Consider the following 55,150-nt stretch of genomic DNA (forward strand, 5'->3'; position numbering starts at 1 on the left):
CGGGTGGCGGCGTTGTAGCCGGCGTCGATGGACTCCTCGACGTCGGTGAAGACGTAGTTGGCGGTCCAGTGGAACCCGTCTGCATAACGGCCCTCGGCGGTCAGCTCGACGCCCCGCAGCTCCGATTCCCCGATGTTGACGAAGGTGTAGACGGGCAGGCTGACCGGAGTGGCCGGCAGGTCGGCCTGGACGGCATTGGGTTGGCCTTTGATGTCCTCGCTCTTCTGGGCGAAGAGGCGGACCCCGACCTTGCCGCCGAACTGCGGCATGTCCCGGTCATAGGCCAGGCCGATATTGGTCACGACGGTGGGCTCGAGGGTCGGGTTGCCGCCAAAGGCGCCGCGGAAGGTCGGCGTCACCGCCACCAGCTGCAGGCCGCCCAGGTCCACCAGGGTCGGTAGCTGGACGCCACGGGCGTAGGTGGCCCGGAAGGTGTCAGCCGGCGTGGCGCTCCACACCGCACCAAGGTTGTAGGTGGTCTCTTCCAGGCTGCGATCCCAGAGCGCATTGCCCAGGGGCGGCAGCCCGGCGGGGAAGACGCCTTCGCGCTTCAGCTCAAGGGAGTCGTAGCGAGCGGCTGCGGTCAGGGCGAGCGCGTCGCTGACCTGCCAGTTCCACATGCCCGAGACCGAGGCGACGTCATAGCTGATGACGGCGCCGCGCACCGGCGCGGTGGGCATCTCGTTGTTCCGCTGCTCAACGCCCACCCGGAAGGTGTGCTGGGCGCCGACCTTGAAGAGGTTCTGCAGGCTGAACACGCGGATGGTGTTCTCATACAGGGTCGGGACCGCGGCGATCTCCGTCTTGACCGACAGGTCGTTCTGGTAGGCCGAGGCCTGGATTTGCCCAAGACGGGTGTCCCAGGACAGGGTCCCCTTGATGGAGTGAGCGAGATACTTGGCCGGGACATAGGCGTAGGTGGAGATGATGTCGGTCTGCTGGGTGTTGGCGTAGCCGCCCTCAACCCGCAGTTCGAGCTTGTCGGTCAGCTGGGCCACCGTATCGAGGTTGGCGGTCAGGCGCTGAGCGTCACGGAACAGGCGGTCCGCCGAACCAGTATTGTTGTCCCACTCATCCTGTTGCGAGGCGCCGGCCGTCAGACGCGCCGAGAGGCGGTCCCCCAGCTGGACCGTGTGACCAAGCGAGAGCTCCCCATAGCCGCCAGTTCCGGCCCGGGCGGTGGCGAAGCCCTCGTCGTCGAACTTCGGGTTGTAGGTGATGATGTTCACCACGCCGGCCACGGCGTTGAAGCCGAACAGGGCCGAGTTCGGGCCCTTCACCACCTCAATCTGGCGGATCTCCTCCAGACGCACGGGCAGGGTCGACCAGGCGGTGTAGCCATAGTGGTCAAGATAGGCCTGACGGCCATTGACCAGCACCAGCAGGCGCGCCGAGCGGGCCTGATTGTAGCCGCGCACGCCCACATCGGCATGGCCGGCGCTCCAGGCCTGGATGTCGACACCGGCCACTCGAGACAGGATCGTCGGCAGGTCGGTGGCGCCCGAGCGACGGATCGCCTCAGCCGAGATGATGTCCATATCGACCGGCGCCTGGCTGGCGCGCTGCGGCGACCCCGTGGCGCTGGTGGTCACGCAAGGCGGCGGCAAGCGCGAGGCCGGCGGCGGCGCCGGCGAACAGGAAGGACTTAGACATGGGTAATGGCTCCTGGCGTCGCGCCGGCTCAGACTTCTTTGATCATCATGCGGAAGGCGGCCTTGAAGGCGGCGCCCACGGCCGAGGCCGTCGCACGATTGACGATGATTTCGACCTTGGGCTCGGTCGCCACGGCCATGACGCAGGCGCCAGACGTGGCGCAGGCGGCGTCGGAGGAAATGGTGATGATCTTCTTGCCCTTGGCGGCGGCGCCTACCGCGGCGTAGTTGACGCCCTTGGTGACGAACAGCACCTGGGCGTTGGAGCCGGCGACAGCGCCGGCCTCGACCGCTGTACCCACCAACTTGACTGCGCCGGCGTCATAGCCCGCGCCGATCGCGGCCATGACGGCGTTCTTCTCCGCCACCGAGGCCGGCTTTGATGGATCAAAGACGACGCCCATGCGGGTCGTGCCCGTCGGACCGCCTTCGAGGAAGGTCAGGGCACGCCCTGCGACCTGAAGGTTCTTGGTGGCGTCAGCGTGGGCCACGGCCGGCAGGGCCAGCGCGGCGGCGCACAAAACAGCAAACGCTGGCTTGGCGTAGTGTGTGAACATGAATGATCCCCTCACCCGCTTTTTGCGGGCCTGATTGACCGGATAACTGCGTCCGAGAGGCAAACAGAACCTTAACGGCTACCGGCATTCGAGGCGCAAAGGGGGCCTTGGACCTTGTATATCTCCTCATCCTAGGGCGCTCTGAAGACATCTTTACGCAAACGGCCGTCCCTATCGAAGCATTTGCTGCATGCTCCAGCACACCTTCTGATGGTCAAGGTCAGCATATCCCGCTCACGGATATCGCTCTTGATCTGAAATATGACCGCACATAGCTTCCAGGTACTATTGTCAAAGATCACATCTGGGGGATCACCCCTCATTCAGATCGCATGACTTGCTCTGGAGTAGGGCGGAATGTCGCAGTCCGCGGCGTGATTGTCGCACCCGCGAAACCGCCCCTCTCAGATTGTGTTCTGATGAAGAACACACGCCCTGATTGGTTCTCACGAGACTCTCGCGGCCGATCGCGCCGGCCAGGTGGCCCCATCCGAGGTGAGGGCTTGGTGGCGGCGGCGATTGTGCCCTATGACCGTCGCGACCAGCGGAGCCAACGACCATGACCACCGACACGCCCCCCGACCGCCTCGCCACCAATCCCGACAGCCCCCACTACGACGAGGCCGTCCTGGCGCGCGGCGTGGGCGTCCGGTTCAAGGGCGTCGATAAGAACAATGTGGATGAGTACTGCGTCAGCGAGGGCTGGGTTCGACTAGCTGTGGGCAAGACCTTGGATCGCAAGGGCAACCCCGTTACGGTCAAGCTTCAGGGCGAGGTTGAGCCCTACTACCGGGATGCGATCGAGTGAAGATACTCCACTCCTAGACGCAAGTTAGCCTGAACAATCAGGCTGAGGGAGACCATCCCGCTAAAGGGCGCGTTTCGTAAAAATCTATCAGGGGCGGAGAAATATACTCAAAAGGTGTAATTTCTGCGGACGAAGACCTAACCACTAAACACCTCATTCACCCCAACCTGACACACGCAGGGCGAAGTATTTTTCGCCTTATGGTTGGAGTACGCATTCGTGCATCGGTTCAAGATTTCGACGCGCATTGTTACCGCATTTCTATTCCTACTAGTGCTCATGACCGCTCTCACGGTCGTTTCGATCGCCCAGGTCAACGAGGTCAAAGGCAACCTGGCGGAGATCAACCAGGTCAATAGCGTCAAGCAGCGCTACGCGATCAACTTCCGGGGCAGCGTGCACGACCGGGCCATCGCCGTCCGTGACGTGGTGATCCTGCAGGATCCCACCCAGGTCCAGGCCCAACTCGACCTCATTGACAAGCTAGCCGCTGACTACGCGCAGAACGAGGCGTTGATGGCCGACATGATGACCTCGGCCTCGGCGGACGAGCGTCAGATCATCACGGACATCGCCGCTATCCAGGCCCGCACCAATCCTCTGGTCGCCCAGGTGATCGACCTGCAGGCCCAAGGGCAGACTGACCTGGCCCGCACGCTGCTGAACGGTGAGGTAGGCCCGCTGTTTGGCGCATGGTTGAAGACGATCAACATCTTCATCGACCTGCAGGAGTCCCGAAACCAGGCCGTTGGCGGCAAGGTTGAGAATGCCGCGAGCGGCTTCCAGACCCTCGCCCTGACCTCTCTACTCGCCGCCGCCCTGCTGGCGGTCCTCGCCTCCTGGCTGACCACTCGCTCCATCACCCGACCCGTTGACCGCCTGTCGCGGGTCATGGGCGCCTTGGCTGGGGGCGACTACCGTATGCCGGTTTCGGAAACCGAGCGCGGGGACGAGATCGGCGCCATGGCGCGGACAGTAGAGGTCTTCCGCCAGAACGGCCTGAGGGTGGCGGAACTAACCGCGGCTGAGACCGCCCGGGACGCCGCCGCCGCCGTCGAACGTCAGACCCATGAAGCGGAGCGCGCAGAGGCCGCCCAGGCCCAGGCCCTGGTCGTCCAAACCCTGGCCGATGGCCTCGAGAGCCTGTCGACGGGCAAGCTGGACTTCACCCTCGATGCCCCCTTCCCCGAGGCCTACGAGGGTCTGCGCGCCAATTTCAATACGGCCATTGCGCGCCTCCATGAAACCATCGCCACCCTGGACGCCTCCACCAGCAGCCTGCGCAGCAGCGCCCAGGAGGTCAGCTCCGGCGCCGACGAACTGTCGCGCCGCACCGAGCAGCAAGCCGCCAGCCTGGAAGAAACTGCTGCGGCCCTGGAACAGATCACGGTCACGGTCAGCAAGACCGCCGACGGCGCGCGCCAGGCCCACGGCGTCGTCAATGCCGCACGGGCTGACGCTCAGACATCCGGTGAGATCGTCGCCGACGCGGTGGCCGCCATGAGTCAGATCGAGAGCTCGGCCAATCAGATCAGCCAGATTATTGGCGTGATCGATGAAATCGCCTTCCAGACCAACCTGCTGGCCCTCAACGCCGGGGTCGAGGCTGCTCGGGCCGGCGAAGCCGGTCGCGGCTTCGCCGTCGTCGCCTCCGAGGTTCGGGCGCTCGCCCAGCGGTCGGCCGAGGCCGCCAAGGAAATCAAGTCGCTGATATCCAACTCGGCCCAGCAGGTTGGCGCCGGGGTGGAACTTGTGGGCAGAACTGGCGAGGCGCTGCGCCGCATCGCAGGCCAGGTCAGCCAGATCACGGACCTGGTCACCGAGATCGCCGCCAGCGCTCAAGAGCAGGCCTCGGGCCTGGCCCAGGTCAATACGGCGGTCAGCCATATGGATCAGATGACGCAGCAGAACGCCGCCATGGTTGAGGAATCCACCGCCGCCAGCCGCACCCTGTCCGATCAGTCGGCTGAACTCGCCCAACTGGTCACAGGCTTCCAGATCAATCGCGCTCGAACCCAGACGTCCCAGGCCAAGCCCCCCGCCCGGCTGTCGGTAGTCCGAGAGGGCGCGACCCTGCGCAAGGTGCTGACGCGACCGGCCGTCGCAGGATGGAAGGACTTCTAATAGGCTTGGCCCCGCCGCCACCAGACGCCGTCTTGGGGCGGCGGGGCCAATGGTGCTATCCTTTCTGGGCCGACGGGTAAGAGGTCTGGAACTGGTGTCACTCGCCTTTGCTTTTGCGCTCGCGCTCCTGGCCCAGGAGGGGCAGGCCACCCTTCAGTCCTGCGTCTTCGAGGCTGACGGCTGGGTCTGTCGATACCGGGTGCCCGAGGCCATCTATCGCCCGCAGACGCCGCTTCCGGCGCCGGGACCGCCTTTGACCCCCGCGCCGGAGACGACCCAGGAACCTTCGGGGCCCGCCCCTGACGCCGAAGCCGCCCGCAGGGCCCGGCTGATCAGTCGCTGCGCCGAGGCCAACTGGTTGTCCCTCTGCACGCCCGATGATCGCCGCGAGGCCAAGGCGCTGAAAGCCCAGGCCGAGACGAAGGCGGCCCTGCGACTTGAAGTCACCACCCTGGCCGCCAAGGACCAGTGCCCAGACGCTGTTCGTGTCGCGCTGGAGGGCGGCGACCTCGACCTCGCGCGGGAGATCCGCGCCTTCTGCACCCCGGCCAACTGAGGATCCGCCCTGCCTCCGTCGTCGTCCGCGTCGGCTGATGGCCGCAAGGCCTCGTTCCCGCCCATGGTCGATGATCGGACCCGGTTGCTGATCCTGGGCAGCCTGCCCGGCGAGATGTCCCTGGCCCGGGCCGAGTACTACGCCAACCCCCGCAACCAGTTCTGGCGCCTGATCGCCGCGGCCGCCGGACAGGCCCTGCCCGAAGCCTATGAAGCCAGGCTGGCTCGACTGCGCGACTTCGGCGTCGGGCTTTGGGACGTCGTCGGGTCGGCTGAGCGGGTTGGCAGCCTGGACGGGGCGATCCGCCATGCGACCCCCAATCGTCTGGCGGACCTGGTCGCGACCCTGCCGGACCTGCGGGCCGTGGCCTTCAACGGCGGACGGGCGCACGCCCTGGGCGCTCCAGTCCTGGCGGGCCGCGAGGGGATTGTTCTCCTGCCCCTGCCCTCAAGCAGCCCGGCCTACACCCTGGCCTTTGACCTGAAACTGGCCCGCTGGCGGTCTATCGCCCCCTATGTCGTCGCGCCGGGCGACGGGGCCTGATCAGCTCTCGCTGAAATGCAAACGCCGCCGCCCCGGAAGGGCGACGGCGCTCGCAAGGCTGGCCCTGGCGAACCTCTCAGGGACGGGCGACCGGCCCGCAGACCCGACCATCCGGACAAGGCGCGATGTGCACCTGCGGCGGCTCGACAGTCACCTGCGAAGGCTTCACCCGCACGTCGGGGGCATGAAGATAAATCTGGGCGGGCGCGACGCGGATCGGCGGCGCCTCTACGTAGATCGGCGGGCCCTGGATATCGATGCGGCCCGAGGGGACGTAGACCGGCTGGGAATAGATCCGCACCGCCGGACCGCCGGTGTGGCGGACGTTCCATGGTGTGCCGGGGTGGTAGAAGACGTGCTCCTGCGGGCAGTAGCAGTCGGCGTGCCCCGGGTGACCCGGATGGGTCGGCGGGCAGTTCTGATAGCTGGGCTGAGCCGAAGTCGGGTGATACTGCGCGTTGGCCGCGCCGGCCGAGGCCAGGATCGCGATCACCGCCAATGACGCTGTCTTGAGCATTATAACCATCCCCAGTTGAGACTATTCAAGGGCTGGCGAACGGCCATCAGCCCCTTACGCTGACGGTTCCCTGTTAGGGCGGATCGAATGGCCTGACAAGGTTCTGTTAACCATAGTTCCAGGCAAGGTTAACCACTCTGGCCACCTGACGCAGACAGGTTCGCCTCTGAGGCGAGCGGCCCCGCGGCCGCCTTCAACTCTGGCGCGTCATCCGCGGGCTTGTGTCCCCCGGTCAAGGGCCTGAAGAATGTGCTCAATGAGCTGTTCGGCTGCGGCCGGAATTGCGCCGCGTGGGCGCATCAGAGCGATTTCGGCGTCGGCCAGAGGCGGAAGCCCGCTCTCTTCACCTAGGATCACCATGTCAGGAGGCGCCATGTCCCGTGGCAGAACCGTGGCTCCCAGTCCCGCCCGCAGCGCGGCCTGCTGACCGGCGAGGGAGGGGCTTGTATAGGCCGCGCGCCAGCTGCGCCCCCTCGCCTCCAGGGCGGCGATGGCGCGTTTGCGATAGACGCAGGGAGAGGGGGCGAGGACCAGGGGGATGGGTCCGTCACCCGCCATGGCGCCTGCATCGGCGGCGACCCAGACCAGAGGCTCGCGCCAGACCCGTACGCCCATGTCCGGCCCCAGGGGCTCTCGCTTGACCAGGACAAGGTCAAAGGCCCCGTCTCGCAGCCCCTCCAGCAGGCGGAGCGTCAGATCGCAGGTCACGGTCATGGCCACCTGCGGGTGGGCCCTGGCGAAGGCGCCAAGCACCTCCGGCAGGTACAGGGTGGCGAAGTCCTCCGGGGCGCCCAGCCTGACCTCGCCCGCCAGATCGTCACCGCGCAGACCCGAGACAATCTCGTCATTGAGCCGCAGCAGCCGCCTGGCCTGGGGCAGGAGACCCTCGCCGTCAGCAGTCAGCACCACCCTCCGAGGATCGCGGATGAACAGGCTGGTTCCCAGCGTGGTCTCCAGGCGCCGCAACTGCAGACTCACCGCCGACTGGGTGAGCCCCAGACGTTCGCCGGCGCGGGTGAAGTTCTGGGCCTCAGCTATGGCCACAAAGGTGCGCACGAGCCCCAGGTCCAGGGCCTCGAACCGACGGCGTCCTGACATGATCAACCTACCTCGTCCTGGGCCGTGGGCGGACCCGGGCGATGGAATGGCCGGGGCGTGGAGCCCCGGCCACGACCCTAAAATCGTACAGGGGCCTAAAAACGTACAGGCGAAAGACCCGCTTCTGCGAGGAACATCTGGCCCTTCAGGGCCAGCCTGCGACGCTTGAGGTCCTGAAGCCGACGGACGTCCGGCGCCTCGAGGCATTCCTCCCGGCGGATGGCGTTGTCGAGGCGGCGGTGTTCATTGCGCAGACGGTAAAGACGTATCCGATCCATGTTGGGGCTCCTCGGTAGAAGAGGGCGCGCCCGGCCATGGAGACCGACCTGTCGATTGGGGGGAGAGAGACCTTCAGACCCTGCTCGCAGCCGGACGCGCCCGCTGCGGTCCGACATCGCGACCCCAATGGTCGCCAGAGGGGCCCGGCCCGCATCGACAATCTGGCTGCGGGGCGGGTTCGTGCGCAAGCTAAACCGTCATTCAAAACCGCAATGATCGTGATGAGATCCGAATGCCGTTGGGCGTCGCCTTCCCCGAAACTCTGCACCGCCGCGGCTTACCGCGCGCGACTGTTTTCAGGGCCAACCTATCGCCCTGCGACGCGAACCTCGCTAGAACGCCGCCATGACCGCTGCGCCTGCGAAATCTCTGGCCGATACGGCCGCCGAGTTCGGCCTCAAGGCCGAGGAATATGACCTGATCCTCAAGCGCCTGAACCGCGAGCCCAACCTCGTGGAACTCGGCGTCTTTTCGGTCATGTGGAGCGAGCACTGCTCCTACAAGTCGAGCCGAAAACACCTCGGCAAGTTCCCGACCACTGGACCGCGGGTGATCCAGGGGCCAGGGGAAAATGCCGGCGTGGTGGACATCGGCGATGGCCAGGCCTGCGTCTTCAAGATGGAGAGCCACAACCACCCCTCCTATATCGAGCCCTATCAGGGGGCTGCGACCGGCGTCGGCGGCATCATGCGCGACGTCTTCACGATGGGGGCGCGCCCCATCGCCCTGCTGAACGCCCTGCGATTCGGCGACCCGAGCCACCCCAAGACCAAGCGCCTTGTGTCGGGCGTGGTCGCCGGCATCGGCGGCTATGGCAATTGCGTCGGCGTGCCGACCGTGGCCGGCGAGACCAATTTCCACCGGGGCTATGACGGCAATATCCTGGTCAACGCCATGTGCGTGGGCCTGGCCGACGCCGACAAGATCTTCTATTCCGCCGCCCCTGGCCCCGGCCTGCCGGTCGTCTATTTCGGCTCCAAGACCGGACGCGACGGCATCCATGGCGCGACCATGGCCTCGGCCGAGTTCGACGACGCCTCGGACGAAAAGCGCCCCACCGTCCAGGTCGGCGACCCCTTCGCCGAGAAGCTGCTGATCGAGGCGACCCTGGAGCTGATGGCCTCGGGCGCGGTCGCCGCGATCCAGGACATGGGCGCGGCCGGCCTCACCTCGTCTTCGGTCGAGATGGCGGGCAAGGGCGGCGTCGGAATCGAACTGAACCTGGATGCCGTGCCCCAGCGCGAAGAGGGCATGAGCGCCTATGAGATGATGCTGTCGGAGAGCCAGGAGCGCATGCTGGCCATCCTCAAGCCCGGCCGCGAAGCCGACGGCCAGCGCATATTCGAGAAGTGGGGCCTGGACGCCGCCACCATTGGCCAGACCACCGATACTGGCCGTATCGTGCTGACGCATCAGGGCCAGGTGGTCTGCGACCTGCCGCTGGGGCCGCTATCGGACGACGCCCCGCTCTATGATCGGCCCTGGGTCGCGCCGACCGCGCAGCCCTCCCTGGACCCGGCCGATGTGCCTGCGCCTGCGGACTACGCCGCGGCTGTACGCCAGTTGATGGGCAGCCCTGACATGGCGTCCAAGCGCTGGATCTGGGAGCAATACGACCGTCACGTCATGGCCGACACCATGGAAGACTCCGCCACCGGCGCGGACGCCGGCACTGTGCGGGTCCATGGGACCAAGAAGGCCCTGGCCGTCACCTCCGACTGCACCCCGCGCTACGTGCTCAATGATCCGTTCGAGGGTGGCAAGCAGGCCGTGGCCGAAGCGTGGCGCAACCTGACCGCCGTGGGCGCGACCCCCATCGCCATCACCGACAACCTCAACTTCGGCAATCCCGAGCGCCCTGAGATCATGGGCCAGATCGTCCGGGCCATCGAGGGCATGGCGCTGGCCTGCCGCGAGCTCGACTTCCCGGTCGTGAGCGGCAATGTCTCGCTCTACAACGAGACCAACGGTCAGGCCATCCCGCCGACGCCCACCGTTGGCGCCGTCGGCCTGATCGCCGACTATGATCGCCACGCTGACTTTTCCAGCCTGAAGCCAGGCGACGCCCTCATCCTGCTGGGCGAGACCCATGGCGCCCTGGGCGCCAGCATGTATCTGCGCGAGATCCTTGGCCGTGAGGACGGCGCGCCGCCGTCGGTCGACCTGGCCCAGGAACGCAAAATCGGCGACTTCGTCCGCGACCTCATCAAGGGCGAACAGATTTCCGTCGTCCACGACCTGTCAGACGGGGGCCTCATCGCCGCCGCCGCCGAGATGGCCTTGGCGTCCGGGGTGGGGATCACCCTGACACTGTCGGGCGCCCTGCCCCCGCACGCTGAGTTGTTCGGCGAGGACCAGGCTCGCTATCTCGTGGCCGTGGCCGACGCCGACCCGATCCTGGCCGCCGCCCGGGCGGCCGGCGTCCCGGCCCGGGCCGTCGGTGAAGCCGGCGGGGAGGATCTGACGGCGAGCGATCTCTTCTATCTGCCGCTTTCGCAACTTCGCGATGCATACGAAGGGTGGATGCCGGCGTACATGGGCTAGGCGGAGCCACTGGTCGGCCTCCGCGTTGAAGGTCACCATGTCACAGAGTCTCCCCCGCCTCGCCGCCCCCGCCCTCCTGCTCGTCCTGGCCGCCTGCGCCGGCACGCCACAGCAGGGTCAGTTCCTGTCCTCCTACGAGGGACTCACCCCCCGCACCGACATGGTGCGAGCCGGCGCCCTTGACCGGTCCGACGCCGCCGGCCTGGCCGGGGTCACGGCCGTGCGTATTGAGCCGGCCGTCTTCGCGCCGCGCGCCGAGGCCGTCGCCTGGATGACGCCCGCCGAGCAGACGGCCATTCTGCGCGAAGTGGACGCTCAGCTCTGCTTTGAGCTCTCCGAGCGTTTTGAGATCGCCGGCGCAAACGCTTCCCCGGAGCTTCCCCGCGTCCGGGCGGCTGTCACTGAAATCATTCCCACCGGCCGCGCCGGGTCGGCGGCGTCAGCCGCCGCCGGCTTCTTCATCCCCGGCCCTATCGGGGTCCGGGTGCCCGGAACCCTCGGGGGCCTGGGGGCGGAGGCCGAGTTGCTTGACCCTGCCGGTCAGCAGATTTCCGCCATCGTCTGGCGCCGGACGGCGACGGCGATTGGCACCGACAATCCGTCCTTGAGCCGGATCGGCGACGCCCTGCAGTTCGTCGAGCCCTTTGCCGACGCCGCCGCCGCCGCCATGACGCCCGAGGACCACACCTCGCGCACCATCAGCGCCGAGACCGATCCCTGCCGGGAGTTCGGCTCCCGCTTCCGGGTCGAGGGCTTCGGCGCCCGGTTCGTCACCGGCCTCTATGTTCCGGAAATGAGCGCCGCCCGCCCCGCAGAGGCCCTGCCGTCGACGGAGGCGGCGCCACAGCCGTGACGGCGACATCAAAGCCCACATCGCCCCCGGAGGAGTCAGGCCTGACCGTCTGGTACGACGGCGCCTGCCCCCTCTGCGCCCAAGAGATCGCGCTGATGCGACGCCTCGATCAGGCGGGACAGGTGCGCTTTGTTGATCTGGAGACCGCGCCGGAAACGCCCCTGCCGCGGCGGCAGATGCTGGAGCGCTTCCACACCAGCACCGCCGACGGCGCCACCCAGTCGGGCGCAGCCGCCTTCGTCCAGCTCTGGGGACGACTGCCAGCCCTGCGCGTCCTTGGTCGGATTGGCGCCTGGCCGCCCGTGCTGGCGGTTCTGGAACGGGGCTACCGCCTGTTCCTGCGCCTGCGGCCAAGGCTCCAACGGCTTGCGCGCCGTTGGGAAACGCCGCGGGAGCCGGCGCCATGACGGCCGAACAGAAAATTCCCGCCCCGGCCCTGCTGCTCGGTGCGGCGGGCGTTATCCCCTTCCTCGCCCTGGCCCTGCTGATCGCCCTCGGCGGCGCGGGCGTGCTGGCGCCGGAACAGGCCGAGCGCGTTCTGAGGCTCTACGCCGCCTTGATCCTGTCCTTCATGGGCGGCGCCCAATGGGGCTTGGCGACTGCGCGGGCAAGCGGACCGTCGGCCCGGGCCCTGGCGGTCAGCGTGCTGCCAGCCCTGTTCGCCTGGGCGGCCTTCCTGATCCCCAGCGGCCCCGGCCTGCTCGCCCTTTCCGCCGCCTTCCTCGCCCTGATGCTCTATGACCTGTGGACCGTCCGGCGGGGCGAGGCGCCGGTCTGGTATGGTCGCCTGCGGATCGGCCTGACCCTGGCCGTGGTCGCCTCCCTGCAGGTGGCCCTGGCGACCCGCGGCGGTCTGGCCTGAGGCGCCCACCCCCATGGCCTGCGCCGCGCGCTCGGGATAAACAGCCCAGGCGTCACCCCAAAAGGAGCTCACAGACATGGCCGGCCTCAAGGACAAGCGCGGCTTCATCGACAAGGACCGCCTCGACCTGTCGGAGCGCAAGGCCGTGGAATACTGGATGAAGCGCTGGGGCGTGACCCGCGACCAGATTACCGCGGCCCACCGAAAGGTCGGCCGGATGACCAAGGATATCGCGGCAGAACTCGGCAAACGCCGCTGAGGTAATTTCGACCGTCCGAGGTGGTCGGCCCGCGGCTAGGCCACGCCCTTAAGCCAGAGCTTAAGGCGCTCATATAGCTCAGCTTAATTCATGACATCGGCATGACAGGGGTTTGCCATCCTGTGGCTTTTTCGCCTCAGTGCGGCCAGAATAGCGTGAATTCTTGCCCAAATTTGGCGGCTTTCGGCCGGTTTCGGGCGCCCAGGGGGGTGCGGCCAAAAACCTTCCGTGATCGAAAATGTGCAACTCCACCCTTCTAGGGACGCACAGATGCCGACCAAGCTTCGCCTCCTCACCACATCCCTTCTGCCCAGCGCCGCGGCCCTCGCCGTCATGGCCGCCCCCCAGCCCGCCGCCGCTCAGGATGAGGCAGTGGCCGTTGAAGAACTGATCGTCACTGGCTCGCGGATCCGGCTGCAGGACTTTGTCGCCCCCAATCCGGTGAGCACCCTGACCGGCGAGGCCATCGAGCGCTCGGGCGTGACCAATGTCACGGATCTGATGGAGAACTATCCGGCCCTGGTCGGCTCCACCGACACCCAGGCGCTCTCCAACGCCGCTGACCGCGGCAGCGTCGGCCTGAATCTGCTGAACCTGCGCAACCTCGGGACCAAGCGCACCCTCGTGCTGGTCGACGGCCGCCGCCACGTGGCCGGCCAGCCCGGCTCTTCGGCGGTGGACACCAACACCATCCCTGTCGCCCTGATCGAGCGGGTGGAGGTTCTGACCGGCGGGGCCTCGGCCATCTATGGCGCCGACGGCGTCTCCGGCGTGGTCAACTTCATCACCAAGCGCAACTTCGACGGCTTCGACGCCCGCGCCCAGTATGGCTGGTCCGACCTGGGCGGCGGCGAGCAGAGCTTCATCAGCGCGCTAGCGGGCCGCAACTTCATGGACGGCCGGGCCAACCTGACCGTCGGCCTGGAATACTCCAACACCGACGCCCTTGATCCCCGCGACCGGGACTTCTCCCGCGCCGGGTCCCGCGAGACCCTGGTCAACAATCCGGCCGACTACAACGACATCGACCGGACGCCCTGGGGCGACACCGATCTGGTCTTCGCCCGGGACGGCCGCTACATCGACACCGCCCTGGGCGGCGGGGTCTATACCCGCGCCGGCTTCGATCCCAACACCCTCTCAGGCGTCAGCTTCGTAGGCGACGGCACGCCCTGGCAGGACGGCCTCTATACCGGCGGCTTTTCGATGCTCGGCGGTTCGGGCACGCCCCTCGACCTCTTCCAGACCGAGTTGATCCCGGGCCTTGAGCGCTGGACCGGATATGTGGGCGGCATGTTCGAGATTGCGCCGAACCACCGGATGTTCGCCGACTTCAAGTACAACAAGGCCAAGACCGACTTCCGTTCGCAGCCGACCTTCGACTACGGGATCTTCGTCCCGATCGACAATCCCTACATGCCCGACACCATCCGCGCCGACGCCCTGGCGCCGGGCGGCACGGCGGCCCCCGACACCTGGCTGCCCGCCCCCGGCGTGCTGGTGGCCCGGGACAATTTCGACCTCGGCGAGGTTCGCCGGGAGATCGAGCGCGAGACCTTCCGCGGCGTGATCGGCTTTGAAGGCGATCTGTCCTCGGCGGTGGCCTACAACGTCTCCTACACCTACGGCCAGACCAAGGAATCCAACAGCGAGCTGAACAACCGCAACAATCTGCGCTGGTTCGCCGCCATCGACTCCGTGCGCGATCCGAGCTCTGGGCAGATCGTCTGCCGCTCGACCCTCGATCCGTCGGCCGTGCCGGCCGGCGACCTGTTTGGGACCACGGTCGACGCTGAGGTCTGGAACAACCTCTATGTGGGCGGCGGTCAGGCCGCCGGCTGCGTGCCGATCAACATCTTCGGCGAAGGCGGCGTCTCGCCTGAGGCACAGGCCTGGATCAACGACGTCGCCACCTCCGAGGCCAAGATCGAGCAGGAGGTGTTCAGCGCCTACATCACCGGCGACTCCTCCCTCGCCTTCAGCCTGCCGGCCGGCCCGGTGGGCTTCGTGCTCGGGACCGAATACCGCAAGGAAAAGAGCCGCGAGACCCCGGCCAGTGACGTCCTGCTGGGCGCTGAGCTCGGCTACAATGTGACCTGGCTCGGCCAGGGCGTCGCCGAGAATGGCCAGTTCGAGGTCCACGAGCTGTTCGGCGAACTGGCCATCCCCATCGTGCGTGACCTGCCCTTCGCGGACTCGATTGACGTCAACCTCGCCTACCGGTTCTCCGACTATTCCACCATCGGGACCACCGACACCTGGAACATCGGGGCCCAGTGGCGTCCGGTTGAAGACCTGATGATCCGCGGCAGCCGGGCGCGCGCCGTCCGGGCGCCGAATATCAGCGAACTGTTCCTGCCCCAGACCCAGACCTTCCGGACCATCACAGATCCCTGTGACACGCGAAACGTTCAGGCCGGCTCGGAATTCCGCGTCGCCAACTGCACCGCCGACCTCGGCTTCAACCCGGCCGAAGTTGACTTCTTCAATACGACATCGTCCTCCGTGGAAGGCGTCGTCGGGGGCAACCGCGACCTGAACGCCGAGACCGGCGACACCCAGACGCTGGGCCTTGTCTACACCCCGCGCTTTGCGCCGGGCCTGTCCATGTCGCTGGACTACTACCGGATCACCCTGACCGACGCGGTGAACCTGTTCACGGCCAACACCATCATCGAGAGCTGCTACGACCTGGAACAGCCCAACGAGTTCTGCGGCCTGTTCACCCGCGCGCCGGGCAGCCAGTTCGTCGATTCCTTCCAGGAGTATTCGGTGAACGTCTCCTCCTACGAGACGGCCGGCTTCGACTTCTCGATGCAGTACCTGCTGAACCCCGCCGATTTTGGGGTCATGCGCGACGTCGGCACCTTCCAGTTCAATCTGGTGGCCAACCGGCTGACCAAGCTGGAGTTCGTCGAGATCGAAGGGGCGGACGCCTCCAGCGAGCTGGGCTTCGCCGGCGCGCCCAAGTGGCAGGCCAATCTGGACGTCACCTGGGCCTGGAACAACCTGCTGGTAAACTACGGTTTCAACTGGTTCGACGAGACCAAGCGCTTCACCGACGAGCGGCGCGCGGCCAACCCGAACTATGTGCCGGACGGCTACTGGACCTGGTCCCCGCGGGAGACCCACGACATCCAGGTGCAATACACCTTCCAGGACCGCTACCAGGCCTATGGCGGAGTGAACAACTTCACCAACCAGCTGCCTGACCGAGGCTCCACCGGGACGGCCAGCACGGGGGCTGCGGCCTTCACCGAGGGCGCTTCGCCGGTGGGGCCGATGGGCCGCTACTTCTATGTGGGCATGAAGAGCAGCTTCTAGGCTCAGCTATCAAACCAAGAAGGGCGGTCGTATCGGCCGCCCTTCTTTCGTTCCACCCAACGAGCATCGCCAGCCTGATCCCGGTCGAACGCCCAAAGCCCGACGTCCGGCGTTTTCTACAGCCAAGCTCGAACGCCAGGTCGATCAGAGAGCTTATGTTGGTGGATTGTTTGGGAGGTTGGCATGTTTCGAGCGCAGGCGGTCGGCTGGAGCATTCTGTTGGGCTTCGCCCTAGGCGGCTTCTTCGACGGAATACTGCTCCATCAGATTCTGCAGTGGCATCATCTGCTGAGCCTCGTTTCTGGCGTGGATCTTCAAGGGCAGATTCTGTGGGATGGCTACTTCCATGCCTTGATGTACGTCCTGGCCGCCCTGGCCCTCTGGGGGCTTTGGCGAGCGCATCGCAGGGGTGCGGAACTGCCCGGGCGCGCCGTGGCCGGGGCCCTACTCGCGGGTTTCGGCGGCTGGCACATCGTCGATAGCGTTCTGTCTCACTGGCTGATCGGTATCCATCGGATTCGGGTTGATAGTTCCAACCCGTTGGCGTGGGATCTCATCTGGTTCGTGGCGTTTGGGCTGGCCCCAGCCGTGCTCGGCTATGTCCTGCTGCGGCGGCGCGGCGAGCCGGCTGCTAGCATCGCGCGCCCCCGTCTTGGCCTTCTCCTGCTCGTCGGGATAACGGCGGCGGCCGGCGCATGGGCGATGCAGCCTCCACAAGGTCCGGCGATGACCACCGTGGTCTTTCGAGACAGCGATCCGGCTCGGTTGTTCGCCCTCCTGCAAGCGACCGACGGGCGCCTCGTCTGGTCGGATCGAGAAATGAAGGTGGTCGTGCTCGAGATGGCGCCGGAGGCGCGATGGTCGCTCTATCGCCATGGCGCGTTGCTCGTAAGCGGGACGGGAGGGCCCGCAGGCTGCATAAACTGGAGCCGCGTCTGACCAGGCCGTGGGTGCGCGCGAGGCTGGCCTTAGCGTCCGATCTGAGGAATGAGTGGGCCATCTCTTCAGGATGGATTTCCGCCCATGGACCGCAGAACCTTTCTCTTCATGGCCACAGCCACCGCGGCCCTGGCCGGCGGCGCCCGCGCCCAGGCGCTTGGGCCCCAGGACCAGAGACTGCGCGCCCTGTTCGACCAGATGTTCGACGAGATGCTCGATCATTCGCCACAGAGCGTGACGCGCCTGGGGCTTCACCAGGGTCCCCGGATGGCGGCGAAGGCGCAGTTGAACGGCGCCTCGCTCAGGGATCTCGCCGCCGACAAGGCCCGCAACGTCGCCAATCTCGCCCGCCTCCAGGCCTTTGACGCCTCCACCCTGAGCCCCTCGGAGGTTCCCCACTACGAGGCGGTGCTGTTCACCCTCGCCGCCGACGCCGAGGCCAACCGTCGCTACGCCTACGGAGCTGCCGGCGCCGGCGACCCCTATGTCATCTCCCAGCTCAACGGCGCCTATCGCTCGGTTCCGGACTTCCTCGGCACCCAGCACGGGATCGAGACCAAGGCCGACGCCGAGGCCTATCTCTCGCGCCTGACCCAGTTTGCACAGGTCATGGATGAAGAGACCGAGCGCAGCCGCCGGGACGCCGAACTGGGGGTCATTCCCCCGGACTTCGCCCTGGAGCGGGCCCTGACCCAGATGGAAGGCCTGAAGGGGGACCCCGCCGCCTCGCCTCTGGTGACCTCGGTGGCTGAGCGGGCCGCAGCCAAGGGGATCGAGGGCGACTACGCCGCCCAGGCCAGCGCCATCTATCTGGACAAGGTCATCCCCGCCCTGGAACGGCAGATCGCCTGGATCCGGTCGCTGCAGCCCAGGGCCGTCCACGACGCCGGCTGCTGGCGTCTGCCCGACGGGGAGGCCTATTATCGCGACGCCCTGAAGAGTTCGACCACCACCACCCTGACGCCCGACGAGATCCACGAACTGGGCTGGGAACAGGCCAAGGCGCTTTCGGCCCGTGCCGAGGTGATCCTGCAAGGCCAGGGCCTGACCCAGGGCTCGGTCGGCGAGCGGATCGCGGCCCTCTTCAAGGACCCCCGCTACCTCTATGCCGACACCGACGAGGCCAAGGAACAGCTGATCGCCGACCTGAACGCCCAGATGGCCGAAATCACCCCGCGCCTGCCCCAGGCCTTCGGGGCCCTGCCGCAGGCGTCCGTGGAAATCCGCCGGGTGCCCAAGTTCATCGAGGCCGGCGCGCCGGGCGGCTACTACAACCGCCCCGCTCTGGATGGCTCACGGCCCGGCATCTACTGGATCAACCTGCGGGACTCCGCCGAGAATCCCAGCTGGACCCTGAAGACGCTGACCTATCACGAGGCTGTCCCCGGCCACCATCTGCAGCGCTCCCTGCAGCAGGAGGCCGACCTGCCGATGCTGCGCAGGATCGCCGGCTTCTCCCCCTACAGCGAGGGCTGGGCGCTCTATTCCGAGCAGCTGGCCCTGGAAATGGGCATGTATGAGAACGATCCCCTGGGCGAGCTTGGCCAGATCCAGGCCTCCCTGTTCCGGGCCGCGCGGCTGGTGGTCGACACCGGCATCCACGCCAAGCGCTGGAGCCGCGAACAGGCCATCGAGACCATGACCAGCATCGACGGCAGCCCCACCAGTTCTGCGGCCACCGAGATCGAGCGCTACAGCGTCTGGCCTGGCCAGGCCTGCAGCTACATGGTCGGCAAGCTCACCTGGCTGCGCCTGCGGGAAAAGGCCAAGACGGCGCTCGGCGACCGCTTCGCCCTGCCCGCCTTCCATGACGCCACCCTGTTGTCAGGCGCCATGCCCCTGACCGTGCTGGAGAGCGTCGTCGACCGGCACATCGCTGCGCGCCAGGCCTGAGGCTCAGGCCTCCGTCGCCCGGCGCAGCAGGTCCAGCGCCGCGGCGGCGAAGGCGTCCATATTGGCCGCCCGATCGTCGGCGCCCGTGCGCAGGGTGGTGACCAGCTCCACAGGCCCTGAGATGGCGATGCAGGTGTGGCCAGCCGGGTCGCCATAGCCGTTGCCGGTGGGTCCGGCCGCGCCGGTTTCCGACAGGCCCCAGTCGGCGCCGAACCGCTCGCGGACCGTGCGCGCCAGCAGCAAGGCATAGGGCTCAGAGGCCGAGCGCATGCCGGCTACCGCCTCGCGAGGGATTTCCAGCAGGCTCATCCGGGCCTTGCCCGTATAGACCACCGCCCCGCCGAGGTAGTAGGCCGAGGCCCCCGGCACGGCGAGCAGGGCCGCCGAGATCAGGCCGCCCGACGAGCTTTCAGCCACGGCCACCTTCTGCCCCTGGGCCTTCAGGGCCTCCCCCACCTGCGCCGCCAGCTCCGCCAGATTGCTCATGCTCGTCTCTCTCCCGTTTTCGCCTCAAGCCTAGCAGGCCAGACCAACGAACGTCTTGGCCGCTCGCGCTCTCGGCCCCATGATGGCGCCAATTAGAAACGCCGCGATTTTCGGGAGGATTATTTCGTATGGACGCCCAATCACAATGGACGGGCCTGGACGCCAAGCGTCTGGACCGCATCGCCGACCACCTGCAACGCAACTATATCGAGCCGCAGAAGATCGCCGGCTGCCAGGTCCAGGTCGCCCGCCACGGCCACATCGCCTACGAGAAGGCCTTCGGCTCCATGGACGTCGAGCGGGCCAAGCCCATGCGCGACGACGCCATCTTCCGCATCTATTCCATGACCAAGCCGATCACCTCGGTGGCGCTCATGACGCTGTACGAAAAGGGCTATTTCCAGCTCACCGATCCGATCAGCCGGTTCGTGCCGTCATGGCGCAACCACCGGGTCTGGGTGTCGGGCGAAGGCGACGACATGGCCACCGAGGCGCCGCACCGGCCCGTCAACTTCCGAGATGTGCTCAGCCACACCAGCGGCCTCACCTATGGCGGCGGCCTGCCCGGCGTGGGCGAGCAGCACCCCGTTGACCGGATCTATCGGGGTCTGAAAGTGCGTTCCATCGGCGGCGCGGACTCCATGCAGGAGTTCATGGACAAGCTGGCCCAGGTGCCGCTGCTCTATCAGCCGGGCACGCGCTGGATGTACTCCCTGGCCACCGACGTCTGCGGCGCCCTGGTTGAGATCATCTCCGGCAAGCCCTTCGACCAGTACCTGAAGGAAGAGATCTTCGAGCCGCTCGGCATGGTCGACACCGCCTTCCACGTCGGCCCCGACAAGGTTGAGCGGTTCTGCGCCAACTACCAGCGCGGCCCCGACAAGAGGCTGAAGCTGATCGATGATCCGGGCGGCGACAGCCAGTTCATCCGCGAGCCCGGCTTCAAGTCCGGCGGTGGCGGCCTGACCGGTACGGTGGCCGACTATGGCCGCTTCACCGAAATGCTGCGCCGGGGCGGCGAGCTGGACGGCCATCGCATCCTGGGTCCCCGCACCCTGGAAATGATGCATATGAACCACCTGCCCGGGGCCAAGGATCTGACCCAGCTGGCCATCGGCGCCTTCTCTGAAACCGCCAATGAGGGCGTAGGCTTCGGCCTCGGCTTCGCCTCGACCATGGGCCAGGTGGAGACCGGGTCGCTGGGCGTCGGCGACTACTACTGGGGCGGCGCGGCCTCGACCATCTTCTGGGTCGATCCCAAGGAGGACCTGACCCTGGTCTTCATGACCCAGCTGATGCCCTCAGGCACCTTCAACTTCCGCGGCCAGCTGAAGAGCCTGATCTACTCCGCCATCACCGACTGAAGCCAGGCCGGCCCGGACGTTCACCCGTCCGGGCCGCGCGGCCATCGGCGCCTTAGGCCGCGGCCGCCAGAGCGTCGCGGACCTGGCTGGCGATCTCCAGGGAGCGGATGCGCTTGGCCTGGTCGAAGATCTGGGCCGTGAGGATGATCTCATCGGGGCGGTGCTCGGCCACGAACTTTTCGAGGCCAGCGCGAACGGTCTCCGGGCCGCCGACCACCGCCTTGGACAGGGGCGACCCCGCCGCGACCGTGCCGGCCAGCTCGCCATTCACGTCGTCGATCGGCGGCGGCAGCGGGCCGGGCTGGCCACGGTGGAGGTTCACGAAGGCCTGCTGCAGCGAGGTGAACAGAAACCTCGCCTCGGCGTCGGTTTCGGCCGCCACCAGGTTGAGCGCCAGCATCAGGTGCGGCTTGTCTCCCGGTCGGGCGGGCCGGAACTGCTGGCGATAGATTTCCGCGGCCTGATCCATCATGGCCGGGGCGAAGTGGGAGGCGAAGGCGTAGGGCAGCCCCAGCGCCGCGGCCAGTTGCGCCCCATAGAGGCTCGATCCTAAGACCCACACCGGCACCTTGGACCCGGAGCCCGGTACGGCGCGCACCGTCTGGCCCGGCTGCGGATCGTCCAGCAGGGCCATCAGCTCCATCACATCCTGCGGGAACTGGTCGACGCCGCCGGCCAGGTTGCGCCGCAGCGCCCGGGCGGTGATCTGGTCCGTGCCCGGGGCCCTGCCGACGCCCAGGTCGATGCGCCCCGGATAGAGGGCGTCGAGCGTGCCGAACTGCTCGGCGATGATCAGCGGGGCATGGTTGGGCAGCATGACGCCGCCGGCCCCCAGCCGGATCGTCGAGGTCCCCTCCCCCACATAGGCCAGGGCCACGGCCGTCGCGGCGCTGGCGATGCCGGTCATGTTGTGGTGCTCGGCCATCCAATAGCGCGCAAACCCCAGCCGCTCGGCGGCTCTGGCGAGATTGCGACTGTCACGAAGCGACTGCCCAGGGCTGCCGCCCTGCACGATGGGCGAAAGGTCGAGAACGGAAAGCGGGATCATGGAGGGGGATATAGGGCGCCGAGGGGCAGATTGCTCGCGGTGGGGGCGAGGACGTTGAGGACGGGTTGGCGGCAGGAGTGGACCTCACATCCGGGCCGATATCCGGATACTCCCAAGAGGGAAGTTAGTCCGGTCACCGGCTAGGGCCGAGGGACCCCACTGCGACATGGATGCCAAGAGGGGTGACCTTCCAATGCGTCAGCAGCGGGGATGTATGGGAGCCTCTACTGAACGCGGTGCAAGCTCCTAGGCCGCCTCAGCCGCGAGGCGTGCGAATTGAAGCAGGTCCAAGACCGACTGCGCATATAGCTGCAAAATTCCGTCCTCAACGACCAAGCCAACGTCGGCCGCGGCAGCCAATTCCAGCAGACGCCGTGAAGAGGCATTTGTGATATAGAATGCGACGTAAGGCTGGCTAGCCGGATGCGTTCCGCCAAAGGAACCGGCGTTGCAACTAATAAACGGTGTGGCGCCCAGAGCTGAAAGCGCGACTACAGCTGAAGCAACGCCAACATCTAGGCCCCAAAGGCTATCTGGCCCCTCCCCCTCCAGGTCGCGTTGCTCATTGAAAGCGGCTTCGGCCGCAGCCGAATCTCCCGAGGCCGCGAGCCGCTCGACGAGCGGAGTTTCCACTCGCAATACAGCGCGCACATCATTCCACGTCCATCCGCGGTGATCGTCGTATCGGCTGTTTCCCCTGAGGTAGCCTTCGTCGCTGGCCGCATCCGCTTCGACCTCGGAAATTAACTCTAGCGCGTCCTCGTCAATGACGCGCTGCACCTCGATCTCGAAAACCTTGATAGTCAGATCCACCTCCCGACTCAGCGCACGGGAGATGATACTCCATCGCAATCAACGCTTGCGTTATGTAGAACACATTAAGAACATGGACTCGGCGCCAGTCCGGCGCCAGAGTGGCGCCATGAACGATTCCTCGAACCCAACGAACGTGCGCGATCTAGATCGCATCAACTTGCGTCTCTCCGCCCTCACATTCGAGGCCATCGACTTGGCTCGCGCCGCTCGGCCGGGCCATGTGTCGCGCAACACTTGGCTAACCGAAGCAGTCGAAGAGAAGTTGGCGCGCGACGGTGCGGTTCGCGATAACCGGCCTGGAGATCGTCAGCATGGCTAGGTTCTATGAGTTCTTTGCCGGTGGCGGGATGGCACGCGCGGGCCTGGGCGAGGGATGGCAATGCCTATTTGCCAATGACTTCGATCCTAAAAAGGGCCTCGCCTATCAAGCAAACTGGGGGACCGGCGGCGAGTTGCACGTAGGTGACGTCCGTGCTGTGACGGCCGACATGCTGCATGGCCAAGCGGATCTCGCCTGGGGATCATTCCCGTGCCAGGATCTATCTCTTGCTGGCGTAGGCGCCGGACTTGGCGGAGAGCGATCGGGCAGTTTCTACCCATTCTGGAGTGTCATTTCCGGGCTGGTCGAGGCAGGCCGCGCGCCCACGATTGTCGCCGTGGAGAACGTCTGCGGAACCCTTACGTCGCATGGCGGAAAAGACTTTGAGGCTATCTGCCAGACCTTCAAGGACGCCGGCTATCGGGCCGGCGCACTAGTGATCAATGCCGATCTTTTCGTGCCGCAGTCCCGTCCCCGCCTCTTCGTCGTTGGCGTGCGAAACGACAATGAAATCGACCCGAGCCTTCTGACGCCCGAACCGATCACCCCGTTCCATACGCGGGCTCTCTGCCGCGCCGTTGAGAACCTTCCCCAGGATGTGCGGGACGACATGGTCTGGTGGAACCTCCCGCTCCCGGAGCGACGCGCCACGACCTTCGCCGATATCATAGAGGAGGAACCCGATAGCGTCGGGTGGCACACTCAGCTTGAGACCAAGAAGCTGCTAGACATGATGTCCCCTGTGAACTTGGCGAAGGTCGACGCCGCCAAGCGCGCCGGGCGGCGCATCGTGGGCGGGGTGTATCGCCGCACCCGTTTTGACGAAGCGGGGCGCAAGGTTCAGCGCGCCGAAGTCCGTTTCGACGACGTAGCCGGCTGCTTGCGAACTCCAGCCGGCGGATCAAGCCGCCAGGTGATTCTCGTGGTCGACGGCCTTCGCGTGCGCTCCCGCCTCATCTCATCGCGTGAAACCGCTCGGCTGATGGGCCTCGACGACAGCTACCGGCTGCCCCGAAACTACAACGAGGCATACCATCTAACCGGAGACGGTGTGGCTGCGCCGGTCGTGCGGTACCTAGCTCAGCATATCTTCGAGCCAGTTCTCGGCATTTCGGCTGCAGGCCGAGGAGAAGTTGGGGCGCCTGTGGCATGGCGGGCCTGAAGCGCCCCGACGACGTAAACGTCCCACCATTCGAAACTGAGGATCTCCGCGCCAATCTTACGGCTTTCCTGGATGCGCCATTCGAGGACGACGCTGGAGCGACGACACGAGTTGGTCACTGCAAGTGGGGCGTTTACGCCTTCTTCGACTACGACGGCGAGCCGATCTATGTCGGTCAAACCAACGAGATGTTGCGCACCCGCATTCGGCGGCACCTAACCAATCAACGGACAGACGCCGTCGCCATGTCGGTGCTCGATCCGTTCGAAGTCTACGAGATCGAGGTTTGGCCCCTGCCAGCCTTACAAAGTACTTCCGGAAAGGATCTGGCGGCTAGGCAGCACCTCGATGCCTTGGAGCGCCTCATCACGCAGAAAGCGGTCGCCGGTTCGAAATTCAAGGCGATCCTGAATGAGAAAGACCCACCTCTTGGCGATCTTGCGGTCGAGGCACCCCCGTCGGTCCGCGGTCGGATCGTCTCGGACCGGGTGTACGAGTTGCGCTCCCACCCCGACTTTCGGATAGCGCGGCGGGCGTTGATTATTTCACGGCTCGCTCAGGTGATCTCTGAGCGAAAAGTCCAGGGCGGACTGCGAAGGGTGCTCGTGACACAGGCCAAACGACTTCAATGGCTAGCAGAGCGACGCTATGAGGGCCTTGGCGGGGCGGGCTCAGTTGAGACAAAGCGCGATGAGAGCGCCTAGGCTAGAGCCCCCATCCCTTGCGGGTCAGCCATGGGGCCCCCGCTAAGAGGCGACTGACCAAGTCTCCGGATGCGCCCCTGCAGACGCACTCCATTTTGGTTCGAATCCCTGCCGAGTAGCGGACATTTCCGACCTACCGCTCAGAGCCTACCCCAGACCCCCGCCCCTCACCCCGCCATAACCGCTGCAAACCGCCCGTCGAAGTCTCGGGCGATGTCGGCCAGGGTCACCTCGCCGAACCGGGCGATGACCAGGGATTCGGCGGCGGCCAGGGTGTCGGCGACGGCGGCGTTGACGGCTTGTTCCACCAGGCAGCGGGGGGCGTCGTCGGCCAGGCCGATGGCGAACAGGCGCGGATCACCCAGCGCCCGGTAGATGTCCAGCAGCGTGATCTCAGCCAGGCTGCGGTTGAGCGCCCAGCCGCCGCCATGGCCCTTCTCCGAGCGCACAATCCCCTGGTCGCGCAGGCCCGCCATGGTGCGGCGGACCACCACGGGGTTGGTGCTGAGCATCTGCGCCAGCAGGTCCGAAGTCATGGCGCCGTCGTGGCGGTCCATGTGGATCAGGGCGTGCAGCATGCGCGAGAGGCGGCTGTCGCTTCGCATCGGCGGGTCTCCGGTCTAGCCCTCGAACATAGGCGATAATTCTTGAAACAACAGGAGTTGCGTGATCGGCGCCCGCACCCCATCATGTAACTTCTGAAGCGGCGAGATTGACCGCGGACCAAGATCAGGAGTTTTTCCATGCCCTATGACGTCATCATCCTCGGCGGCGGCTTCGCCGGCATGTCGGCGGCCCTGCAGCTCGCCCGGGCGCGCCGGCCGATCCTGGTGGTGGACGCAGGCCTGCCCCGCAACCGCTTCGCCGCGGCCTCCCACGGTTTCCTGGGCCAGGACGGGGCCGCGCCCGCGGCCATCATGCGCGAGGCCCTGCGCCAGCTCAGCGCCTATCCGAGCGTGGACTTTATCCATGGCCGCGCGACCTCAGCCACAGGGGAACTCGACCGGTTTGAGGTGGCGCTGGAGGGCGAGGAGGTCCATGCCGCCCGCCGGCTGGTCCTGGCCACCGGCGTCGCCGACACCCTGCCCGACATTCCAGGCCTGACCGAGCGGTGGGGTCAGAGCGTCATGCATTGCCCCTATTGCCACGGCTATGAGGTCCGCGACCGCCGCATCGGCGTGCTGGCCAACCATCCCCTGTCCAGCCATCAGGCCCTGATGCTGCCCGACTGGGGGCCGACCACCTTCTTCACCCAAGGAATGATCCCCCTCGACGCCGAACTGGCCGCCAAGCTCGCCGCCCGGGGCGTGGGGGTGGAGACCACCCCCGTCGTCGAGGTTCTCGGCGATCATCCCGCCATCGCCGGCGTACGTCTGGCCGATGGTCGAACCGTGGCCCTGGAGGCCATCTTCACCGCCCCGAAGACCGCGCCCGCCAGCCCCCTGGCCGAACAGCTGGGCTGCGCCTTCGACGACGGCATGACCGGGCCGCATGTGAAGCTGGAAGCCGGGCAACTGACCACCGTCCCTGGCGTCTACAGCGCCGGCGACGCCGCCAGCCCGATGCACCACGCCACCCTGGCCTCGGCCGCCGGGGTCATGGCCGGCATCGGCGCCCATCAGTCGCTGATCTTCTAGGAGGTCCTGGCAGGCCTCAGGTCCCGATCACCCCGCCATCGATCTTGGTGATCACTACCGTGGCCGAGCGAGGTACGGCGCCGGTGTAGTCGGGGAAGCCCGAGCCGTAATCCCCGGCCGCGAACTGGGCCGAGGTGGCGTGGGCGCCGGGGTGCTGGAAGTTGACGAACATGGTCCTGCCGTCCGGCGTGGTGACGACGCCGGTGCATTCCTGACCCCAGGGACCGGTCATGAACCGCCTGATCTCGCCAGTGGCCGGATCCGCCGCCAGCAGCATGTTCATCCCGAAGGGCTTGAGCGGGCCGTCATAGGCGGGGCCGATGTCGCCCATGTCGGACTGGATCCACAGGCGAGACTGGGCGTCGAACCACAGGCCATCTGGGCAGGCGAAGATGTTGTCCTCGTTCAGCGCCGCGCCGTTGGCCATGGTCGAGGTGCTGGCGTCGCCGGCGATCAAGAACAGGTCCCAGGCGAAGCTGGCCGCCGTGTGGTCGCCGCCACTGTAGCGCCAGCGTACGATCTGGCCGAAATTGTTCGCCGCCCGTGGATTGGCCGCGTCCACCTGGGCCGGGGTCCGGCGCACATTGTTGGTCAGGGTGAAATAGACCGCGCCGCTGTTGGGATCGACGGCGCCCCACTCCGGGCGGTCCATCTTCGTGGCGCCGACATGATCGGCCGCCAGGCGGGTATTGACCAGGATGTCGGCCAGATCGGCAAAGCCGTTTTCAGGGGTCAGGCCGTTCTCGCCAGGGGCCAGGGCCAGCCACGCTCCGCCGCCGTCATCGTCAAACCGCGCCACATAGAGGGTGCCGTGATCGAGAATGGAGCCGTCGGTCTGGCCCGGCGCAAAGGCGTCCCGCGACACAAACCGGTAAATGTACTCGAACCGGGAGTCGTCGCCTGAATAGCAGACCACCGGCTGGCCCGGGACGGCCGGCGCAAACACCACGCCCTCATGGGCGAAGCGGCCCAGATGGGTGCGCTTGATCGGCGCGGCCTGCGGATTGAACGGATCGATCTCGACCATCCAGCCCATGGTGTTGGGCTCGTTGCGATAATCGTCCGTGGCCGAGGCCCCCTTGGCCGAGGCGTCAAAGCGGACGAATTCGTCGGCTTCCGACATCGCCAGATGCCAGCCGAAGCGGCCGCCCTTCGGATTGGTCGAAACGCCGTACCGCGCGTGCTCCCGCGGCAGGTCAGGCTTCTGGTCGATCTGGTCGGTGTTGCTGAAATATCCGGCCCAGTTCTCCTCGGCGGCCAGATAGGTGTTCCAGGGCGTGACCCCGTGGGAGCAGTTGTTCAGCGTGCCGCGGGCCCGAAGACCATCGGGGCTGAAGCGGGTTTGCACGTGGGAGGTCCCGCGCATCGGGCCACTGATCTCAACCGGCGTGCCGGCGGTGATCCGGCGGTTGCGCGGATCGGCGACCACAGCCCAGGCGCCATCAGCCTGGCGGGCGGCACGATAGACCGACACCCCATGGGCGGCGATCTCCATCCGCACCTCGTCATCGTCCCGCCGGCCCTCGGCGTCATAGGCGACGCTATAGGTCCCGACCGGCTTGCCCTTGTAAGCGGGCTTCTCGGCGTGGAGAAAACGCGGCTCCACATATTCATGGTTCACGACAATGAACCCGTCGCTCGAGGAGCCGTCGATCGGGAAGAAGTGCATCCCATCGTGGTGCTGGCCGATCTGGTGCTCCTGATCAGCCCCGGTATTGGCGCCCGGCGCTGAGGCGGGCATGTCGCCGGAAATCGGCGTGCCGGTGACGCCCAGCACCTGGAAGCGGTAACCCTCAGGCACAACAACCTTGTCCTGATAGCTGACCGGGACGGCCTTGAACCCCAGAAGGCTTTGCCGGGTCTGCGCCGCGGCTGGGCGACCCGAGATCGATCCGCCGATCAGGCCCGTGACCATGGCCGCCAGACCGCCCATCAGGACGCCCCGGCGCCCGACGCGGGCCTCCATCACCTCATAGAAATTGCGGTTGGCTGAGGTATTGGACGGCGGCTCATCGCCATGCTCGTAGCCCATCGCCTGGGTGTGGTCGGGGTAGTCCCGCTCAAGGTCGTTGATCGTCGGCCCCAGTGCTGGATCAGGTGAGGATAGTGTCCGGATGTGGCCCTACACCTTAGTCGCCCTCTGTCACAAGGGCATGACCAAGGGTGGCATTCTCCATTTCAGGGGCCTCCCCCGCTCACCGCCCTGCCGCTGCAAAGAGGCCAAATTGGCACCGGCGCAGGTCGTAGAAAGCGGCGACTCTCACTCCGGCTGAAGCTGGCGAAGGCATTGCCCAGCCATCGGCGGCCTGCCCGCGGGGTGGCGCTTGAGCCCTTGAGCGCCTAGCTGGATAAGGGGCGCTGGCGGGGGCGCCTGGGGCTTGGTTGGAGACGGGCGGATGGCGACAGACGCGGCGGGGCTAAACCTTGGGCATGCGGTGGTGCTGCTGGGCGCCGCGGTCATCGCCGTGACGCTGTTTCGCAAGCTGCAGTTGGGGTCTGTGCTGGGTTATCTGGCGGCCGGCCTGATCATCGGCCCGTTCGGCCTGGCTTTGATCTCCGAGCCTGAGACCATCCTGCATGTGGCTGAGCTCGGCGTCGTGATGTTCCTGTTCATCATCGGCCTGGAGATGCGGCCGGCCAAGCTGTGGAATCTGCGCCGGGAAATCTTCGGCCTGGGGGCAGTCCAGGTGGTGGTCTGCGCGGCCCTCCTGTCGGGAATCGGCGTCCTGGCCGGCCTTCCGTCGGCCGCCGCGCTGATCGGGGCCAGCGGCTTTGTGCTCTCCTCCACCGCCGTGATCATGAAGATGCTCGACGAGCGCGGCCAGACCGCGGCGCCGGCCGGCCAGCGGGCGGTGTCGATCCTGCTGCTGGAAGACCTGGCCGTTGTGCCGCTCCTGGCCATGGTCGCGGTGCTGGCCTCTCTGTCGGGACAGACCGACGAGGCGGCACGGCCGGTCTGGCTGTCCATCCTCATGGCCATCGGCGTGCTGGCGGCCCTGCTGGCGGCCGGCAAGTGGCTCCTCAACCCCTTCTTCCGCCTGCTGGCCAGGGCCGGAGCCCGGGAAATTCTGACGGCTGCGGCCCTGCTGGTGGTCCTGGGCTCGGCCCTCTTCCTCGATTGGGGCGGTCTGTCCATGGCCATGGGCGCCTTCATGGCTGGCGTGCTGCTGTCAGAATCGACCTTCCGTCACCAGCTGGAGGCCGATATCGAACCCTTCCGCGGCCTGCTGCTGGGGCTCTTCTTCATCAGCGTGGGCATGTCGCTCAACCTCGCCGTGGTGACGGAGTCCTGGGCGCTGATCGCCGGCGGTGTGGTCGTTTTCATGGCCGTGAAGGCGGCGGGCATCTATGGGGTCGCCCGGCTGTTCCGGGCCGGCCCCCGGGAGTCTCTGGAGCGGGCGGCCCTGTTCGCCCAGGGCGGGGAGTTCGCCTTCGTCCTCTATGCCGCAGCCCTGGCCGGCGGGGTGATCGATCCGCGCACCAGCGCGATTTTGACCGCCATCGTCATCCTGTCGATGGCCCTGACGCCCCTGGTGATCATCCTCCTCGACCACCTCACCCCAACCCTCAGACTCTCGATGGACGGGGTCGAGGAAGCCAACGGCCTGCAGGGCCAGGTGCTGCTGATCGGCTTTGGCCGCTTCAGCCAGTTGGTCAGCCAGCCTCTGCTGGCCCGGGGTTTCGAGATCTCGCTGATCGAGAACGACGTGGAGATGATCCAGGCCGCCGGCAATTTCGGCTTCAAGGTCTATTATGGCGACGGCGCCCGGCTTGACGTGCTGCGCGCCTCAGGCGCCGAGACCGCCGAGGCGATCATGGTCGGGATCGACAAGCCCGAGGTGGCCGACCACATCGTTCAACTGGTCAAGGCCGAGTTTCCCCACGCCAAGCTGTTCGTCCGCGCCTATGACCGCGGCCATTCCATGCGCCTGGTGCAGGCCGGCGTCGACTTCCAGATCCGCGAAACCTTCGAGTCGGCGATGGCGATGGGTGAGCGTCTGTTGCTCGATCTCGGGGTCGAGCCCGACGAGGCCGCCGAGACCCTGGCCGAGGTCCGCCGCCAGGACGAGGCGCGGTTCGAGCTGCAACTGGTCAGCGGGATCGAGGCCGGTCGCGGCCTGATGCGCGGCAATATGGTCACCCCGCAGCCAACGCCCTTCTCCAAGCCCCGGCGTCCAGCCCAGGCGATCAATCCCGAGGCCGCCGAAGCGCTGTCGGATGCCGAGGACCGCGCTGTGGAACCGACAACCTAGGCCCACGCCACCGCCGCCGGTGGTGCGTTTGCTATGGGGGCGTTAATCCTTTTCGCGCCATAAACTCTGTTGGAAGAGAGCGCGCCCATGCCCATGACCCAGACCGATCTGGAAGCCTCCCTGCGGGAGGCCTTTCCCGACGCCCAGATCACTATTGAGGATCTGGCCGGCGACGGCGACCACTACCGCGCGCGTATTGTCTCCCAGGCGTTCGCAGGTCTGCCGCGGATTCGTCAGCACCAGCTGGTCTATGCGGCGCTGAAGGGCAAGATGGGCGGCGAACTGCACGCCCTGGCGCTTGAGACCTCCATTCCAGGCTAGGCGGGGAAGCAATGCGCTACCGCCCCTTCGGCATTTCAGGCAAGGCGGTCTCGGCCTTGAGCCTTCTGCTGCGCGACCATGGCAAGGTCCAGCCGGCCAGCGCCTGGCGGGTGCTGACCGTCAGCGCCATGGAGTGCGGCATCAACGCGTTTGAGGTTGAAGCGGGCGTGGAACCCCTCGCGGTGGGGTTTCGCCACGCGGTGGAGGATGTCGAGCGCCGCCTTCTGTTCGTGGCCTGGCGCATCTGTGGCGACGGCCGGACCCCCACCGACGCCCGGGCCATTGAGGACGCGGTGCGCAATGGTCTGACCCAGACCGGCGCTGGCTATTTCGACCTGCTGAGCCTGGACGAGGCCGCCTATGCGACCCTGAGCGCCGAGGGCGCCCGGATGCTGGAGGATGTGAAGAACGCAGGCCTGGCCCTGCAGATCGGCGTCAGCGGCGCCAGTCCCCTGGTGGACCAGGCCGTGGCGACGGGCGCCTTTGACGCCCTGTCCTCGCCGTTCAATCTGACCTCAGGCTGGAACATTCGCCGCCGCATTCGCGAGGCGGCGAATCTCAACATGTCCATCACCGGATTCGACGCCTTCCCGCCCGAGCTTTGCCGCCCGCCGGCCCAGGCCCACGCTAAAGCCTCCCTGTTCCGGCGTAGTGGACCCTCGGCCGCCTCCGTCGGCGCCTATGGCTTTCTCCATGAGACCCGCAACTGGGAGGCCGACGAACTCTGCCTGGCCTATGCCCTGACCGAACCTGCCTTGGCCTGCATCCAGATCGAAGCTCATCGCCCCGAGGTGATCGAACGTCTGGCCGCCGTCCCCGACCGCGAACTGCCTACGGGGCTGGCCGCCCAGATCGAAATGGCGAGGATCGACACCCCTCCGGAAGCCCGACAGGCCTGAGGCCGTCTTGACCCGGCGACTGCGCCTCCCTAGCTGTCTGATGAAACTGACTCCCACAGAAAAGGCCGTTCCCATGAGCGAGGCCATGACCGATCCCGCCCACACCTTCATCGCCAAGACCCTGCAGGACCATCAGGTCGTGCTGTTCATGAAGGGCGTGCCCGAACAGCCCCGTTGCGGCTTCTCTGGCCTCGTGGTGCAGATCCTTGACCATCTGGGCGTGGATTTCGTGGGCGTCGATGTCCTGCAGGACGACTCCCTGCGCGACGGGATCAAGACCTTCACCGACTGGCCGACCATCCCCCAGCTCTATGTGAAGGGCGAGTTTGTCGGTGGCTCTGACATCATCCGCGAGATGTTCCAGAACGGCGAGTTGAAGCCCTTCCTCAGCGAGCAGGGCGTCCTGGCCGCGTGAGCCGAACCTTCGAGCCCCCGCCGGGGCGACGGGTTTTCTCACGCAGCTTCACCCCGACCTCCACTGACATCGACGCCAATGGCCACGTGAACAACGTGGTCTATCTGGGCTGGGCCCAGGACCTCGCCATCGCCCACTGGGACTCAGCCGCCGCCTCGGCGGAGTCCGAGGCGCTGGCCTGGGTCGCCCTGCGCCATGAGGTCGACTATCGCCGCGCCTTGCTGCCGGGCGAGACGGCCTTGGGCCGGACCTGGGTGTCTGACAGGGCAGAGGGTCCGCGCTTTGACCGATTCGTTCGCATAGACGGCCCCGACGGCGCCATGTGCGCCCAGGTGCGCACGGTCTGGTGCCTGATCGACAGGGCGAGCGGCCGCCCGCGCCGCGTGCCGGCCGAACTCGTGGCCCGTTTCGGCTAGGGCTTCGACTTCGGCCGGGCTTGCGGCATGATAGGCCCGCGGGAGGCGGTTCATGGACGGTTTCGGCAGTCTCTTCTCGGCCTTTGGCCTGGCCAGCGCGGCAGGCTTCAACGCCTATGTCCCCCTGCTCACCGTCGGCCTGGTGGCGCGCTACACCGACCTGCTGCGGCTGGCTGAGCCCTTCGATGTCCTGACCCAGCCCTGGATGTTGGGGATCATCGCCGCCCTGGCGGTGGTTGATTTCGTCGCCGACAAGATCCCGGCCGTCGACACCGCCTGGCATGGGGTCGGCGCCCTGATCAGTCCCTTGGCCGGTGCGGTCCTGTTCGCCAGCCAGCAGAATGTGCTCACTGATCTGCACCCCGCCCTCGCCGCTATCGCCGGACTGGTGGTGGCTGGAGGCTTTCACGGCAGCCGGGCGGCGGCGCGACCGATTTCCACCGCCACCACCGGCGGCCTCGCCAATCCCGTCTTGTCGCTGGTGGAGGATGTCCTGTCGGGCCTCTTGAGCCTGCTGGCGGTCTTCCTGCCATTCATCGCCTTTGGTCTGGCCGGTCTCGTGGCCGCCCTCATCGCCCTCGCCTTGGTGCGCGCCAGTCGCGGCCTGAGAGGCCGCCGAGCGCGCCAGCCCAGTTAGAGCCCAGGCCAGGCGACCAGCGGATTGAGCAGGAACACCGGATCGCGGGGTTCAAGGCCAAGCTCCGCATAGCTGAAGGCCAGCTCCACATGTCCGGCCACTAGGGACTGGCATCCGTCCACCCGCCTGCGGCCGAAGGCCAGGGTCACCGCCTCCCCCTGGCGCTCCACATAGAAGGCGAAGTCGGCCTTGGTGGTGCAGCCGTTGGAGGCCACCTTGATGGTCAGCTCCCGCCGGCCGGCGTCTGCGGCGTAGAGCGGCTCCAACTCCGCTAGGGGGTGGCCAGAAGGCGCCAGGATCGGCGGCGGCGGGACCGTGGCGCAGCCGGCCAGCAGGGCGGCGACCGAGGCCATCATCAGAAAGCGGCGTGTCATGCCCGTACTCGGCCACATCTGGGCCCGCGGGAAAAGGCCGCCCGGGTCACATCGCGCCCTCTTCCGGCGGAAGCCCATGCGCCGCCAGCCAACCCCCGGCATAGCGCGGGTCCTGCGTCACCTCCCGCAGGGCGAAGGGCGGGTGGGGACAGGCGGCCATTTCTTCGTCGCTCTCGAATTCCCGTTCCGACAGGACCAGGCCCGCCAGAGCGCCCGCAAAGACATCGACGCCGAAGGTCCGCCCCTCGATGGGCGCCAGGCGGTGACGGACCTTCTCGATGCGCCGCCCCGGCAGACGGGCCAGCAGCGCGAACTCGCCTTCTGAAAGGTAGATCGACGTGATCAGCCGGTGGGCGGCGTCCAGATCGCCCTTCCGTCCCAGACGGCGCATGACCGGTCCGCCATCCAGAGGCCGCGCCTCCCGCAGCCGCAGGCGTGAACCCTCCACATAGAGATCGGTGATGGCGTCGGCGGAGACGACCGGCGAGTCCGGCAGCCGCGCGCAGAGCCAGCGCCGTTCCCGCTCCACATGGGCGTATTTCAGCTTCGGAAAGCCCAGGGTCCGGGCGATTTCGGGGTCGATGTCCATGTGAATCTCCGTCGGCCTGACCAAGCTTGGCAGGCCGACGGAGACCCGACCAGGGTCAGGACCCAGCGCCCTCGATCCCACCCTTGGGATGCTTGGGCTTGAGCAGCGAGAAGATCACCCCGCCGGCCAGCAGGCTGACTGTGATGGCCAGGGACCAGGGGGCCGGGAACTTGCCGCCGAAGAACAGGTCGCCGGCGAAGATCTTGAAGCCGATGAAGATCAGCACCAGGGCCAGGGCCACCTTCAGATAGTGGAAGCGGTGGACGGCGTTCTCCAGGGCGAAATAGAGCGCGCGCAGGCCCAGGATGGCGAAGATGTTGGAGGTGTAGACGATGTAGGGGTCCTGGGTGATGGCGAAGATGGCGGGCACGGAGTCCACCGCGAACACCAGGTCTGCGAACTCCACCAGCACCAGGGCCAGGAACAGGGGTGTGGCGAACAGCACCAGCTTGCCCGTCGTCGGATGCGGCTGGCGGACGAAGAACTTCGAGCCCTGGAAGTCGTCGGTCACCCGAAGCCGCGTGCGCAACCACTTCAGGATCGCATTCCCGCTGAGGTCATTGGCCTCGCCCGCGTCGGCGCTGAACGACTCCTTGAGCATCTTGGCGCCGGTGAACAGCAGGAAGGCGGCGAAGATGTAGAGCACCCAGGCGAAGTTCGTCACGAGGGCCGCGCCGAGCCCGATCATGATCGCCCGCAGGACGATCACCCCGAGGATGCCCCAGAACAGCACCCGGTGCTGCAATTCCCGCGGTACGGCGAAATAGGCCAGGATCAGGGAAATGACGAAGACATTGTCGAGGGCGAGCGTCAGCTCGAGCAGGTAGCCGGTATAGTACTCGACGGCCTTTTCGGACCCCAGGTCAAACCAGATCCACGCCCCGAAGCTCAGGCCAAGCGCGATATAGGCCGACGCCGCCTTCACCGACTCCGCCGGACCGATGATGTGGTCCTTGCGGTTGAACACCCCGAGATCGAGGGTCAGCACCGTCAGCACGATACCGAGGAACAGCAGCCACAGCCAAGTCGCGTGGCCGAGGAACGGCGATTGGAAAAATAGCAGGAGAGCGTCCATCGGACCCCGCACCTCTCATAGTCACGGCCCTGCGTCTGCGCCTGGAGAGTGAAGATCCGACATCATCGCGACCGCCGTCGCGACCAGAGGGGCCCGGACCGAGCCGCCCAGATAGTGGGGCCATGAGGCGCGGTCAACTGGCCATGCGCCCGCTGCGGCGTCGCGTCCGGATATGCGCCAGATAGGGCAAAGCCTGACCCGTCCCCACCAGACCAGACCGACTCGGGGGGCTGGCACGAAAAAGGGCCCCGGATTGCTCCGAGGCCCTTCAAAGTCGCAGGTGTTCGACGCCTTAGGAGGCGTAGAATTCGACCACGAGGTTCGGCTCCATCTTCACCGGATAGGGCACTTCGGCCAGTTCCGGCGCACGGATGAACTTGGCCGACAGGCCCTTGGCGTCGAGTTCGATATAGTCAGGAACCTCGCGCTCGCCCGAGGCCTGGGCTTCCAGCACCAGGGCCATGTTGCGCGAACGCTCACGCACCTCGACGACGTCGCCGGCCTTGACGCGATAGGACGGGATGTTGACGCGCTTGCCGTTCACCAGGACGTGGCCATGGTTCACGAACTGACGGGAAGCGAAGACGGTCGGCACGAACTTGGCGCGATAGACCACCGCATCCAGGCGCGATTCCAGCAGGGCGATGAGGTTTTCCGAGGTGTTGCCCTTGCGGCGCGCGGCCTCGGTATAGGTGCGGCTGAACTGCTTTTCGGTCAGGCTGCCGTAATAGCCCTTCAGCTTCTGCTTGGCGCGCAGCTGCAGGCCGAAATCGGAGACCTTGGACTTGCGGCGCTGGCCGTGCTGGCCAGGGCCGTAGGAGCGCTGGTTCACCGGCGACTTGGCGCGGCCCCAGATGTTCTCGCCCATACGGCGGTCGAGCTTGTACTTCGCGGAATGACGCTTGGTCATGGATCACTCTTCATCATCGACACGGCCCGGCGCTTCCGAGACTGGAGGCGCGATCGCAACGGCGGGATCCGTATCACCCGTAATAGATCTCGCACCGCGCGGAGACCCGCCGGTGGGAAGAGGCGGTGTATGGCGGCGGGCCAGGGGGGAGTCAAGACCCGGGTCGGCCCGGCCTTGCCAAGGCGCACAGGTCAAGCACCGTGGGATCGCCCTAGTGATCTCGGCGGGCCGTCTTCGCCGGTCGCGCGGAGACGTCCCGCCCTCAAGGACAGACCATGCCCCTGAAGACGCCCAGAAGACCCCCCGCAGCAGCCTCGGCGCGCCACGCTCAAAAGCCCTGGCACGCCCTGGAGCCAGCGGCCGTCCTCGAACAGCTGGAGACAACGCCAGAGGGCCTGGATCCTGCTGAGGCTGACCGACGGCTGGAGCGCCACGGCCCCAACGCCCTGCCGCAAGGTCCCGGTCGGCGCCCCCTGGTGGCCTTTCTGCGTCAGTTCCACAACCTGCTGATCTATGTGCTGATCGCCGCGGGTCTGCTGGCGGCCGTGATCGGCCACGTCACCGACGCCCTGGTCATCCTGGCCGTGGTCCTGGCCAACGCCCTGATCGGCTATATCCAGGAGGGCCGGGCCGAAAAGTCCCTGGAGGCTATCCGCGGCATGATCCAGCCCCACGCCTCGGTGATCCGGGGCGGGCGACGGATGACCATCGAGGCGCGATCGGTCGTTCCTGGCGACCTTGTCCTGCTGGAGGCCGGCGATCAGGTTCCGGCGGACCTGCGCCTGATCAAGTCTCGCAACCTGCGTATGGACGAGTCCCTCCTGACCGGAGAGTCCGTGGCGACGGACAAGACTGTCGCCCCCGCCCCGGCGGACGCGCCCTTGGGAGACCGGACCTCTATGGCCTTCTCCGGCGCCTTCGTGGCCGCTGGCCAGGGCGTTGGGGTGGTGACCGCCACTGGCCCCGATACGGAGCTTGGCCGCATCGGCGCCCTGATCGGGGGCGTGGAACAGCTAACCACGCCCCTGGTCCGGCAGATGAACCGGTTTGCCCAACAGATCACTGTGGCGGTCCTGGCCGCCTCGGCCTTCGTCTTCGCCTATGCGCATCTGATCGCCAAGTATCCGCTGAATGAGGCGTTCATGGTGGTGGTCGGCCTGGCCGTGGCGGCGATTCCAGAGGGCCTCCCCGCCGTCATGACCATCACCCTGGCCATTGGCGTGCAGCGCATGGCGAGCCGGAACGCCATCATCCGGCGGCTGCCCGCGGTGGAGACCCTTGGCGCGGTATCGGTGATCTGTTCCGACAAGACGGGCACCCTGACCCGCAACGAGATGATGGTCAGCTCGGTGGTCCTCGCCGCGGGGACCTATCAGGTCGATGGCGCCGGCTACGCTCCGACTGGGGAATTCCGCCTCGACAAGCGACAGGCTGACCCGTTGGCCGATCCCGTGTTGCAGGATCTCGCCCGCGCGGCCCTGTTGTGCAACGACGCACGCCTGTCGAACACCGAAACTGGCTGGCGGGTCGATGGCGATCCGATGGAAGGCGCCCTGGTGTCCCTGGCGCGCAAGGCGGGACTGGATTCCGCGGCCGCCCTCGACGCCTGGCCACGGCAGGATGAAATCCCGTTCGAGACCCGCCATCGATTCATGGCGACCCTGAACGATAGGCCGGGTCAGCCTCCCATCGCCTATGTGAAGGGCGCGCCGGAGCAGGTGCTGGAGATGTGCGGCCAGGTCGCCGGTCCGGGCGGACCAGAGCCTATCGACCAGGCCCGCTGGCGCGACCAGATCGAAGCCCTGGCGGCTCACGGACAACGGGTGCTGGCCCTCGCCCAGCGGGTCATGCCGGCCGGAACCGTGGCCATCACCGGTGAGGATGTCGGCGCCGGGCTGACCCTGCTGGGGCTGGTCGGCCTGATCGACCCCCCGCGGCCGGAGGCGATCGCGGCCATCGCCGAGTGCCGGGACGCCGGCATTCGCGTCAAGATGATCACGGGCGATCATGTGGCCACAGCCCGGGCCATCGCCATACAGCTCGGCCTGGACGAAGCGCCCCGCGCCCTCACGGGCCAGGATCTCGACGGCTTGAGCGAGGAAGACTTCGGGCGGGAGGCGCGGGTGGCCACGGTGTTCGCCCGCACGACGCCCGAGCACAAGCTGCGCCTCGTCGAGGCGCTTCAGATCGACGGCTCGGTCATCGCCATGACCGGCGACGGGGTCAATGACGCGCCAGCTCTGAAGCGCGCCGATGTCGGCGTCGCCATGGGCGGCAAGGGCACCGAGGCCGCCAAGGCGGCCAGCGAAATGGTCCTGGCCGACGACAACTTCGCCTCGATCGTCTCGGCCGTGCGCGAGGGTCGGACGGTCTATGACAATCTGACCAAGGTCATCACCTGGACCCTGCCCACCAATGGGGGCGAGGCTCTGACCATCATATTGGCGCTGCTCCTGGGCCTGACCCTGCCGGTGACCCCGGTGCAGATTCTCTGGATCAACATGGTCACCGCCGTGGCGCTTGGTCTGACCCTGGCCTTCGAGCCGCCAGAGCCCGGCGTCATGCGCCGCCCGCCCCGCCCCGCCCAGCAGCGCCTCCTGTCAGGACGGCTGCTCTGGCGGGTGACCTTCGTCTCGGTCCTGATGGTGGCCGGAGCGTTTGGCATTTTCGCCTGGGCCGTGGGCCGGGGCCTGTCGGTGGAGACCGCTCGGACCATGGTGGTGAACACCCTGGTGGTGATGGAGATCTTCTACCTGTTCAGCGTCCGCTATGTTCATGGCGCATCCCTGACCTGGCAGGGGGTGCTGGGCACGCCGGCGGTCCTGATGGGTGTGGCCGGCGTGGTCGTCGCGCAGTTGGCCTTCACCTACGCCCCGGTGCTGCAGAGCGTCTTCGGCAGCCGGCCGATCGCCCTGGGGGACGGCCTGGTGATCGTCGCCGTTGGCGTGATTCTGCTGTTCGTGGTCGAATTCGAGAAGCTGATTCATCGTCAGGTGAGCAGGAAAGCCAGGACCCCTGCCGCGGCCAGATAGAACAGGCAAATCCCAGCCGTCTGGCGTAGCACCGCCCCTTCCTCGCCCTTCAGCCCGACCGTGGCGGCGCCGGCGATGATGTTGTGCGGACTGATGATATTGCCGACCCCTGCGCCCACGCCCTGGGCGGCGGCCATCCTTGTCTGCGGGAGGTCTAGCGCCTCGGCCGTCGCCGTCTGGAAAGGTGTCAGCAGGATGTTCGAGGCGGTGGCCGAGCCGGTCACGAAGGCGCCCAAGGCCCCGATGGACGGCGCCAGAAGCGGCCAGATTCCCGCCGATCCGGCCGCCGCCCCCGCCAGGGCCGCGATCATGCCGGAATGCACCATGATCCGGGACAGGGCGAGCATGACAAACAGGGCCAGAGCGACCGGTCCGAGGCGCGCGACCGCCGCTGCGGCGGCCTCGGCGAAATCGCCCCAGTTGCGGCCCTGGGCTATCCCCCCCAGCACAAGCCCCGCGGCCAGAACGCCCCCTGGATGATAGAGGGGTGATAGACGCCCACCGAACACCTCCCCCAGCGACCAGGTGATCGCCAGACCCTGGAGCGTCTGGGCGAGAGGGCCAATCAGGCGCGTCGCCAACACCAGCAGAACGATCACCCCGTAGGGCAGCAGGGCCCGGACGACGGACCGGCCCTGAAGATCCAGCCGCCCCCTCGCCTCTGGGCGGCGCCGCCTGGCGCTGAACAGGGCGAACAGCCCCCCGCCGATCAGCGCGCCGCCCGCCGTCGGGAGTTCGGGCCCCACCCACAGAGCCAGAGCCAGAAAGGGCAGGTAGAAGCAGACGGCCGCCGCGATCCCCATCAGCCCGTCCCGCACCGTCGGGGGCCGTTCGCCGGCGAGCCAGATCAGGGCCGCCAGCAGGAACCAACCAAGGGCCAGGTTCAGAAGGGCGGTCTCCTGCCCGATCGCGAGGGCTGAGGCCCCCATCAGTTCGGCCTGGGCCAGGATCGGAGTCCCCAAGGCGCCGAACGAGACGCCGGCCGCGTGCCCGAGGAGGGCCAGAACCACCGCGCGCACAGGGGGGAAGCCCAGCCCCGCCAGGAGGGGTGCGGTCAGGGCGACAGGGACGCCGAACCCGGCTGCGCCCTCCATGAACAGGCCAAAAAACCAAGCGATCAACACCACCTGGGTCCTGGGATCGGGCGAGATACGCCCCACCGCTTCCCGCAGGACCAGCAGGGCGCCCGACCTCGACTGAAGCTCATGCAGCACCAGCGCCGGGAAGATGATCCAGAGGATGGAGAGACTGGTGAAGCCCGCCTCCAGGAGGGCTCCTCCGGACATGCCGGCTGGTCCAAACGGCGCGGCCTGTCCCTGACCGAGCCCGAAGACGGTCCAGGCCAGCCCCACGGCGACGACGAGCCCCGCCAGGCCCGCTGAACCGGCCCGCCACTTCAGGCCGAGCATCAACCCGACCACCGCCCCCAGGGGCAGGAGCGCCAGGACTGCGGTCACGGCGCGGCCGGGGCAGGCTCCAGGGTCACCTCATGCAGGGCGCGGCCGGTGGATTCGAAGGCGGTGACATTGGCTAGCGTAATCTGTGCGATCGCCTCGAGCGCCTCGCGGGTGAAGAAGGCCTGATGGCCGGTGACCAGTACATTGGGGAAGGTCAGCAGGCGCGCGAACACATCATCGTCGATGAAGCGCGCCGAGCGGTCCTCGAAGAACAGCCCCGCCTCCTCCTCATAGACATCAAGCCCGAGGCTGCCGACGGCCCCGCTCTTCAGCCCGGCGATCACGGCGACCGTGTCCACCACCGCCCCGCGGCTTGTGTTGATCAGCATGACGCCGGGCTTCATCCGCGCGATCGCCGGGCCGTCAATCAGGTGCCGCGTCGCCTCAGTCAGAGGACAGTGCAGGCTGACGATATCGCATCGCGACAGCAATTCCTCCACTGGCAGGTAGGTGACGCCCTGCTCGAGAAGCTGCCGATTGGGGCTGGGATCGTGGGCCACAACCTCACAGCCGAAGCCGAGCAGAATCTCACAGACGATCTGACCGATGGCGCCGGTGCCCACCACCCCGGCGGTCTTGCCCTTCAGGTCAAAGCCGAGCAGGCCATCGAGGGCGAAGTTCCCCTCGCGCACCCGGTTAAAGGCCCTGTGGGTCTTCCGATTGAGGGTCAGGATCAGGGCCAGGGTGTGCTCGGCCACCGCATGGGGGGAATAGGCCGGGACCCGGCATACGGTGATCCTGCAATCCTGGGCGGCGGCGACGTCCACATTGTTGAAGCCCGAGGCGCGCAGGGCCACCAGTCGCAGGCCTTCGGCCTGCATGTCCCGCAGCAGGTCTGCATTGAGTTCGTCATTGACGAAGACGCAGACAGCCTCAAATCCCGCCGCCAGACGCCGGGTGGCCGGCGACAGTGGCGCCTCGAAGAACACCAGCTCGTGCTCAAGCCCCGCATTGGCCTCGGACAGGAACTGCTGGTCATAGGGGCGGGCGCTGAACACGGCGATGCGCATGAAGACCTCCTGGTCTGGAGCCAAAGCCGGGGGGGCGAGGCGGCCCGCGCCTGCAGGCAAATCCGGGCTGCCCCGCAGGGCCAGCTCGACGTCGGGACTGTAGCCGTCCGACGGTGGACGGGGCCTTGCGATTGATCAAGACCTCAGGCGGACGTGCGTCGCGGCAGGACTTGGGCTCAAACGGTGGAAAGCGCCGTCGGACGGGCCGCATCATTGGCCGGCCGCAGCGCCTGGATCTCCCCGCGCAGGCGCCCCAGCACCTGTTCGGCCAGGGCGCGGGTCTCCGTAGCCGCCTGCCCCGTGGGCTCCCATTCGGTGACCCCCAGGCCATAGGACAACGCCGCCTGATAGGCCTGACGCACCCGCAGGGTGACGCCCGCCACCGGCACGCCGGCAAATCGCAACGCCTCAATGGCGCCAGTCACCACCCGCGCTTCCCGGCCTTGGCGGGGTGATGGGCATTGATTCAGGACGATGACTCCTGGCGCCCGGAGCTGGCGGAGCAGTTCGACCGTCTTGAGCGCCGCAGCCAGGTCCAGATAGGTGGGCCGGGCCACCACCAGGCAGATGTCCGCCACCTTGATGGCCGCGACAATGTCAGCCTCAGGCGAGGCCGGTGTGTCGATCACCAGCACATCACAGCCGCTGCGACGTGAGGCCGTCACCAGGGCGAAGAGCTTGGACGCCGAGGTCTCGACCACCGCGAGGCTGTGGGCGCGGAGGGCTTCGCTGGAGGACCGCAGCGGATCAGCATCCGCCAGCACCGCTCTTTGGCCACCGTCCCGAAGGGCCGCGGCAAGATTGACCGCCACAGTCGACTTGCCAGCGCCGCCCTTACGCGAAATGACCGCCACGGTCTGCATGATCGCCTCCCCGGGAGAGACCCTAGGACCAACTTATCCACAGAGACAAGATGTCACACCCTAGGGGTGTCACGCCGTCCGCGGTTCGCGCCCAGAGAGGGCGCCAGGCGGGTGGCGCGCCGGGAAACTAGGCGCGCACCCCCCCATCGACCCGCAGGTCTTCGCCAGTGACGTAGCTGGCGGCGCTGTCGGCCAGATACATCACCGCATGGGCGATCTCTTCGGGCTGACCGGCCCGGCCGGCTGGCGTTCGGGCCCCGGAAGCCTGGGCGGCGCCGCCCCCCATCATCGGGGTGTCGATGGGGCCAGGCGAGACAGCGTTGACGCGGATATTGTCGCTGGCCAGTTGCAGGGCGGCCGAGCGGGTCAGGCTCAGCACGCCAGCCTTGGACAGGGCGTAGGACATGACCGGCCCCGAGCCCACATAGCCCAGGACCGAGGCTGTGTTGATGATCGACCCGCCGCCCCGAGCCTTCAGCGCCGGCGCCTGATGGTTGATGCAGCGGACCACGCCTTCCAGGTTGGTGGCCATGATGTCGTTGTGCACGGCCCAGTCGAATTGCGGCCCCATGTCGCCTGACCGCCCGGCGATCCCCGCATTGTTGAAGGCGATGTCCAGGCCGCCGAACGCCTCGACGCAGGCCGCGACGAGGCCTGAGACATCGGCCTCCACCCGTACGTCAGCACGACGATAGACCGCCTGACCGCCTGCAGCCGTGATCTCGGCCGCAACTTCCCGGCCCAGCGCCTCACGGCGCCCGCAGAACATCACCTGGGCCCCTTCCAGCGCAAAGGCCTTGGCCGTGGCCCGGCCAATGCCGGAGGTAGCCCCGGTGACCAGCACGACCTTTCCGGAGAAGCGGCCATTCCGCGCCATGGACGTCGCCCCGACGGGCGGGGTCTTCAGGTCCGCGGCGGCGGCGGATTGGGCGGCCAGGGCCGCCAAGCCCACGCCTCCGGCCATCAGAGCGCGGCGTGAGGGTGCGGCGTCAGTCATCATATCCTCCTAGTGCGGGCCTGGGGCGAACACCCCGGCGTCGCTCTGCATCGCCTCTGGCGGGCGTCCCGCCGATCATGGGCTAGGCCATGGCTTGGCTGCAACCTTGCCAGCCCCTCGCTCATTTGCAGCAGATGATCACAGGTTCTCGACGTACAGCCCTCGCGCTTGGCCTGACCTCAGTCCTGCTATCAGGCTGCCTGGTCGCCACGCCGGCGGACATGGAGGTTCCAAGCCCCGACGGCCAGTTCCATCTGGAGGTGAGCTTCGCCGGCGGCGGCCTGACCCTGCGGCCGAGCCTCGCCGCCGAGGTCTCCCTTCGCCACGCGAGCGGCGCCGAGAGCGCCCTGGCCACCCTGAGCCCGGTGCGCGGCATGGAGATTGTCTGGAGTGGGCCACGAGCCCTGCGCATATGCGCCCAGGACGCCGCCCCCCCGCCGGACGGCCCGGTCACCGTACAGACGCCGACAGGTCCGGAAACCTTCGCCGTCAGCTACGGCTGCCCGGCGCGCGCCTCGCCAGCGCAGGGCCCGCAGCCGGAGACGAATTAGGGAGGCAGGACGCTGACCAAGCGGCGCCCGTGGCGCTCCCCCTCCGGCGAGCCGCCCAATGTCAGGCGGCGTTCCCGCGCCGACGCACGGTCAGCCCAACCGCCGCGATGCGCTCCACATCGGCATAGGCCGGGTCGCTCAGTTGTTCCCCAAAGATGTCGGGATCTAGCTCCCGATACCCCACATCAAAGGGTCCGGGGGCCAGCATCGCCTCCACGGCTCGACGAAATCGATCCACGCCATTCACGATGGCGCTGCCCGTATAGAGGAGAAGCCTGCCGTCCGGCGCGAGCCTGTCTACAGCCGCCCTGGCCCAGTCGAGCGAAATCCGCGCGCCATGCAAATCCCCGCCGTCGCGATAGGGGCGCCCTTCATCGCCCGCGATAAAGGGCGGATTGGCGATGACGACGTCGAGGGAGCCTTCGACGCCCTCAAGGCCCTCGCCCAGCACCAACTCCACCTCGCACTGGGCCTGACTGGTGTTAACTCGCGCCAGGCTCAGGGCTGCCGGGTTGATGTCTGTGAGGATCGCGCGCGCCGGCCGGACCAGGTCGCAGGCGACAACGGCGCCGGCCCCCGACCCGGTCCCGATATCGACCAAAACCCCACCTGCAGCCGGAGCGCCTGCGAGTTCCTCCCTGAGGAATGAGGCGAAGCGGTAGGTGTCTGGACCGAAGAAAACGGCGTCCGCCTCGGTCGTAGGAAAGGCCGAGTGGAGGAAGAGATTTCCCTCCAGCGAGGCGACGCGAACCCGACTCCGGAGACGCCCCTCTTCCTCCGCGAGCAGGCCTCCCCGCCTCAGAACGTCAAGCAACCGGCCAGGAAGGAGGTCGGGCGAAAAGGCGAGGCTCCATCCGAATACGTCGCGCAGGGTCCTTGCTTCCCGTTCAGGGTCGCGCTGCAGGACACGGCGGTGCGTCGCTGGCGAGGGCGGTACGAAGTGGTGCCCCACCCCATGCAGGAACTCGAGCAGGCTGCGCAGATGGGGCTCAGAAGCCCCGTCCAGGTCGCGAAGGGAAAGGGCGCGAAGGGTCATGATCCAGCCAACGCGCGAAGGTGGCGTTGGGAGCCAACCCAAAGTTTGCGCGCCGTTCGAGCGCAGCCAGAATTGCCAGCTGCGAATTCTTGCAGGCTAGTCCACAGCCTCGACCGGCGGCAGGCGATAGGCGCCGTCCAGCAGTTCGGCCTTGGGCAGATAGGCCCGCATGAAGAGCGCAAAGGGGCCGGAGGGCGCCGGCAGCCAGTTGGCCTCACGACCCTCGCCCGGGCTCTGGCTGCCGATCCAGATGTCCAGGGAGCCGTCTTCGTTATAGGCCAGGCCCTCGGTGCGGTCGCCGATCGCGTACCGGTCCAGGCGATTGTCGGCGAAGAAGAACTGCCCCTCATCGGTCGCCTCATAGAGGCTAAGCGACCAGAAGGAGTTCACCGGCGGCAGGCGCCCGGCGGGGAAGTGCAGCCGGTAGGATTTCAGGCCGTCATAGAGCCCGCGGGGCTGATCGCCCCGGGCGCGCATGTAGAGCGCCTCCACTGGCGGGAGGGCGGCGAGCCCCCCCAGGGCTACGGCGGCCCGGTAGGGATAGTTCTGGCCAAAGTCCCCCAGGGAGGCGCTGGGATAGGACCAGCCCTCGACAAAATGGTCCCCAGTTAATCCGCCCCGGCGGACGGCAACCCTTGCTTCGGCGAGGCCCGCCTCGATTTCGGCGGCCTCCTCGGTCGAGAACCGGCTGGCGTCAAAGCCGGACTCAAGCCCCAGCGGCGCAATCTCCTCGAGCAGCGCGCGATCGGTCACCGGCGGCGGGTTGGCCGCCATCAGGGCCGACAGGGCCGCAAAATAGTCCTGCCAAGGCGCGCTGCGCTTAACCGCTGGCGGCGGCGTTGGGGCGGCAGGACCCTGGATCGACAGGCCCGATTGCACCTGCCGGGCAGCCTCAAGATCGGCCGTGCTATAGACCACGATCCGCGCCAGGGCCCAGACATGGTTGGTGGGCGATCGCACCACATGGGCGTCGGCCGCTGCGTGGGGGCCGACGAGCGTGAAAGTTCCACCGTTGGGTCCGGTGGTCCGCGTCCCCAGGATGGCGAAATTGTTGGAATAGGCGTCCATCAGCGCCAGGGAGAAATAGCGGTCGCCCGTGGCCGGCAGGCTCAGGGTCACCGGCCCCTGAGACAGGTCCAGCTGCGCCGAGGAATAGAGGGTGTCATTGTTGGGGGTGGTGACCGCCCGATGCTTGGGGGTCGCCAGGGCCCGTACATGGCCGATGGTGTTCAGGCTCTGGCCGAACGACAGACCCCTGGCCCGGGTGGCGGCGATCTCGATCAACGGCAGGCCGTAGAGCCACGCCTTCATCGCCGCCGTCTTCAAGTCTGGTCCCGACACTGCGCTCTCCCCGACCGCCGTTAGGTTATCATTGATCTCCTATGAGATCGGTCGGCGGCTCTGCGTCAAGTCTCGGGGTCAGCCGTCCCGCCGCCTGCCTCCCGCTCGGCCTTCTGGCGGGCGAGCTTGTCCAGCACCCGGCCACGACCTCGCGACAGCGCCGTCACCACGCCCCGGAAGGTCCGCACCTCCTGGTCGCTAAAGCTGGCGCGGCCGAGGGCTGAGCGCAGGTTCTGGATCATGGAGGGCCGCTTTTCCGGGGGGTGGAAAAAACCCGCAGCGTCCAGCTCGGCTTCCAGATGCCCATAGAGCCCCATCATCGCCGCATGATCGGCCGGCTCAGGTCCATCGCGGAATTTGGGCGGCGGGCCTGCGGCCTGAGTCAGGCGCCATTCGTAGGCTGTGAGGGCCACGGCCTGGGCGAGATTGAGGGAATGGAACCGCGGGTCCACTGGTACGGTCACCACCGCCTGGCACAGGGCCACGTCGGCCGTCTCCAACCCCGCCCGCTCGGCGCCGAACAGCAGGCCCACCTTCTGGCCGGCCGCCACACGGCCTGCGAGCTCGCCGGCCGCCTCCCGTGGGGTCATCACGGGTAGCTGCAGCTCCCGTGGCCGGGCGGTGGTGGCGAACACCACCTTCAGGTCAGCTGCGGCTTCCGCCACGCTTGAGAACACCCGCGCCCCATCCAGCGGCCAGTCGGCGCCCGACGCCGAGGCCCAGGCGCGGTCCTGCGGCCAGCCATCTCGAGGATTGACCAGTCGCAGCTCCTCCAGGCCGAAATTGGCCATCACCCGGGCCACGGCCCCAATGTTCTCGGCCAGTTGGGGGGCGGACAGGATAATGGTAGGCGCAGGGGCGGAACTTACAGTCATGCGGGCGTTTTCGTTCCTATGGGACGTGCCGCGCAAGCCTTTCGCGGCCTCCGGAGTAATTCCCTATGCGTCACCTCCTCCTGCTGGCCGCTGTTGCCCTGGTCGGGGCGTGCGATCCTGGCATGCCGCAAACCGTTTCCACCACACCGCCCCTCGACGCCGAGCGCCTGGATGAGGTGGGCGCCGAACTGCTCGCCCGCACCGCGCCGGCCCGGCTGGGGGTGGCCATGATGAACCTGGAGAATGGCGAGCTGTGGGCGATCAACGGCAGTGACCGCTTCCCCATGCAGAGTGTCTTCAAGGCGCCCCTGGCCGCCGCGGTTCTGGCGGAGGTCGACGCCGGCCGCCTGTCCCTGGATGAGACCGTGACCCTCAACGACGCTGATCTGTCGCCGCCATTCAGTGCGGTGGCCGCGGCCTATCCCGGCCGGCGGGACTATACGATCGCCGATCTTCTCACCCTCAGCACGGGCGCAAGCGACAATACCGCCGCCGATCTGTTGATGCGCAGGATTGGCGGGCCCGGCGCCGTCACCGCCTGGCTGCGCGGGCATGGGATCGACCACATGCGGGTCGACCGGTATGAGCGACAGCTCCAACCGGAGATTTCCGGCATGGGCTCGTTTCGCCCGGCCTGGAAGAGCGAGGCGGCCTATGGCGAGGTTCTCGCTGCGACCCCGGCCGAAACCCGCCGCACCGCGACCGCCCGCTATCTGAATGACCCCCGCGACACCACCTCGCCCCGGGACGCGCTTCTTTTCCTGGCCAAGCTGGCGCGGGGGGAGTTGCTCTCGGAGGCGTCTACCGCGCGCTTGCTGCAAATCATGGAGGAGACCCCCACGGGGGCCAATCGCCTGGCGGCAGGACTGCCCGACGATGCGCGGCTGGCCCACAAGACCGGAACCGCGCGGACTGACCTCGGGCTCAATCCGGCGACCAACGACATCGGCCTGATCACCCTGGCTGACGGCCGGCGGTATGTGGTCGCGGTCTTCCTGTCCGGCTCCACCAAGTCCGAAGCCGAGCGCGAGGCGGTGATCGCCGACGTCGCCCGGGCCGTGACCAAAGCCGTCCGCTAGGGACCCGCCCCCGGCCGTCCAGGGCCTAGACGGCGAATCGCCGCCACCAGACGAACAGCGCTTCCCAGCGGTCCGAAGACGCGAACAGCGGCTGAACGGCGCTCAAGGAGAGATTGGAGCAGGTCGCCCCCACTCGGGTGCAGGGGCGTAGCGCGAAGGCTGTCGACTGCCTGACCGTCCACCAGGAGCGTCGAGACCGCAATGAACAGCTCCTGCCCACCGTCAGGGCCGAAGTGGCGGAAATCGCTGATGTGTCCCTGAAGGCGGCCTCGCCCATGGGAGGACAGAAAGTCCCATGGCTCGGCGACAAGCAGCAGAACGGGTGCCCCTACAAGGGCGTTACGGGTGGCGGGGGTTTCCACGGAGACCTAACGACTGAAACGCGATGACGATCCCGTGTCGCGCAAGATTGCGTCCATCCTGGCTTTGCGCCCCGGCGCAGGCCTTGTATACGGCCTCAACCCCTCAATTCCGCCACGGAGCGCGCCTCGCCTATGGCCAAGATCAAAGTCGCCAATCCCGTCGTCGATATCGACGGGGACGAGATGACCCGGATCATCTGGAAGATGATCAAGGACAAGCTCATCTTCCCCCATCTCGACCTCGACATCGCCTATTACGATCTGGGCATCGAGTATCGGGACAAGACCGACGACAAGGTCACCGTCGAGGCCGCCGAGGCCATCCAGAAGTATGGCGTCGGCATCAAGTGCGCCACCATCACCCCGGACGAAGCCCGGGTTGAGGAGTTCGGCCTCAAGCAGATGTGGCGTTCGCCCAACGGCACCATCCGCAACATTCTCGGCGGCGTGGTTTTCCGTGAGCCGATCATCTGCAAGAACGTCCCGCGCCTGATCCCCGGCTGGACCCAGCCGATCATCGTCGGCCGCCACGCCTATGGCGACCAGTACCGGGCCACCGACTTCCTGGTGCCCGGCAAGGGCAAGATGACCATTCGCTGGGAAGGCGAGAGCGGCGACGTCATCGAGCGCGAAGTGTTCAACTATCCGGGCTCGGGCGTGGCCATGGCCATGTACAATCTGGACGACTCGATCCGCGAGTTCGCCGAGGCCTGCCTGGCCTATGGCCTGGACCGCAAATACCCGGTCTATCTCTCCACCAAGAACACCATCCTCAAGGCCTATGACGGCCGCTTCAAAGACATCTTCGCCGAGGTTTTCGAAGCCAAGTACGCCGAGAAGTACAAGGCCGCCGGCATCGTCTACGAGCATCGCCTGATCGACGACATGGTCGCCTCGGCCCTGAAGTGGTCCGGCGGCTTCATCTGGGCGGCCAAGAACTATGATGGCGACGTTCAGTCCGACCAGGTGGCCCAGGGCTTCGGCTCGCTGGGGCTGATGACCTCGGTGCTGATCACTCCCGATGGCAAGACCCTGGAGGCCGAGGCCGCCCACGGCACGGTCACCCGCCACTATCGCCAGCATCAGCGCGGCGAGAGCACCTCGACCAACTCCATCGCCTCGATCTTCGCCTGGACCCGCGGCCTGGAGCACCGGGCCAAGCTGGACGGCAATGAAGCCCTGGCCAAGTACGCCAAGACCCTGGAAGAAGTCTGCGTCTCCACCGTGGAAAGCGGTTCGATGACCAAGGACCTCGCCCTGCTGGTGGGCGACACCCAGGGCTGGCTGACCACGGAAGGCTTCATCGACAAGGTGGCCGCCAACCTCGAAAAGGCCCTGGCCGCTTAAGGCCTGAGCCCGCGCTTTTGAGACTAGGGTCCGGTGCGGCGCGCCGGGCCCCCATGAGCGACGACGCGCCCGAGAGCCCGGTGGCGCTGATGCAGGTCCTGCAGGTCCTTGTCGTTGGCGAAGGCCTTGCTGCCGTCTGACATGATCTTGTCCGCATGAGTCACGAGGACGGCCAGGCGATCGGCGTCCCGCTCCTGCTCTGCGACCAGGGCCAGAATCTCCAGCATTCGGATCAGCACGGAGGGAGCCCCAGCGCCGCTCTGCCGGATCATGTCAAAGCTGACGTCCACAAGCCCGGCATAGTCGCTGACGGGGCGCACGAGGATGACGCGGCCATCCCGAACCGTAACACCTGAGACAAAGGTCCGGTTGGCCACCCGACACAGGGCCGACCCCAGCTGGTCCAGCACGGCGATGGCGGTCATGGGATCATTGATCCCCGGCGACAGGGCGCGGACCGCCACCTCCACCAATTGGCGGGCGCTGTATTCGAGATCGGCGCCTGAGGTCCGTCGGGCGCTAAGCGCTGTCGCGCCGATCACGGCGTCCTGCGCGCCCTCGACTTCCGGCGGCCAGACCTGGGCCACGCAGCCGCCGGCCATGATGAAGTCTCCGGGCCGCACGAGCAGACGGATCCGCGCCCCCTTGGCCAGAGCCCACTGCGCCAGGTCCTCGGTCTCCAGCTGCTGCAGGTAGCCGTTCCGAGTGTCCAGGACGGGACAGGCATTGTCCCAGTCGAGATCGATGGCGCCGGGTCCCAGGCGGGATTCGGTTGGCGCGGGCTCAGTCTGGGCGTCCAGGGCGGCGAAGAAGTCCCGCCGCACCAGATCGATCACCGTATCGATATTGATCCGGCTGGACATGTGGTGGACGTAGTAGACCAGCAGCGCGACGCAGACGCCGCCGAGCAGCATGGCGCCGGCCAGGGCCAGGCGGGGCACGAACAGGTCATCCTCACCGCCGCGCACCTGCCTTAGAACCACCAGGCAATAGGCGAAGGTGCCGAGGAACACGCCCAGCACCACCTGATTGCCCCGATCCCGGGTGAAGTTGTCGAGCAGGCGGGGGCCCATCTGGCTCGAGGCCAGGGTCAGGGCCGCGATGGTGATGGAGAACAGGGTCCCCGTGACGCCGATGGTCGAGGTGGCGATGGCGCCCAGCAGGGTCCGCGCGCCGCTCTCGCCGCCTTCATACAGCAGCGACATCAGAGGATCAGGGATCCAGTCGGCGCCTTCGGCGCTGACCGCCCAGAAGGCCGCGAGGACGCCCAGGGTCACCAGGACGGCCGGAACCAGCCAGAACGTCGTGCGCAGATCATGCGCCAGCTTGTGAAGACGAGCCCCCATGGACGGATGAACGCGCTGGCCAAGCTTAGGCTCCCAAGACAAGCTTAGGGTCCCCAGAGTGGGTTCCGGGCGAAACGCGAACAGTCTCTGGGGTCTGGAGCGCCGCCGCGCCTCTCAGGCGAGGAAAATGGTGGGCGCGCTCCAGCCGTGTTAATCCTGCGTCGCAACCGGCGAAGCTTGGCCGAGGGGACCCGACCAGCCCATGGTCAGACGCGAGCTATTTAAGATCTTCGTTCTCTGCCTGGTCTTGTTTGGCCTGGCCTTCGCCCTGGCGCCTTGGTTCGCCTTCCGGGCGCTGAAAGCCAATGCCCGCGACCAGGACGTGGCGGGCCTGGCCGAAATGGTCGACCTCCGGGCCGTGCGCGCCAGTCTCCGGGACCAGGTGCACGAGCCCAACCGCGCGCCTCTGGAAAGCGATGAGACGGCCGCCGACATCTGGCGTGATCCGCTGGGCGCCATGCGCCGGGCCTTGGAACCGTTCGCCGAGCCCCTGGCGCCCCTGACGCCGGCCCCCGCCAGGCTTGAGCCCTATCTGACGCCAGCGGGCCTGTATGATCTGACCCGCGGCTATGCTCCGGGCGCGGCGCCACCCGAGCCGCCGCCTCCCCAGGGGCTGGCGCGGATCATCGAGACCCTCTCCGAACCCTGGCCCGCCCTGCGGTTCTGGGGGGTCGACCGGGTCCGGTTCGCCGTCCGGCCGCCCGGCCAGGCCGGGGACGTCACCGTTCTCACCTTTCAACGCACCGACCTCTTCCAGTGGAAACTGGTGCATGTGCGGCTGCCGGCCAACGACAGCCTCTAGCCCACTCCCGGACGCCTATTGGACCTGATTGCGCGCATTGCGCCGTTCTTCGCGATCATCGCCCTGGGCGCCGTGGCCGGCCGCACGGGCCTGCTCGGCCCGCGCCTCGGCGGCTGGCTGTCGGCCTACACCTTCTGGGTCGGGTTCCCGGCCCTGCTGATCCGCTGGCTTGGGGATGCGCCGCCGCCGGACGCCAGCCAGGCCCTGGCCCTGGGCCTCTACGGCTCGACCATGACCCTGATCCTCCTCGGCGCCTGGGCCACGGCGCGCCGGCTGGGCCTGCCTAAGGAGACCGCTGCGGGGCTGCCCATGGTGGCTAGCCTCGGCAACACCGCATTTCTCGGCGCGCCCCTGGCTGTCGCCGTACTGGGCGAAGCCGTCCGCCCTCAGGCCGCCGCCCTGGTGGCCATCGACTTCATACTGCTGATGGGTCTGGCCGTGGCCATCCTGCAGACCGGGACGGCCGCCGTGGGCCTGGCCGCCGCCCTACGCCGCGTGCTGGCCAACCCCACCGTCCTGGGGGCGGGCTGCGGCCTGGCCCTGGCGGCGACGGGGACACGGCTGCCGGGCCCCGTCGATCAGAGCCTCACCCTTCTGGCCCTCACCGCAAGCCCTGTGGCCCTGATCGCCCTGGGCGGTCTGATTGGGCGAGAGGGCGGCTGGCCCCGCAGGCGCGACCGGGGCCCGCTGGCCCTCGCCTTGACCATCAAGCTCGCGCTCGCCCCCCTGCTGGTCTGGCTGGTCCTGGGGGCGGCGGGTGTGGCGCCGGACCTGCGGGCGACAGCCACCCTGCTGGCGGCCTGCCCCACGGCGGTCAATGTCTTCATCCAGACGCGGAACATGGGGATCTTCGCCCGTGGCGCGGCCGAGGCGGTGATCGCCGGCACGGTGCTCAGCGCGGTGACCCTGTCCCTGATCGCCCACTTCCTCGCCTAGAATGTTCCTGTTATGTTCTCTCCTGCGGCGTTGGGCCGCCGATGGGAGAGACCGCCATGACCACCTTGCCTGGCCTGGGATATGTGACGCTGGGCGCCGAGGACCTGGCTGCAGCCCAGGCCTTTTATGACGCGACCCTGGCGCCGCTTGGCCTGCGCCGCCTGCATGAATTCGAGAACTGGACCGGCTATGGACGGGAGGACGATCCCGGCGGCCAGACCATCTGGGTGTGCAAGCCCTTCGATGGCGCCCCGGCCCAGGCCGGCAACGGGGTGATGATCGGCTTCTATGCCCCGACCCCCGACGTGGTGGACGCCTTCCATGCCGCGGCCCTGGCGCAGGGCGGCGCCTGCGAGGGCCCGCCCGGCTTGCGCCCGCAGTATGGTGAAGGCTGGTACGCCGCCTATGTCCGCGACCCCCAGGGCAACAAGCTGGCCTGCGTCCGCACCCCGCCTGGATGAGGCCACGGGGACACGGTGACGAGGTCGACCTGAAAGACGGGCCGGCCTCGTCTCGAACCTAGCCTGTGATGGCGGCCTTCAGGGCCGCCAGCCCTTCGTCGGCCCGGGCCCCGTCTGGAGCGCCGCCCTGGGCGAAGTCCGGCCGGCCGCCTGCGCCCTGGCCGCCCATGGCCAGGACTGCCGCCTTGGCGAGATCAGCGGCGTTGAAGCGATCCTTGGCCGCGCCGGTCACCGCCACGGTGACGGCGGCCTTACCCTCGGCCACCCCCACCAGAGCGATAATCCCATCGGGGATCTGCTTCTTGAATTCTTCGGCGATGGGCCGCAGGTCCTTGCCGCCGACCCCGTCCATGATCCGGGCCAGGACCTGAACCCCGCCGATCTCTTCGGGGCCAGCCTGGGCCGCCCCGCCGCCGCCCATGGCCAGCTGGCGCTTGGCGTCAGCCAGCTCCTTTTCGAGCTTGCGGCGCTGGGCCTCCAGAGCCTCAACCCGGCCCAGGACCTCCGACACCGGCGTCTTGAACTGCTCGGCCAGCTGGCGCGAAACCAGGGCCTGATCCAGCAGCCAGCGGCGGGCAGCCTCACCGGTCAGGGCCTCGATCCGCCGCACGCCGGCGGCCACGCCGCTCTCCGAGACGATCTTGAACAGGGCGATGTCGCCGGTGCGGGCCACATGGGTGCCGCCGCACAGCTCCACGGAATAGGCCCCCTCGCCGCCAAGGGCGCGGCCAAGGGTCAGGACCCGCACAACATCCCCGTATTTTTCACCAAACAGGGCCATGGCGCCGGCTTCGATCGCCTCTTCGGGGGCCATGTTCTTGGTCTCGGCGGGCAGGTTCTGGCGGATGACCGCGTTCACCTCCGCCTCCATCCGGTCGATCTCGTCCAGGGTCAGCGGCTGGCCATGGCTGAAGTCGAACCGAATCCGCTCCCCATCGACCATCTGGCCCTTCTGGCTGACATGCGGGCCCAGGACATTGCGCAGGGCGGCATGAAGCAGGTGGGTGGCCGAGTGGTTGGCCCGCGTCGTGGTGCGCCGATCGGCGTCGAGGGCCAGACGCACCCGGGCGCCCGGCGTCAGGTCGCCAGACTCGACCTCGATCACATGCACATGCAGATCGCCCGCCTGCTTCTGGGTGTCGATCACCCGTCCACGGCCGCCATCCCATTCCACTTCGCCGGTGTCCCCGGCCTGGCCACCGCTCTCCCCGTAGAAGGGGGTGCGGTCAAACAGGACCTGGATCGTCTGTCCGGGCCCGGCCTTTGAGACCTCCGCGCCGTCGGCCATCAGGACCAGCAGCTCGGCTGTCGTTTCGCCCTGGTCGTGACCGATGAAGTCGGTGGGGCCCAGGCGTTCGCGCATGGCGAACCATTCGCCGGCCGCCGCGGCCTGGCCAGATCCGGTCCAGGCGTCACGGGCCT

At 67.3% G+C, this 55,150-nt stretch carries 55 protein-coding genes (2 of these 55 cut by a window edge); 31 read left to right on the top strand and 24 right to left on the bottom strand.

Annotated features, from left to right (window positions below; genetic code table 11):
* The 3 genes in view from Q8K84_RS13735 to Q8K84_RS13745 are tightly spaced (at most 28 nt apart) and all read right to left on the bottom strand, a layout consistent with a single transcriptional unit that may run on beyond the window.
* Nucleotides 1-1,538 carry the 5' portion of a TonB-dependent siderophore receptor gene (locus tag Q8K84_RS13735; RefSeq protein WP_305283257.1) on the bottom strand. The gene continues 301 nt to the left of window position 1, outside the view, so 1,538 of the gene's 1,839 nt are visible here — the first part of the coding sequence; the start codon lies at nt 1,536-1,538; its stop codon lies off the left edge, out of view.
* Nucleotides 1,519-1,653, bottom strand: a complete 135-nt coding sequence (locus Q8K84_RS13740; protein WP_305283258.1) for a hypothetical protein — start codon at nt 1,651-1,653, stop codon at nt 1,519-1,521. The genes Q8K84_RS13735 and Q8K84_RS13740 overlap by 20 nt, the downstream gene beginning before the upstream one ends.
* 28 nt (nt 1,654-1,681) lie before the next feature.
* Complete coding sequence (locus Q8K84_RS13745; protein ID WP_305283259.1) at nt 1,682-2,209, bottom strand: hypothetical protein; 528 nt, start codon at nt 2,207-2,209, stop codon at nt 1,682-1,684.
* A gap of 559 nt (nt 2,210-2,768) precedes the next feature.
* On the opposite strand from Q8K84_RS13745, the gene Q8K84_RS13750 reads away from it, so the two are divergent.
* The 4 genes from Q8K84_RS13750 (at nt 2,769) to Q8K84_RS13765 (ending at nt 6,240) form a co-directional block, all read left to right on the top strand.
* Nucleotides 2,769-3,017, top strand: a complete 249-nt coding sequence (locus Q8K84_RS13750) for a DUF3297 family protein (protein WP_305283260.1) — start codon at nt 2,769-2,771, stop codon at nt 3,015-3,017.
* A 219-nt stretch (nt 3,018-3,236) separates the two neighbouring features.
* On the top strand, nt 3,237-5,141 hold the full coding sequence (locus Q8K84_RS13755; protein ID WP_305283261.1) for a methyl-accepting chemotaxis protein: 1,905 nt from the start codon (nt 3,237-3,239) through the stop codon (nt 5,139-5,141).
* A 94-nt stretch (nt 5,142-5,235) separates the two neighbouring features.
* Complete coding sequence (locus Q8K84_RS13760; RefSeq protein WP_305283262.1) at nt 5,236-5,697, top strand: hypothetical protein; 462 nt, start codon at nt 5,236-5,238, stop codon at nt 5,695-5,697.
* A 63-nt stretch (nt 5,698-5,760) separates the two neighbouring features.
* Nucleotides 5,761-6,240, top strand: a complete 480-nt coding sequence (locus Q8K84_RS13765; RefSeq protein ID WP_305283263.1) for a DNA-deoxyinosine glycosylase — start codon at nt 5,761-5,763, stop codon at nt 6,238-6,240.
* Between the two features lie 76 nt (nt 6,241-6,316).
* On the opposite strand, the gene Q8K84_RS13770 is transcribed toward Q8K84_RS13765, so the two are convergent.
* The 3 genes from Q8K84_RS13770 to Q8K84_RS13780 all read right to left on the bottom strand — a co-directional run bounded on the left by Q8K84_RS13770 (nt 6,317) and on the right by Q8K84_RS13780 (nt 8,133).
* Complete coding sequence (locus Q8K84_RS13770) at nt 6,317-6,757, bottom strand: hypothetical protein (protein WP_305283264.1); 441 nt, start codon at nt 6,755-6,757, stop codon at nt 6,317-6,319.
* Nucleotides 6,758-6,964: 207 nt separating this feature from the next.
* Nucleotides 6,965-7,855 (bottom strand): LysR substrate-binding domain-containing protein, encoded by an 891-nt coding sequence (locus Q8K84_RS13775; protein ID WP_305283265.1) that lies wholly within the window; start codon nt 7,853-7,855, stop codon nt 6,965-6,967.
* A 95-nt stretch (nt 7,856-7,950) separates the two neighbouring features.
* Entirely contained in the window at nt 7,951-8,133 is a 183-nt protein-coding gene (locus Q8K84_RS13780) for a YdcH family protein (protein WP_305283266.1), read from the bottom strand.
* Nucleotides 8,134-8,479: 346 nt separating this feature from the next.
* On the opposite strand from Q8K84_RS13780, the gene purL reads away from it, so the two are divergent.
* The 8 genes from purL to Q8K84_RS13820 all read left to right on the top strand — a co-directional run bounded on the left by purL (nt 8,480) and on the right by Q8K84_RS13820 (nt 18,808).
* Nucleotides 8,480-10,678, top strand: a complete 2,199-nt coding sequence (gene purL / locus Q8K84_RS13785; RefSeq protein ID WP_305283267.1) for a phosphoribosylformylglycinamidine synthase subunit PurL — start codon at nt 8,480-8,482, stop codon at nt 10,676-10,678.
* A gap of 37 nt (nt 10,679-10,715) precedes the next feature.
* A complete protein-coding gene (locus Q8K84_RS13790) occupies nt 10,716-11,531 on the top strand; it encodes a DUF3313 domain-containing protein (RefSeq protein ID WP_305283268.1) in 816 nt (271 codons plus the stop codon).
* Nucleotides 11,528-11,938, top strand: a complete 411-nt coding sequence (locus tag Q8K84_RS13795) for a thiol-disulfide oxidoreductase DCC family protein (RefSeq protein ID WP_305283269.1) — start codon at nt 11,528-11,530, stop codon at nt 11,936-11,938. Before Q8K84_RS13790 ends, Q8K84_RS13795 begins: the two co-directional genes overlap by 4 nt.
* Nucleotides 11,935-12,393, top strand: a complete 459-nt coding sequence (locus Q8K84_RS13800) for a DUF3429 domain-containing protein (RefSeq protein ID WP_305283270.1) — start codon at nt 11,935-11,937, stop codon at nt 12,391-12,393. The genes Q8K84_RS13795 and Q8K84_RS13800 overlap by 4 nt, the downstream gene beginning before the upstream one ends.
* Nucleotides 12,394-12,469: 76 nt before the next feature.
* The gene (locus Q8K84_RS13805; RefSeq protein ID WP_293320868.1) at nt 12,470-12,652 is read left to right on the top strand and encodes a DUF3606 domain-containing protein; all 183 of its coding nucleotides are present in this window, start codon (nt 12,470-12,472) and stop codon (nt 12,650-12,652) included.
* 270 nt (nt 12,653-12,922) lie between these two features.
* Entirely contained in the window at nt 12,923-15,976 is a 3,054-nt protein-coding gene (locus Q8K84_RS13810) for a TonB-dependent receptor domain-containing protein (protein WP_305283271.1), read from the top strand.
* A gap of 183 nt (nt 15,977-16,159) precedes the next feature.
* Nucleotides 16,160-16,915, top strand: a complete 756-nt coding sequence (locus tag Q8K84_RS13815; RefSeq protein WP_305283272.1) for a DUF2243 domain-containing protein — start codon at nt 16,160-16,162, stop codon at nt 16,913-16,915.
* A gap of 84 nt (nt 16,916-16,999) precedes the next feature.
* The gene (locus Q8K84_RS13820) at nt 17,000-18,808 is read left to right on the top strand and encodes a DUF885 family protein (RefSeq protein ID WP_305283273.1); all 1,809 of its coding nucleotides are present in this window, start codon (nt 17,000-17,002) and stop codon (nt 18,806-18,808) included.
* Between the two features lie 3 nt (nt 18,809-18,811).
* Here Q8K84_RS13820 and Q8K84_RS13825 read toward each other — a convergent pair whose 3' ends face one another.
* Entirely contained in the window at nt 18,812-19,294 is a 483-nt protein-coding gene (locus Q8K84_RS13825) for a CinA family protein (protein WP_305283274.1), read from the bottom strand.
* A 128-nt stretch (nt 19,295-19,422) separates the two neighbouring features.
* On the opposite strand from Q8K84_RS13825, the gene Q8K84_RS13830 reads away from it, so the two are divergent.
* Nucleotides 19,423-20,658 carry a serine hydrolase gene (locus Q8K84_RS13830; protein WP_305283275.1) on the top strand — a complete coding sequence of 412 codons (1,236 nt, stop codon included), beginning with the start codon at nt 19,423-19,425 and terminating at the stop codon, nt 20,656-20,658.
* A gap of 52 nt (nt 20,659-20,710) precedes the next feature.
* On the opposite strand, the gene Q8K84_RS13835 is transcribed toward Q8K84_RS13830, so the two are convergent.
* Together Q8K84_RS13835 and Q8K84_RS13840 are read right to left on the bottom strand one after the other, a co-directional pair.
* Entirely contained in the window at nt 20,711-21,706 is a 996-nt protein-coding gene (locus Q8K84_RS13835; protein WP_305283276.1) for an LLM class flavin-dependent oxidoreductase, read from the bottom strand.
* Nucleotides 21,707-21,952: 246 nt separating this feature from the next.
* Nucleotides 21,953-22,519 carry a hypothetical protein gene (locus Q8K84_RS13840; RefSeq protein WP_305283277.1) on the bottom strand — a complete coding sequence of 189 codons (567 nt, stop codon included), beginning with the start codon at nt 22,517-22,519 and terminating at the stop codon, nt 21,953-21,955.
* A gap of 109 nt (nt 22,520-22,628) precedes the next feature.
* On the opposite strand from Q8K84_RS13840, the gene Q8K84_RS13845 reads away from it, so the two are divergent.
* Genes Q8K84_RS13845 through Q8K84_RS13855 form a run of 3 tightly spaced genes read left to right on the top strand, consistent with a single transcriptional unit; the run spans nt 22,629 to nt 24,707 of the window.
* Nucleotides 22,629-22,841, top strand: coding sequence for a hypothetical protein (locus tag Q8K84_RS13845; protein WP_305283279.1), 213 nt, complete (start codon nt 22,629-22,631; stop codon nt 22,839-22,841).
* On the top strand, nt 22,834-24,003 hold the full coding sequence (locus Q8K84_RS13850) for a DNA cytosine methyltransferase (RefSeq protein ID WP_305283280.1): 1,170 nt from the start codon (nt 22,834-22,836) through the stop codon (nt 24,001-24,003). Before Q8K84_RS13845 ends, Q8K84_RS13850 begins: the two co-directional genes overlap by 8 nt.
* On the top strand, nt 23,991-24,707 hold the full coding sequence (locus Q8K84_RS13855; RefSeq protein ID WP_305283281.1) for a GIY-YIG nuclease family protein: 717 nt from the start codon (nt 23,991-23,993) through the stop codon (nt 24,705-24,707). The genes Q8K84_RS13850 and Q8K84_RS13855 overlap by 13 nt, the downstream gene beginning before the upstream one ends.
* A 167-nt stretch (nt 24,708-24,874) precedes the next feature.
* Here Q8K84_RS13855 and Q8K84_RS13860 read toward each other — a convergent pair whose 3' ends face one another.
* Nucleotides 24,875-25,312 (bottom strand): Rrf2 family transcriptional regulator, encoded by a 438-nt coding sequence (locus Q8K84_RS13860; protein ID WP_305283282.1) that lies wholly within the window; start codon nt 25,310-25,312, stop codon nt 24,875-24,877.
* A gap of 138 nt (nt 25,313-25,450) precedes the next feature.
* Between Q8K84_RS13860 and Q8K84_RS13865 the strand changes: the two genes are divergently transcribed.
* Entirely contained in the window at nt 25,451-26,344 is an 894-nt protein-coding gene (locus tag Q8K84_RS13865; protein ID WP_305283283.1) for an NAD(P)/FAD-dependent oxidoreductase, read from the top strand.
* A 16-nt stretch (nt 26,345-26,360) separates the two neighbouring features.
* Here Q8K84_RS13865 and Q8K84_RS13870 read toward each other — a convergent pair whose 3' ends face one another.
* Nucleotides 26,361-28,376: a PhoX family phosphatase gene (locus tag Q8K84_RS13870; RefSeq protein ID WP_305283284.1), complete on the bottom strand. Its 2,016-nt coding sequence runs from the start codon at nt 28,374-28,376 to the stop codon at nt 26,361-26,363.
* Nucleotides 28,377-28,740: 364 nt separating this feature from the next.
* Here Q8K84_RS13870 and Q8K84_RS13875 point away from each other — a divergent pair, with 364 nt between their 5' ends.
* The 6 genes from Q8K84_RS13875 to Q8K84_RS13900 all read left to right on the top strand — a co-directional run bounded on the left by Q8K84_RS13875 (nt 28,741) and on the right by Q8K84_RS13900 (nt 33,285).
* Complete coding sequence (locus Q8K84_RS13875; RefSeq protein WP_305283285.1) at nt 28,741-30,597, top strand: monovalent cation:proton antiporter-2 (CPA2) family protein; 1,857 nt, start codon at nt 28,741-28,743, stop codon at nt 30,595-30,597.
* Nucleotides 30,598-30,684: 87 nt separating this feature from the next.
* Entirely contained in the window at nt 30,685-30,918 is a 234-nt protein-coding gene (locus Q8K84_RS13880; protein WP_305283286.1) for a BolA family transcriptional regulator, read from the top strand.
* Nucleotides 30,919-30,929: 11 nt separating this feature from the next.
* The gene (locus Q8K84_RS13885; RefSeq protein WP_305283287.1) at nt 30,930-31,817 is read left to right on the top strand and encodes a hypothetical protein; all 888 of its coding nucleotides are present in this window, start codon (nt 30,930-30,932) and stop codon (nt 31,815-31,817) included.
* Nucleotides 31,818-31,890: 73 nt separating this feature from the next.
* Nucleotides 31,891-32,232, top strand: coding sequence for a Grx4 family monothiol glutaredoxin (gene grxD / locus Q8K84_RS13890; RefSeq protein ID WP_305283288.1), 342 nt, complete (start codon nt 31,891-31,893; stop codon nt 32,230-32,232).
* Entirely contained in the window at nt 32,229-32,648 is a 420-nt protein-coding gene (locus Q8K84_RS13895) for a thioesterase family protein (protein WP_305283289.1), read from the top strand. Before grxD ends, Q8K84_RS13895 begins: the two co-directional genes overlap by 4 nt.
* A 52-nt stretch (nt 32,649-32,700) precedes the next feature.
* Nucleotides 32,701-33,285 (top strand): DUF4126 domain-containing protein, encoded by a 585-nt coding sequence (locus tag Q8K84_RS13900; RefSeq protein WP_305283290.1) that lies wholly within the window; start codon nt 32,701-32,703, stop codon nt 33,283-33,285.
* Here the strand turns inward: Q8K84_RS13900 and Q8K84_RS13905 are convergent.
* The 4 genes from Q8K84_RS13905 to rpsD form a co-directional block, all read right to left on the bottom strand.
* Nucleotides 33,282-33,659: a hypothetical protein gene (locus tag Q8K84_RS13905; protein WP_305283291.1), complete on the bottom strand. Its 378-nt coding sequence runs from the start codon at nt 33,657-33,659 to the stop codon at nt 33,282-33,284. The two genes, Q8K84_RS13900 and Q8K84_RS13905, sit on opposite strands and share 4 nt — an antisense overlap.
* 46 nt (nt 33,660-33,705) lie before the next feature.
* Nucleotides 33,706-34,248: a hypothetical protein gene (locus Q8K84_RS13910; RefSeq protein ID WP_305283292.1), complete on the bottom strand. Its 543-nt coding sequence runs from the start codon at nt 34,246-34,248 to the stop codon at nt 33,706-33,708.
* Nucleotides 34,249-34,303: 55 nt separating this feature from the next.
* Nucleotides 34,304-35,323 (bottom strand): TerC family protein, encoded by a 1,020-nt coding sequence (locus Q8K84_RS13915; RefSeq protein WP_305283293.1) that lies wholly within the window; start codon nt 35,321-35,323, stop codon nt 34,304-34,306.
* A gap of 292 nt (nt 35,324-35,615) precedes the next feature.
* Nucleotides 35,616-36,233 (bottom strand): 30S ribosomal protein S4, encoded by a 618-nt coding sequence (rpsD, locus tag Q8K84_RS13920; protein WP_305283294.1) that lies wholly within the window; start codon nt 36,231-36,233, stop codon nt 35,616-35,618.
* 275 nt (nt 36,234-36,508) lie between these two features.
* Here rpsD and Q8K84_RS13925 point away from each other — a divergent pair, with 275 nt between their 5' ends.
* Nucleotides 36,509-39,265, top strand: a complete 2,757-nt coding sequence (locus tag Q8K84_RS13925; RefSeq protein WP_305283295.1) for a cation-transporting P-type ATPase — start codon at nt 36,509-36,511, stop codon at nt 39,263-39,265.
* On the opposite strand, the gene Q8K84_RS13930 is transcribed toward Q8K84_RS13925, so the two are convergent.
* The 4 genes from Q8K84_RS13930 to Q8K84_RS13945 all read right to left on the bottom strand — a co-directional run bounded on the left by Q8K84_RS13930 (nt 39,223) and on the right by Q8K84_RS13945 (nt 43,592).
* Complete coding sequence (locus tag Q8K84_RS13930; RefSeq protein WP_305283296.1) at nt 39,223-40,722, bottom strand: L-lactate permease; 1,500 nt, start codon at nt 40,720-40,722, stop codon at nt 39,223-39,225. The genes Q8K84_RS13925 and Q8K84_RS13930 overlap by 43 nt on opposite strands.
* Nucleotides 40,719-41,732 carry a 2-hydroxyacid dehydrogenase gene (locus Q8K84_RS13935; RefSeq protein WP_305283297.1) on the bottom strand — a complete coding sequence of 338 codons (1,014 nt, stop codon included), beginning with the start codon at nt 41,730-41,732 and terminating at the stop codon, nt 40,719-40,721. Before Q8K84_RS13935 ends, Q8K84_RS13930 begins: the two co-directional genes overlap by 4 nt.
* 176 nt (nt 41,733-41,908) lie before the next feature.
* On the bottom strand, nt 41,909-42,595 hold the full coding sequence (locus Q8K84_RS13940; protein WP_305283298.1) for a ParA family protein: 687 nt from the start codon (nt 42,593-42,595) through the stop codon (nt 41,909-41,911).
* Between the two features lie 127 nt (nt 42,596-42,722).
* On the bottom strand, nt 42,723-43,592 hold the full coding sequence (locus Q8K84_RS13945; RefSeq protein ID WP_305283299.1) for an SDR family NAD(P)-dependent oxidoreductase: 870 nt from the start codon (nt 43,590-43,592) through the stop codon (nt 42,723-42,725).
* A 134-nt stretch (nt 43,593-43,726) separates the two neighbouring features.
* Between Q8K84_RS13945 and Q8K84_RS13950 the strand changes: the two genes are divergently transcribed.
* Nucleotides 43,727-44,143 (top strand): hypothetical protein, encoded by a 417-nt coding sequence (locus Q8K84_RS13950; protein WP_305283300.1) that lies wholly within the window; start codon nt 43,727-43,729, stop codon nt 44,141-44,143.
* Nucleotides 44,144-44,204: 61 nt separating this feature from the next.
* Here Q8K84_RS13950 and Q8K84_RS13955 read toward each other — a convergent pair whose 3' ends face one another.
* The 3 genes from Q8K84_RS13955 to Q8K84_RS13965 all read right to left on the bottom strand — a co-directional run bounded on the left by Q8K84_RS13955 (nt 44,205) and on the right by Q8K84_RS13965 (nt 47,395).
* A complete protein-coding gene (locus Q8K84_RS13955; RefSeq protein WP_305283302.1) occupies nt 44,205-45,179 on the bottom strand; it encodes a methyltransferase in 975 nt (324 codons plus the stop codon).
* Between the two features lie 96 nt (nt 45,180-45,275).
* Entirely contained in the window at nt 45,276-46,520 is a 1,245-nt protein-coding gene (locus tag Q8K84_RS13960) for a DUF1254 domain-containing protein (protein ID WP_305283304.1), read from the bottom strand.
* 65 nt (nt 46,521-46,585) lie between these two features.
* Nucleotides 46,586-47,395, bottom strand: coding sequence for an RNA methyltransferase (locus Q8K84_RS13965; RefSeq protein ID WP_305283305.1), 810 nt, complete (start codon nt 47,393-47,395; stop codon nt 46,586-46,588).
* A 65-nt stretch (nt 47,396-47,460) separates the two neighbouring features.
* Here Q8K84_RS13965 and bla point away from each other — a divergent pair, with 65 nt between their 5' ends.
* The 3 genes from bla to Q8K84_RS13980 all read left to right on the top strand — a co-directional run bounded on the left by bla (nt 47,461) and on the right by Q8K84_RS13980 (nt 50,183).
* A complete protein-coding gene (gene bla / locus Q8K84_RS13970) occupies nt 47,461-48,474 on the top strand; it encodes a class A beta-lactamase (RefSeq protein ID WP_305283306.1) in 1,014 nt (337 codons plus the stop codon).
* 113 nt (nt 48,475-48,587) lie between these two features.
* Nucleotides 48,588-48,863, top strand: coding sequence for a hypothetical protein (locus Q8K84_RS13975; RefSeq protein WP_305283307.1), 276 nt, complete (start codon nt 48,588-48,590; stop codon nt 48,861-48,863).
* A 105-nt stretch (nt 48,864-48,968) separates the two neighbouring features.
* Complete coding sequence (locus tag Q8K84_RS13980; RefSeq protein WP_305283308.1) at nt 48,969-50,183, top strand: NADP-dependent isocitrate dehydrogenase; 1,215 nt, start codon at nt 48,969-48,971, stop codon at nt 50,181-50,183.
* Nucleotides 50,184-50,206: 23 nt separating this feature from the next.
* Here the strand turns inward: Q8K84_RS13980 and Q8K84_RS13985 are convergent, their stop codons facing one another.
* On the bottom strand, nt 50,207-51,529 hold the full coding sequence (locus Q8K84_RS13985; protein WP_305283309.1) for a DUF2254 domain-containing protein: 1,323 nt from the start codon (nt 51,527-51,529) through the stop codon (nt 50,207-50,209).
* Nucleotides 51,530-51,731: 202 nt separating this feature from the next.
* Between Q8K84_RS13985 and Q8K84_RS13990 the strand changes: the two genes are divergently transcribed.
* The 3 genes from Q8K84_RS13990 to Q8K84_RS14000 are packed head-to-tail and all read left to right on the top strand — an operon-like array spanning nt 51,732 to nt 53,728.
* A complete protein-coding gene (locus tag Q8K84_RS13990) occupies nt 51,732-52,331 on the top strand; it encodes a DUF2939 domain-containing protein (RefSeq protein ID WP_305283310.1) in 600 nt (199 codons plus the stop codon).
* Between the two features lie 18 nt (nt 52,332-52,349).
* Nucleotides 52,350-53,267, top strand: a complete 918-nt coding sequence (locus Q8K84_RS13995; protein ID WP_305283312.1) for an AEC family transporter — start codon at nt 52,350-52,352, stop codon at nt 53,265-53,267.
* A 56-nt stretch (nt 53,268-53,323) separates the two neighbouring features.
* Nucleotides 53,324-53,728 carry a VOC family protein gene (locus Q8K84_RS14000; RefSeq protein ID WP_305283313.1) on the top strand — a complete coding sequence of 135 codons (405 nt, stop codon included), beginning with the start codon at nt 53,324-53,326 and terminating at the stop codon, nt 53,726-53,728.
* Between the two features lie 58 nt (nt 53,729-53,786).
* Here Q8K84_RS14000 and alaS read toward each other — a convergent pair whose 3' ends face one another.
* A protein-coding gene (gene alaS, locus Q8K84_RS14005) for an alanine--tRNA ligase (protein WP_305283561.1) crosses the window boundary here: on the bottom strand, nt 53,787-55,150 show its 3' portion. It continues 1,276 nt past the right edge of the window; the window shows 1,364 of its 2,640 coding nt (coding positions 1,277-2,640); its start codon lies beyond the right edge, outside the window; the stop codon is at nt 53,787-53,789.

It is taken from the genome of Phenylobacterium sp. (assembly GCF_030679875.1).
Classification (GTDB): Bacteria; Pseudomonadota; Alphaproteobacteria; order Caulobacterales; family Caulobacteraceae; genus Phenylobacterium.

Excerpts from the sequence above, each read along its gene's own strand:
- Q8K84_RS13950 (WP_305283300.1), top strand. The coding sequence starts at position 43,727 with ATGATCACAGGTTCTCGACGTACAGCCCTCGCGCTTGGCCTGACCTCA.
- Q8K84_RS13780 (WP_305283266.1), bottom strand. The coding sequence starts at position 8,133 with ATGGATCGGATACGTCTTTACCGTCTGCGCAATGAACACCGCCGCCTC.
- Q8K84_RS13955 (WP_305283302.1), bottom strand. The coding sequence starts at position 45,179 with ATGACCCTTCGCGCCCTTTCCCTTCGCGACCTGGACGGGGCTTCTGAG.
- Q8K84_RS13740 (WP_305283258.1), bottom strand. The coding sequence starts at position 1,653 with ATGTCTAAGTCCTTCCTGTTCGCCGGCGCCGCCGCCGGCCTCGCGCTT.
- Q8K84_RS13765 (WP_305283263.1), top strand. The coding sequence starts at position 5,761 with ATGGTCGATGATCGGACCCGGTTGCTGATCCTGGGCAGCCTGCCCGGC.
- Q8K84_RS14000 (WP_305283313.1), top strand. The coding sequence starts at position 53,324 with ATGACCACCTTGCCTGGCCTGGGATATGTGACGCTGGGCGCCGAGGAC.
- Q8K84_RS13810 (WP_305283271.1), top strand. The coding sequence starts at position 12,923 with ATGCCGACCAAGCTTCGCCTCCTCACCACATCCCTTCTGCCCAGCGCC.
- purL (WP_305283267.1), top strand. The coding sequence starts at position 8,480 with ATGACCGCTGCGCCTGCGAAATCTCTGGCCGATACGGCCGCCGAGTTC.
- Q8K84_RS13985 (WP_305283309.1), bottom strand. The coding sequence starts at position 51,529 with ATGGGGGCTCGTCTTCACAAGCTGGCGCATGATCTGCGCACGACGTTC.
- Q8K84_RS13790 (WP_305283268.1), top strand. The coding sequence starts at position 10,716 with ATGTCACAGAGTCTCCCCCGCCTCGCCGCCCCCGCCCTCCTGCTCGTC.
- Q8K84_RS13830 (WP_305283275.1), top strand. The coding sequence starts at position 19,423 with ATGGACGCCCAATCACAATGGACGGGCCTGGACGCCAAGCGTCTGGAC.
- Q8K84_RS13935 (WP_305283297.1), bottom strand. The coding sequence starts at position 41,732 with ATGCGCATCGCCGTGTTCAGCGCCCGCCCCTATGACCAGCAGTTCCTG.
- Q8K84_RS13820 (WP_305283273.1), top strand. The coding sequence starts at position 17,000 with ATGGACCGCAGAACCTTTCTCTTCATGGCCACAGCCACCGCGGCCCTG.
- Q8K84_RS13815 (WP_305283272.1), top strand. The coding sequence starts at position 16,160 with ATGTTTCGAGCGCAGGCGGTCGGCTGGAGCATTCTGTTGGGCTTCGCC.
- Q8K84_RS13805 (WP_293320868.1), top strand. The coding sequence starts at position 12,470 with ATGGCCGGCCTCAAGGACAAGCGCGGCTTCATCGACAAGGACCGCCTC.
- Q8K84_RS13875 (WP_305283285.1), top strand. The coding sequence starts at position 28,741 with ATGGCGACAGACGCGGCGGGGCTAAACCTTGGGCATGCGGTGGTGCTG.
- bla (WP_305283306.1), top strand. The coding sequence starts at position 47,461 with ATGCGTCACCTCCTCCTGCTGGCCGCTGTTGCCCTGGTCGGGGCGTGC.
- Q8K84_RS13925 (WP_305283295.1), top strand. The coding sequence starts at position 36,509 with ATGCCCCTGAAGACGCCCAGAAGACCCCCCGCAGCAGCCTCGGCGCGC.
- Q8K84_RS13845 (WP_305283279.1), top strand. The coding sequence starts at position 22,629 with ATGAACGATTCCTCGAACCCAACGAACGTGCGCGATCTAGATCGCATC.
- Q8K84_RS13910 (WP_305283292.1), bottom strand. The coding sequence starts at position 34,248 with ATGGACATCGACCCCGAAATCGCCCGGACCCTGGGCTTTCCGAAGCTG.
- Q8K84_RS13915 (WP_305283293.1), bottom strand. The coding sequence starts at position 35,323 with ATGGACGCTCTCCTGCTATTTTTCCAATCGCCGTTCCTCGGCCACGCG.
- Q8K84_RS13825 (WP_305283274.1), bottom strand. The coding sequence starts at position 19,294 with ATGAGCAATCTGGCGGAGCTGGCGGCGCAGGTGGGGGAGGCCCTGAAG.
- Q8K84_RS13850 (WP_305283280.1), top strand. The coding sequence starts at position 22,834 with ATGGCTAGGTTCTATGAGTTCTTTGCCGGTGGCGGGATGGCACGCGCG.
- Q8K84_RS13865 (WP_305283283.1), top strand. The coding sequence starts at position 25,451 with ATGCCCTATGACGTCATCATCCTCGGCGGCGGCTTCGCCGGCATGTCG.
- Q8K84_RS13770 (WP_305283264.1), bottom strand. The coding sequence starts at position 6,757 with ATGCTCAAGACAGCGTCATTGGCGGTGATCGCGATCCTGGCCTCGGCC.
- Q8K84_RS13860 (WP_305283282.1), bottom strand. The coding sequence starts at position 25,312 with ATGCGAAGCGACAGCCGCCTCTCGCGCATGCTGCACGCCCTGATCCAC.
- Q8K84_RS13880 (WP_305283286.1), top strand. The coding sequence starts at position 30,685 with ATGCCCATGACCCAGACCGATCTGGAAGCCTCCCTGCGGGAGGCCTTT.
- Q8K84_RS13745 (WP_305283259.1), bottom strand. The coding sequence starts at position 2,209 with ATGTTCACACACTACGCCAAGCCAGCGTTTGCTGTTTTGTGCGCCGCC.
- Q8K84_RS13800 (WP_305283270.1), top strand. The coding sequence starts at position 11,935 with ATGACGGCCGAACAGAAAATTCCCGCCCCGGCCCTGCTGCTCGGTGCG.
- Q8K84_RS13990 (WP_305283310.1), top strand. The coding sequence starts at position 51,732 with ATGGTCAGACGCGAGCTATTTAAGATCTTCGTTCTCTGCCTGGTCTTG.
- Q8K84_RS13900 (WP_305283290.1), top strand. The coding sequence starts at position 32,701 with ATGGACGGTTTCGGCAGTCTCTTCTCGGCCTTTGGCCTGGCCAGCGCG.
- Q8K84_RS13940 (WP_305283298.1), bottom strand. The coding sequence starts at position 42,595 with ATGCAGACCGTGGCGGTCATTTCGCGTAAGGGCGGCGCTGGCAAGTCG.
- Q8K84_RS13905 (WP_305283291.1), bottom strand. The coding sequence starts at position 33,659 with ATGACACGCCGCTTTCTGATGATGGCCTCGGTCGCCGCCCTGCTGGCC.
- rpsD (WP_305283294.1), bottom strand. The coding sequence starts at position 36,233 with ATGACCAAGCGTCATTCCGCGAAGTACAAGCTCGACCGCCGTATGGGC.
- Q8K84_RS13855 (WP_305283281.1), top strand. The coding sequence starts at position 23,991 with ATGGCGGGCCTGAAGCGCCCCGACGACGTAAACGTCCCACCATTCGAA.
- Q8K84_RS13965 (WP_305283305.1), bottom strand. The coding sequence starts at position 47,395 with ATGACTGTAAGTTCCGCCCCTGCGCCTACCATTATCCTGTCCGCCCCC.
- Q8K84_RS13885 (WP_305283287.1), top strand. The coding sequence starts at position 30,930 with ATGCGCTACCGCCCCTTCGGCATTTCAGGCAAGGCGGTCTCGGCCTTG.
- Q8K84_RS13775 (WP_305283265.1), bottom strand. The coding sequence starts at position 7,855 with ATGTCAGGACGCCGTCGGTTCGAGGCCCTGGACCTGGGGCTCGTGCGC.
- Q8K84_RS13945 (WP_305283299.1), bottom strand. The coding sequence starts at position 43,592 with ATGACTGACGCCGCACCCTCACGCCGCGCTCTGATGGCCGGAGGCGTG.
- Q8K84_RS13835 (WP_305283276.1), bottom strand. The coding sequence starts at position 21,706 with ATGATCCCGCTTTCCGTTCTCGACCTTTCGCCCATCGTGCAGGGCGGC.
- Q8K84_RS13750 (WP_305283260.1), top strand. The coding sequence starts at position 2,769 with ATGACCACCGACACGCCCCCCGACCGCCTCGCCACCAATCCCGACAGC.
- Q8K84_RS13980 (WP_305283308.1), top strand. The coding sequence starts at position 48,969 with ATGGCCAAGATCAAAGTCGCCAATCCCGTCGTCGATATCGACGGGGAC.
- Q8K84_RS13870 (WP_305283284.1), bottom strand. The coding sequence starts at position 28,376 with ATGGGCTACGAGCATGGCGATGAGCCGCCGTCCAATACCTCAGCCAAC.
- grxD (WP_305283288.1), top strand. The coding sequence starts at position 31,891 with ATGAGCGAGGCCATGACCGATCCCGCCCACACCTTCATCGCCAAGACC.